This window comes from uncultured Pontibacter sp., from assembly GCF_947495565.1.
In the GTDB taxonomy this organism is placed as follows: Bacteria; Bacteroidota; Bacteroidia; order Cytophagales; family Hymenobacteraceae; genus Pontibacter.
The window spans coordinates 1-45,691 of the sequence record NZ_CANLZM010000020.1 but is presented as its reverse complement, the minus strand read 5'-3'; the positions used below and the strand labels follow the sequence as shown (position 1 = coordinate 45,691).

Sequence of the window (45,691 nt, the reverse complement as noted above, 5' to 3'; positions counted from 1 at the left end):
TGAGACAATGATACGAGTGGCTATGATTCACTTGATGCTTAAAAAATTATCAAAATAAAATCAAAACAGCCTCTAAGCTAAAGTATAAATTTCTCTGTAGTAGCCCACTTTAACTGTTAGGTTAGGGTGGGCTATTGCATTTATTTATGTTTGCTGCAAATCCCTAACTCCAACACGAATTCAGCCTTAACAAACATCACTCCTGTAACATAGGATTACCAACTGTTGCACCCCTTTTTTAATTGTTCTTAAACAGTTATTTGTTGAATTTAAAGCATGTATTCAGAGTATTACTTTGTTCAACAGCTAGTAAAAGTCCAGTACCCTTATTAAGTAGTAGTAGCATTTACTGAAATTTCTCTAGTATAATTTAATACAATAAAAATTCCCATATTTAAACTGCAAAAGATGTAAATATATCAATAATCAATTATTTAAATCTAGATCAGTTTTTCAAATAGCCATATTTATTAATTTAAAGTTAATATAAAACTTAAAAACAAAATTATAACTTTACGTATAAATGTTTAAACTATATTTATCACATAATAAATTATACTTACAGCTTACATACTCCTTAGCGGCTCATATTAAAAATCTATCCCCTATTACTTTGAATGATTTTTGTCTAAAAAGATATGTCATATAAGTCAAATTCTCCCTGATAATTCTGATTATACTTGCTGAGCTATACTTCTCATTTAATGCCTTTCATCATATTTTAAAGTCTATGAATTATGCTTACAAAGGAAAAGAATATTGTAGTAGCCAACGACCTATGTGTTGGTTGCGGAATGTGTACTTATAGTAATGAGAGCGAATTAAAAATGGAATGGAATGAAAGTGGATTTTTAATACCTCATCTAAAGCAAGATACCCTCTCTGAGAAATACAATTTAGACCTTTGTCCTTTCAACCCGAGGCCTAACGAAAAAGTTAAATCGGAGGACGAGTTAGCTACTTTATTTTTGGAAGATGCCCCAAATTATCAGAAGAACATCGGCAGGTATAACAATCTATACGTCGGCTTTTCTCAGAAATTCAGAACTGAATCTTCCTCCGGAGGGCTAGCAACCTATGTTTTCTCTTATTTAATAGAAAGTGGTGAGGTTGATCATATAATTTCAGTCAGAGAGTCAGCTACTAACTTCTATGAGTATTGCATAAGCAGTTCTACAGAGGAACTTTTGCACGCTACTAGAACAAAATACTATCCGGTAACATTTGCTACTGTTCTTCCTTTGCTCAAGGACTTACCGGGTGTAGTTGCCATAGCAGGCGTGGCTTGTTTTATAAAGGCTATCAGGCTTGCCCAGTATCACCACCCGGAACTTCAGGAAAAAATAAAATTTTTGGTTGGCATAATTTGCGGCGGACTAAAAAGTGCGTTTTTTACGGAATACATGGCCTCAAAAGCTGGTGCTGAAATTGGCTGCTTTGTAAGTCCTCAATACAGAATAAAAGACTACTCTTCCACCGCCTATGACTACTCCTTCGGCTGCACAGATATTAAGTCCAAAGCAGAGAGAAAGATAAAAATGAAGACAGTCGGAGACATGTGGGGTACTGGTTTATTTAAGGCCAATGCATGTGATTTTTGTGATGATGTTACCACTGAACTAGCCGATATTTCTCTAGGGGATGCCTGGTTTAACCCTCATGCACGCGACGGATCAGGTACAAGTGTGATAGTTACACGATCCGCTGCTGCAGAACAATTAATTCAGACTGCTATCCAAAATAAAGAACTAAATGTACAGTTGCTACCGCTTGCGGATTTCCTGAAGTCTCAGCGTGGGAGTTTTAATCATAGACAAAATGCACAGCCGTTTCGAATAAAAAAAGCCTTAGCTCAAGGAAAAATAATCCCTCCAAAAAGGTTTACAGACAGCAAAATATCTGTACCAAACAGATTTGTTCAGAACCTAAGGCTGAAAGTACGTGCCAAAAGCCTTGAATTATGGTCAATTAGTCCCAATGCTAAAAACTTTGACTCTGATCTATCAACAGACTTACTGCAGTTGAAGGTTCTAACCAAAATAAATCAGAAAGTCCGAAAATATTTACCTTAAAAGCTATGGAAGTCAATCAACCCAAAAAAATAGGCATTCTAACACAGCCTCTCCACAATAACTATGGAGGGCTGCTTCAGGCATATGCTTTACAGCAAACCTTAAAAAGCTTTGGCTATACAGTCTGGATTATCAATCGAATATATAACAGAAAGAAGATATCGAAAAGGATAAAGGCTTACTTAAAAATGATTTTTCATGGCTATTTGTTAAACAACAAAAATTACAAACTATCCATACTTACAGCTGAGCAAGAGCAAAAAGTTGGAATGCATACTTCTTATTTTAAGCATAAATACATAGCTCCTATCACTCCAGCAATAGATACAAATGCTGGTATGCAACAGCTAAATAACGATAATTTTGATGCCTATGTAGTTGGAAGCGATCAGGTATGGAGGCCTAAATATTCTCCTAATATCAGCAATTACTTCCTGGATTTTATAGAAGGAAATAATCAAGTCAGGAAAATAACGTATGCGGCATCCTTTGGGGTTTCTAATTGGACATTCAATAAAAAGCATACAGAGCGGTGCGCAAGGTTAGCAAAAAAATTTCATGCTGTTTCTGTGAGAGAGTCTTCCGGAAAAATATTATGTAAACAGCACCTTGGTATAGAAGCAACCCAAGTATTAGACCCCACCCTGCTTTTGAAACCAAATGATTATTACAAGTTGATTCAGAATGAAAATGAACCGGAAGTTGATGGCACCTTAATGACTTATGTGTTGGATAATGACATAGATAAGGAGCAATTGATCAATGAGGTTGCCAATATCCTTAATTTGAAACCCTTTACAGTTACACAAAACAAACCGTTAACTATTGGAAACAAAAAAGACCTGGAGAATTGCGCTTATCCTCCTGTAACAAGGTGGTTGAGAGGGGTAATGGATGCAAAATTTGTTATATGTGACTCTTTTCATGGCTGTGCCTTTTCCATACTATTTAATAAACCTTTTTTAGCGTTAGGCAATAGAAAAAGAGGCTTAGCCCGATTTGAGTCGATTTTAAAAATGTTTGACTTAGAAGAAAGGCTCATTACAGACACAAAACACATTGACTATAATTTACTTAATAAACCAATTGATTGGGATAGAGTAAATCAAGTGCTGGCAAATGAAAGAGCTAATTCTTTAAAGTTTTTACAAAATGAGTTAACGCCCTGCTCTTTCGGCATGGCGAATCTGCACCCATCGGTGTGAGGCGGCTGCATTGGCGCATACTAGTACTGCAACCAATATTCACGTTAGGAGGTAAGCTTCTGTAATGAAGTTTAGGTTTCCATACTTTGATTACGTCGGAATGCCCCTGCTCGGGGCGGCGGCGGCAGCTTTGTTTATACTTGAAAGCAGAATAAAATTACGCAAACGCACACAGCCAAAAGTCAAGCGGCTCAAAGAAAACGCAAGCGTGGCTGCGGTGGCGCTGCCTGCTTTGCGGCTGCTCCTGATACCGTTCTCACACGCTGCTGCACAGCAGGCTGCCAAGTATAAATTGGGAGTATCTAACTGGCTTCATTTACCTAAATGGGCACAGTATGCGGCAGGTTTTCTTTTACTAGACTATGCTAATTACCTTTGGCATGTGCTGCTCCATAAATCAGATTCACTGTGGCGTTTCCATAACGTGCATCACATCGACCTGGACCTGGACTTGTCAACTGCCTGGCGTTTTCATGTGGGCGAAAACATCGCTTCTGTTCCTTACCGCTGTGCGGTTGTTGCCCTTATCGGAGTTCCGGCCCCGCTGGTGCTTTTTTATGAGCTGATTTTTGAAGGCTGCACCGCTTTTCATCATTCTAACCTGCGCTTGCCTTACCAGGTAGAAAAGCAGCTTTGCCGGTTAATAGTTACACCACGCATGCACGGTATTCATCACTCAATTGTCGCGAAAGAGACTAACAGTAATTTCTCGGTTATCTTTTCGTGCTGGGATCGCTTGCACAGGTCACTCCGCCTGCATATTCCACAAAATGAAATCACGATCGGCGTACCCTCCTACCGCGACTCTGCAGAGCAGACGCCCTTAAATCTTTTCATGATACCTTTCAGGCAGCAACGTGCCTGGATGTTGCCCGATGGCACTGTACCGGAACGCTCAGATGAACACCCGCTCGACCATTTGTGTCCGTAAGAAATAATTTTGGTGACCGGGCGCTTTCTCTGTAAGCCGATCATACTTTAAGAGGATTGGCCAGTTATTAACTTATAGGCTGGTTTGATAGATACGAAATTGATAACGGCACCTGTCACACAATACACGCACATTTTTTTTTGCACAAAAGCCATTTTGTAAAGGTACTGCGCTGCGCCCAAAGCTTGCCCTAATACAATTCCGCCAAGCGCTAAATCAATCAGCTTTGAGCGTTTCTTGAAGCGGGTACCAGCCATAGCGAGAAACATGGTAGCTGCGTACGCTCCCAAACTAATCACACCGTCAGGCATTCCCATAATCACAGCATCCTTTGAGGTATTTACTTTAACTGTATCAAAAACATCGCCCGGCAAGTCAGGCAGCTTTCGGACATAGCCCATCTGCAGCAGAGAAATCAGGCTGAAATCTACCAAGCCGACAGCTGCCCAGGCTGCAATTTCTCGACGCTTTTCGGTTGCCGCACTTTTATCTTCTCTAATTTTATCAATTACTGATTCTTCCATACTTAAGCTTGTGAATTATTTTTATAACAGGATAAAGGTGAGCGAAGCAGCATGTTTACAAACCTTTAGCTCCACTCTAAAATCCATCTTTAGTTTTGCCTCATGTACGTTTCATCCTTTAACTTAGATCTCTTAATGAGCTTATTATACACTTTAACAAGCCTTTGCTGAGAGTACCCGAGGTAGTATAGCAGCCATATATAGAAGAAAACGAGCTGAAGACGGTATACGCCATTATCGAGATATTTCTGTGCGGAGGTTGTTACAGCAGCCGGTAACACATTAAAGTTGGTTCGCTTCTTAATCCGATAAATTATTTCCTGGTCCTCCATCAGCAGCAGGTCATCGCAGAAGCCGCCGATTTTCATAAAATGATCCTTTAAAACGTACAGGCTTTGGTCGCCGAAACGTATGGTGTCCACATCAAAACGTGTGAACCACGCATTTAACTTTAAAAACCAATGCTTCTTGTTAAACTGAAGCCTGAAACACCCAGCGCCATACTTAGAGCTGCAGTTGCGCTGGATAAGCTGCAGGAAATCTGGAGGAGGAAATGTGTCTGCGTGCAGAAAGTATAAAATCTCTCCCGATGCCTGGGCCGCTCCCGCATTCATCTGCGCTGCTCTTCCTTTTTTAGGTGAGTGTACTACCCTGGCACCGGCAAGCTGGGCTAACATGCAAGTTTCGTCTGTGCTACCGCCGTCTGCCACTATAATTTCCGGCGCTGTTTCACTCACACAATTAAACAAATAATACAGAAGGCTCTGTATACCTTGGGCTTCGTTGTAAGTGGGGATAATAATACTGACAGTTGCAGACATCATAGCGCCTTCTTTTAGAAGGGAAAGGTTTTTATACCATACGTAAAGAAAAGCCTGATCAGTTTGCGGCATAGCACCGGTTATGCTAAATATCACCTTTAACTATAAATACCGCCTTTCAAGTTATACACTTTCAGCATCGGGTACTGCTGCCGCAGCATAGTTGCCGCTGCGCTGCTTCTGGCACCGCTCTGGCAACAAAAAACAATCACTTTACCCTGAGGTAACTCATCTATTTTTTCTGGCAGCTCTGCTAAAGGTATGTTGTTGCCGCCAATGTTAAAATCATCAAACTCATAGCTTTCCCGGACATCCACCAGGTAAAACCGCTGCTGCGCTAAACCTTCTTCCAGTTCAGGTAAATTGATGTCTGTTTTTGTGCTGGAGCACTCTTCAGGCGCGGAGTCAGGAGCTGCCTTTACATTAGCACGGGAGGTTCGCTTGATGCCAAGCAAGCGAAAATCATTCTGAAGGATATCCAGCACAAGCAGCTTTCCTGATAAAGGTTCTCCTATTTGGCAAATCAGTTTAAGCGCTTCGTTGGCCATGTACATTCCCACCAAACCGGGTAGCACGCCCAGCACGCCTGCTTCAGCACAATTAGGTATTTCGGATGCAGCCGGAGGCTCGGGGTATAAACATCGGTACGATGGCCCGTTTTGATAATTAAAAACAGCTACCTGCCCATGAAATTTCTGAACAGAGCCATACACAAAGGGCTTGTCTAGGGCCATACAAGTATCGTTGACTAGGTACCGTGTCGGGAAATTATCTGAGCCGTCAATTACAATATCATAGTAACGCAGAAGAATTTCCGCATTGTGGCTGTTTAGCCGTTCCGGATAGGCTCTAACCTGCACCAGCGGATTAAGGAGCGTGATTTTCTCTGCGGCCACCACAGCTTTCTGCCTGCCCGCATCGGCACTGCTGTACAGCACCTGCCGGTGCAGATTGCTTTCCTCCACCAGGTCATCATCAACTATACCGATTTGGCCTACGCCAGCCGCAGCCAGGTATTGCAGCACCGGACAGCCCAAGCCGCCTGCACCAATCACCAGCACGCTGGCCTGTTTCAGCCGCTGCTGGCCCTCTAAACCAATTTCAGGAAGTATGATTTGCCGGTTATACCGTTTCATTTCTTCTTTATCCAGCATATATTGTTTGTTTAATGTGATGAGACTGCAGCCTGAGGTTTATTAACAAAATCGTAAAAATGAGTAGAGATAGGCACAAAACGCACCGCTTCTTTTGCTGTTGCGGGCGGCACCGAAAGTATACCGTTGGCCAGGTTTAAACTCACTAAATCTCCGGAGCCGGAAGTACCGATCTCCTCAACCTCAAACGCCTGCGCCTGGCCACTCCAGGTGGCGCGAACCAAGCGGTGATGCCAGAATTCCTGTAAGCCAGGCTTCGTGTTTGCTTGAAGCGGCACCTGCGGCAATGGCCAATTTATACTTTGCCCCAGCCACTCCCGGAAGTATAGCAGGTAACAAACAAACGTAGAAACTGGGTTTCCGGGGAAGGCAAACACTCGCTTTTCATCTTTCACACCAAACCAAAAGGGCTTACCGGGCCGCTGCTTGATGCCGTGAAAAACCTTCTGCACACCAAGGTGATGAAGCGCATCCGGCACAAAATCATACTTACCTTTCGAGACGCCCCCGGTTATTAGCAAAGCGTCATACTCTTCCAGCAATTGCCGGAGCTTTTGCTGCACAGCTTCCTGCTCATCGTGCACATGGTATAGGTCCGCTTTCACTCCTTCTTCCTTCAGCAGACTTTTTAAGGCGTACACATTCGATTTCCTGATTTGATGCTGCGCTGGGCTTTGGTCAGGGTCCACCAGTTCATCTCCAGTAGAAATAATAGCTATACGTGGCAACCTGGCAACTGTAATGCTTACTTTCCCGACGCTAGCCAGGGTATTGATGTGGCCGGAAGTCAGTCTCGCCGGAGCCTGCAGCAGCACATCGCCGGCGCGGGCATCCATCCCTTTAAAGTGAATGTTTTGACGCTTTGCCACTTTCTCAGGATTTACGTGCGCTACACCAGCTGTAATTTCCACCTCCTCATACATGATAACTGTGTCTGTGCCTGCTGGCAGTATGGCCCCTGTCATTACCTCCATGCACCCTTCCGGTTTAGTTAGCTCCTGCTGTGGCTCACCGGCGGCCTGTATACCTTGTATGCTGAAGCGATTATGTGCGGCCAATGCCTGATACTGTAAGGCAATTCCATCTTTTGTTACGCGGTCGAAAGGCGGAAAATCTCTGTCGGCTAGGATGTTCTCCCGGAGTATTCTACCTGTGGCATTTTCTAGCGCTACTTCCTCCGTTCCTAAATCAACACGATGCTCCCGCATAGCCTGCAGTGCCTCCTCAACAGAAATCAAACTCATATATGGATGCCTAAAGTATGTAATATAACCAGCCGCAAACCTACGTATAGCACCAGCACAGCCGTAAGTGATTTAACGATGTCCGGATTTAGCAATCCGAGCGTTAGCCTTACCCCTAACTGGCCTCCTGCAAAAACAGCCGCAATAAGAGCCAATTGAAGCGGCAGGTCCAGGTGCAGCGAGCCGCTCACAAATAAACCTCCCAATCCGGATACAGAGTTGGCCAGGATAAAAAAACTCGCCAGCGCCGCTATTTTCCGAGGCTCATCCCACCGCATCAGGTTAAGCACCGGCGACAGAAAAATGCCCCCTCCTATGCCTACCATACCCGACAAAAATCCAACGCTGCCTCCCAGGGCCGTCGTTGTTGCTGAAGTATACTTTTTTTGTGCTGCCTGCCGCTGCAGCATAGTTTTAATCAGCAGCACGAAAGCAGAAAAAATCAGGGCCAAACCTAACACGATAAAGAAGCCCCGCTGCGACAACTGAAACTGTGCCCCAAAAAACGCAGCCGGCACGCTGACGACAACAAAGGGCAAAAAACGCCGCCAGTCGAAGTACCCTTTTTGATAGAACAGGACCACGCTGCCCAGCACCACCGCCACATTACAGACAAGCGCTGTAGTACGGATAAACTCGAAATTGGCGTAGAACAGACTCAGCAAAGCCAGGTAGCTCGACCCGCCCCCAAAGCCGATGGAGGAGTAGAACAGTGCGATCAGAAAAAACGCTACTACTATCAAAACTTCCGGAGCTGCCATAGAATTGGGTAAACCAGCGTTTAATTATTGCATGCCGTAATCGCTTTTGCCGCCTTTTTTGTAGCAGAGTTTTACGCCTGTAATCGTCAGGTCATGCGAAAAAGCCTTACACATATCGTAAATGCAGAGTGCTGCCACCGAGGCACCGGTTAGCGCCTCCATCTCTACCCCGGTTTTGCCTTCACACTTTACTGTACACTGGACCCGAATCTGGTTTTCTTCGGGTGTAATCTCCAGATCAGTACCTGTAAGCGGCAGCGGGTGGCAAAGCGGCAGAATATCGGATGTCTTTTTGGCGGCCATCAAACCTGCTACAATAGAGGTATTGATGATAGAGCCCTTGTGCGTAAAAAACTGGTTCTGGCACAGCATAGCAAACACCTGCGGCGGAAACTGAATGTAGCATTCGGCCTGCGCCACGCGTTTTGTCACCGCTTTGCCGCCCACATCTACCATCATAGATTTCTCAGAAATCCGTACTTCTTCTTGATTCTTATCTTGCATGCTTAACCTCCAAGGTAGGCCATGGAGTCTTTTATGTGTTGTGTGTTTTGTGTTTCTGCCATAAAACCGTTGGCAGGTTTGTGGCTCAGGGCATTTTGGATTCGTTGCAGCAGCTGCCCATCCGTTACAGGTTGCCGTATCTCATCGCGCAAATTAAGCGCTGCCGCTCCGTACAGGCAGGTCCTAAAATCACCGTTGGCGGAGAGGCGAATGCGGTTGCAGGTACCGCAAAAAGTACGGCTGAACGAAGGTATGATCCCGATTCTGCCTTTGTACCCTGGTATGCTATAGTTAAGCGAGGTGGAATGCTGCGGGTCCTTCAGTTTTACCAGCGGGCCGTAGTGCGCCTCCAGGTGCTCCAGAATATGCAGGTAGTTCCACTGCAGCTCCGTCTGCTCCCCGGTTTGAGCGTTAAAAGGCATTTCCTCCAGAAAACGCACGCTGACAGGGGCCGTTTTGGTAAGCTCCGAGAGCAGGATAATGTCCTCAATGTTTTTATTTTCCATCACCACGCAATTCACCTTTACGTCAAAACCCTCGCGTAGCAAGATGTTCAGGTTTCGGTTTACCTGCTGAAAAGCATCGCGGCGGGTAATGGCAAAAAAACGCGCCTCATCCAGCGTGTCCAGGCTCACGTTTATACTTGTTATGCCTAGGTTTTTCAGCTCCTCTATGTGCGGCTCCAACAGTGTGGCGTTTGTGGTGATGCTTAGCTCCGGGGGATTTTCCAGCTCCGTCAGCTGCCTCAGAAAGTATAGAAGGTCTTTCCGCACAAAAGGCTCACCGCCTGTTATTCTGATTTTGTTGACACCCTGTTTGGTAAGGATGCGGCAGATGCGCAGCATTTCCTCAAACGACAGCTCATCCTCTTTTTTGCAAAACGGAATCCCTTCTTCCGGCATACAGTAAAAACAGCGCAGGTTGCACTTGTCGGTTACGGATAGCCGCAGGTAATTTACGGTTCTGTTGTGTTGGTCTAGCAGCATACGCTCAGGGGTTTTCGGACACCCATACCTGCTTGTTCTCAAAGAACTCTTTCTTCCAGATTGGCACAGTCTGTTTTAAGGTATCGATCATGTACTTGGTGGCTTCCATGGCGTCTTTCCGGTGCGGGGCTGATGCGCCAATCACTACAACCAGGTCGCCAACCTGCTTCTCTCCAACCGCGTGAATTATCAGTGTTTTCTGAAGTTTATACTTGGTGGTAGCCTCTGCCGCTATCTTCTGCATCTCGCTCATGGCCATTTCTCTATAAGCCTCATACTCCAGCTTATACACCTCTTCGCCTTTGGTGGCATTGCGTACAGACCCTAGAAACAATGAGATAGCGCCGGATCCGGGGTCGCGCAGGTGTTTGTACGCTACGTTCAGGTCGATTTCGTTTACAATATCTATCATAACGCTCACCCTCCGCTTACCGGTGGAATTACAACCACCTCATCCTGATCAGTAACCGGGTCATCGTCCTGTGCAAAATTCACGTTGACGGCAATCGCCATGGTCGGCAGTTTCTCGAAAGCTGGATACTCCTTCTTCAGCCTCGCCTTCACGTCCTTTACCTGTTTGATACCGCTCGTATCCTCCAGGTAAATTTCCGGCTGCCCCACAAGTTCCTTTGCCATTCCAAAAAGAGTTATCTTCATCTGTGTCCTGATTATTTTAAGCTTCCTCCGCACCCGCTTACAAACAGATTTTGGGAGGACGAAATAGAAGGTTCTGACTATGGGTACTACGGCAGTTTGCCCGGAAAGGATAACCGTAAAACAGGAGCGCCGCAGCTCAGCAAGTATAACCGCCTGCCGTAGTGCCACTTTGTAGTATTATTCTGTTGGCGGCACAATTATTCTGATAACCGGAGAGCGGCATAATCTGCGGCCGTATCAATATCTATACTTCCCTTGGCAAAAGGCACGGCGGCAACATCGTGGGCATACTTAAACAGAAGTTTTTTGGCTCCCTCCTGTCCTTGTAACTGCAGTAATTCCTGGAAAAGCGGTTTGCTGAACATTACTGGAGTTCCCAAAGTTTCGCTGTAAGCACATGCCGCAATTTTTTTTTCGGATGATTGCAGCGTGTTTATCAGGTTGTTCAGGATATGGCGGTCTGCAAAAGGCTGGTCGCAAACCATCAGTATTATACCTCCCACTGCCGGGGCAACAGCCAGCATTTTCTGCAGACCAGCTTTAACAGACGAAGCCATTCCCTGCTGCCAATCTGGGTTTTCAGTTGTATGTAAAACAGGAGCGGCTGGCAAGTCAAGTTCCAGTTGGGCTGCCCTGGCACCCAGCACCACTACAACAGGTGTGCAAGCGGATGCATATCCTTCCTGCACTGCCCGTTGCAAAAGGTTTTGCCCTTTGTACACTAGCTGCTGCTTTGCCCTGCCAAGCCTCGTGGATGCGCCTGCTGCCAATATGATGAGTCCTGTTTCCATGCTGTGCTACAAAGTATAAAGTTAAGCCTAAAAAGAGCAGCTGCGGTATGCGCCTGGTGCTACATCATCATCAGGCTGAAGCTTTTTATCTCTCGGATGTATAGCACCAGCGTTATTCCGCAACGAGTTAACCTGCTTGCCAGACAGCACTGCTTTTATCTCTGCCACAATAGAAAGCGCGATTTCTTCGGAAGTTTCCGCACCCAGATCTATACCTGTAGGTCCGAAAATTTTCTGTAGCTGCTGTTTGTCAGGTTCAAATCCGTCTTCTTTCAGTTCATCCAGCAAGCGCTGCAGCTTCTTTTTCGGGCCGAGAGCGCCCACGTAAGGTATGGACAATGGAAGCAATTGCCGCAGCATGGCTAAGTCATAGTTATAGTTGTGGGTCATCAACACGACCACGGTTTGGGCGTCAATATCCAGTTGAGGCAGCAGCTCATCCGGCTTCGCTACCAGCACCTGATTTGCCATCGGAAAGCGTGCGTGCGTGGCGTAATTTGCCCGACCGTCTGCCACAGTAATCTGCCAGCCTAGCACCGTTGCCATTTGGGCTAAAGGTATGGCATCGTTACCTGCCCCAACAATAACCAGCGAAACACACGGCTTCAGAAATTCCATAAAAGCAGTTATTTTTATACTTTCCTGCTGATACTCTTTGAGCTGAGATGTATGGGTTCGAAGCGTTTCTGCCGCATCGGCCAGCAATTGGTTCTGCAAATCACTTTCAGGAAATGATCCTATACTTTGATTATTCTCCATTAAAAGCAAACGTGTGCCAGCTTGCTTTGCCTTCTTGTCCTGCAGCGAAAACAGCGTGACCAGTACAGCCTTTTGCCGCTTATCCAGGTAGTTTTTCAGTAAAGCGATAGGATTCTCCGGCAAGGCAGGGTCGATTGGTTCAATCAGAATCTGGATGATACCGTTGCAGCCCAGTCCCACACCCAGCTTTGCGTCGTCATCATCGGTGGTATCATAGGTGACAAGCATGGGCTCCTGCTGCACCATGGCCAGACGGGCTTTGCGCAGGGCATCTCCTTCCAGACAGCCGCCACTAATTGCGCCGGTCAGCTGGCCAACGTCGGTTACCAGCATGCGCGCGCCCGGCCTGCGGTAGGCCGAGCCTTCCAATTGTACTACTGTGGCCAGTGCCGTCTGCTTACCGGATTTTATAGCCTTCTCGTAAGCATACACGATATCCTGTATTTCCTTCATCTCAATTCTTATATTTTTACACCAACTTGTCCGGTGTGATTGGGAGCTCCCGTATACGTTTACCTGTCGCGTTGAACACGGCATTTGCAATGGCGGGGGCTACTCCAATTATAGCGATCTCACCCAGCCCCTTAGTACCTATCGGGTCCACGATCATATCGGGTTTGTTTACAAAGGCTACCTCAACGGGAGGTATATCGGCATGCACGGGCACATGGTAGCTGGCAAAATCTTTTGTAACATAGCGGCCGAAACGATGATCAAGCACGGCATCTTCCACTAAGGCCATTCCAATTCCTCCCACTGCACCTCCTATCATCTGGTTACCTGCTGTTTTTGTGTTGATGATTGTTCCGGCATCGGCGCAGCAAACCACTTTTTGTACCAGCACCTGCCCGGTTACAGGGTGTACATGCACTTTTGCAAAATGTACGGAAAAGGAGTACATGGAATACTTTTCCCGCTCCTGGCCCGGTTCCGAAGTGGTTAATACCTCAATATCCTGCCCTTGGTTCTGCTTCAGTAAATCTGCGTAAGTTATACTTGCCGATCTGTTTCCGGCCAGCGTTATACTTCCGTCTGCGATAGAAATATCCTCTGGCTTTGCTGCGCTGAAGGCTGTTCCGGACCGGGCAGCAGCCAACTGCTGCAGCTTTTGCTTCAGCTCCAGGCAGGCGGCACGCACAGCAGACCCTACACTATTTATAGTAGATGAACCGCCTTGCTTCGGGGAATCAGGGAAAGCGGAGTTTCCAAGCTCGAATCGTATTTTGTCGGGTTGCACTCCCAAGGCATCGGCAGCTATCTGCACCATGGCGGTACCGGTGCCGGGGCCAATATCGGTCGTAGCGCTTTGGATCAGAATGGTGCCGTTTGGTTGCAGCTTTGCATAGGCTTTGGCTCCTCTTCGGTTTGCGCCAAAAGTACCCGCTCCCATGCCAAAGCCAACCAGCCACTCACCTTCCCGGTTGCTTCCGGGCTGCATTTTACGCTCCTGCCATCCTATTCGCTCCGCACCCATTTCCATACATTCCCGCAGGTAATTAGTAGACCAGGGCTTGCCGTTTTGCGGATCTTTATCAGGCAAGTTGTGCAATCGGAAGGCCAGCGGGTCTATCTTCAGCTGATGCGCCATTTCATCTAAAGCTGACTCCAGGGCAAAGGCTCCGGTGGCTTCACCGGGGCCGCGCATCCAGATAGGCGTGCTGATATCGAGCGGTAAAATGCGGTAGCGGGTTGTCACGTTAGGGCAAGTATACATCATACGGCTCTGCTGCAACGTTGACTCTGTAAACTCCTCGTAAGATGAAGTCTGGCCGATAGCCTCATGGGTTATGCCTGTTAGCTGGCCATCTGCGCTTGCGCTCATACCTACTTTCTGCCAGGTATGCGGCCGGTAACCTACCATGGTAAACATCTGCTCCCGCGTCAGCATCAGCTTTACGGGGCGGTTTACTTTTTTAGCGGCAATAATAGCTGCCGTTTCGTGAGGCCAATTGTGGAGGGCGTTCCCAAAAGCTCCGCCCACAAACGTAGCCACTACTTTCACGTTCTCCACCGGAATGTTCCACTCTTCGGCAAAGGTTTTCTGCGTGGACTTTACTCCCTGTGTTTTATCATACAGCGTAAGCCTGTCGGGTGCCTCCCAATGCGCAATGACAGCCTGGAGCTCCATAGGGTTGTGCACCTCGGTGGGCTGCACATACTCCGCCTCCATTTTTATGGCCTCAGTCGCATAGGCATCTTCCTTTCCCCGGGTATAATCCGCTAAACCAGATTTTGGGTTGCGCTTCGCTTGGGTAGGCAAGTCTGCTTTTTGCTTGTTTTGGTTGAAATCAGTCTGATGCGGTTCTTCCTTATACTTCACCTGAATTAAGCCAGCAGCATAACGAGCGCGTTCCAGCGTATCGGCCACTACGACGGCAACCGGCTGATCATTAAAGTATATTTTATCATCGTAAAAAACGCGTAGCGGCTGGCCTATTTTAGGTGGCTCTGCGGGATGGTCGCGGTTAATGTGGCCGGGCACTTTAGGCGAGTTCAGATGACTTATCACAGCCAAAACCCCAGGCGCACGCTCTGCCTGTTTAGTATCCATACTTTTGATGCGGCCTTTGGCTACCGTACTGCCTATCAGCACAGCATGAGCCATCTCGGGCAATTGGTACTCGGCAGAATAAGTAGCTGTCCCGGTTACTTTTAAACGCCCGTCAATACGATCCATCGGGTCGCCCACAAAAGGCGCTTCTACTTCCTTGTCATCTATAAATCCCATCTATACTTATTTACTGACTGATGATTTTATCCTTGAGAAATTTATACTTATACCAGCTTTTCAGGAGTTATCGGAAGCTCGCGGATGCGCTTGCCAGTGGCGTGGTAAACTGCGTTGGCTACTGCTGCGCTAAATCCTATTAACGGAATTTCGCCCATACCCTTTGCACCCATCGGATCGAGCACCGGATCTGGTTTATCGATCACAACAACTTCTATGTCAGGCACATCTGCGTTTACCGGCACGTAATATTTGGCCAAGTCATTGTTTACATGGCGGCCATAGCGGTGGTCTATAATCCCCTCTTCCATTAAAGCAATTCCGATTCCCCAGACTACAGAACCGTAGACCTGGCTTTCCGCTGTTTTCTGGTTCATCACCTTGCCGCAATCTACTGCCGACACCACTCTGTTTACCCGCACCTCGCCGGTTAAAGCATGCACCCGCACTTCCACAAAATTGGCGCAAAAAGACTTGCCAGAATATTTTTCCATGGCAGGGTTCCCTTCAGATTCTTTGATCACCTCCAACTCCGGTAGGCTTTGCTGCTTTAGAATATCTGTATAAGGTATGTTGGATGAGCCATCTTTCAGGCTAATGGCATTGTTCTCAAACAAAAGGTCTTCGGTGCGGGCAGCCTGTATTGCTTGCTCTGTTGCTAATTGCTGCAGCCGCTGCTTCAGTGCCTTGCACACCTCATAAACCGCTGACCCAACAGAAGCTGTAGTATGAGACCCGAACTGACCTGGAGCATAAGGCAATGTAGAGTCTCCCCATTCAAACCGTGTTTTTTCAACGTCAATGCCCATGGCGTCAGCGGCGATCTGCGTGAAAATGGTGGCAGAACCTGGACCAGTATCAGCTACCGCACTTTGCACAAGCAGGGAGCCATCCTGAGACAGTTTTGCCCTGGCTACTGCCCTATCGCGTACCGCTTTGTACACCCCTGATGCCATGCCCATACCTATCAACCAGTCTCCGTCGCGCATAGAACGCGGCTCGGATTTGCGTTTGCTCCACCCAAAACGTTTGGCTCCAGCCTCATAGCATTCCCTTAAATAGTTGCTGGACCAGGGCTTGTTGTTTTCAGGATCTTTAGCAGCAAAATTCTTCCGGCGAAGCTGCAGCGGGTCCATCTTCAGTTTGTAAGCCAGCTCATCCATGGCAGATTCCAGCGCAAAAGAACCGCTTGTTTCGCCGGGGCCGCGGGTCCAGCAGGGAGTACTCATGTCGAGCCGCACCAACCTATAAGTAGCATTCAGGTTCGGGCAGCTGTACATTGATTTTGTAGGGTCAGTGATGCGTTCGGTAAACTGCTCATACTGAGATGTGGAACCATAAGCCTCGTGCGTGATACCTGTCAAAGTACCGTCAGCACTTGCTCCAATACCGAACCGTTGCACAGAGCGGGGCCGGTAGCCTACCATATTAAACACCTGATCCCGTTTTAAGACCACCTGCACTGGCTTGCCTGTAGCTTTAGCTCCCATGATAGCGGCCATTTCCTGCGGCCAAACACGTGAAGAGCTTCCGAAAGCGCCGCCTACGAATGGAGAATACGCCCGGACATTCTCCTCACTCAAATCAAAAGCCTTCGCTATTTCCTTCTGCGATATTTTAGTTGCCTGTGTTTTGTTGTAGACGGTTACTTTATCATTGCCTTCCCAAACAGCGGTTGTTACGTGAGGCTCCATCGGGTTGTGCACCTGGAAAGGCGTTTCATACGCTTGCTCCACTTGGATAGGCGCAGATTTGAAGGCGCCAGCCACTCCGCGCGAGTAGTCATCGTGCCGGGCTGGCTTGATGGCTTTTTCCAGGCTATCCCGCATATCTGTGTCATGTGGTTCCGGCTCATACTCAACCTTAACAAGGCTTGCCGCATAATCCGCGCGAGCAAAACTATCTGCTATGGCTAGTGCTACAGGTTGGTGGTTGTGGTAGATCTTATTATCAAAAAACAAGCGGAATTCCTGCCCGTAGACCCTAGCGCCTTCGTTGTTGACAGAAGCACTGTAGCCAGGCACTTTGGGCGCATTTTCGTGCGAGATAATGCTCAATACACCTGTTGCCCTTTGTGCCGCTTTGGTGTCTATACTTTTGATGCGGCCTTTTGCGATTGTACTTGTCACCAACACCCCGTATACTTCGTTGGGCAAGTTATACTCCGCCGCATACTTTGCAGTGCCCGTTACCTTCAGCCTGCTCTCCACCCTATCCAACGGATCTCCTATATCCACTTTACTATGCATATTGTTCCTGGTTTATTGTTAAGCCATGCCTGCCGCATTTTTTAGCGCCTGCACAATGGAGTTAGGGGCAAGTTTGAGTTTATATTCGTTGTGCTCAAATGCCTTAGCCCCTTGCATGGCAACCGCTGCTGCCTGCTGAAAAACCTCTTCAGAGACTTGCTTCCCGATCAGTGCTTTTTCCGCCCCGAGTAGCCGCCAGGGTTTATGCGCTACGCCGCCCATTGCCAAACGTGCGTTTCGGATGGTGTTATTCTCTATATCCAGCGCCGCCGCCACCGACACCAGCGCAAACGCATACGAGGCACGCTCCCGCACCTTCAGGTAATGTACATTTTTGGTAAAGGGAGATGCTGGAATATCCACTGCCAGGATTAGCTCATCAGGCCCAAGGTTAGTGTCTTTTTCAGGCTGATCTCCGGGCAGGCGGTGAAAATCCAGAAACGATATGCTGCGGTCTCCGTTCGGGCCTGTTACCAGCACTTTTGCATCCAGCGCGGCCAGTGCCACACACATATCGCTGGGATGCACCGCTATACATTTATCGCTGAAGCCAAAGATGGCATGTATGCGGTTAATGCCTTCTAAGGCGCCGCAGCCGGAGCCGGGTTCTCGTTTGTTGCAGGGCAGAGCGGTGTCGTAGAAGTAGTAGCAGCGGGTGCGTTGCATTATGTTGCCGCCTACCGTAGCCATGTGGCGCAACTGGGCCGACGCTCCGGACACCAATGCCTGCGAAAGCAGCGGGAACTTCTCCAGCACCTGCTTGTCTTCAGCCACCGTACTATTGGCAACCAGCGCACCGATTCTAAGTCCGGTTTTGGTTTGCTCGATCTTGTGCAGCGGCAGCCGGTTTATATCGACCAGCTTCTGCGGGTTCTCCACCCCGTGCTTCATCAGATCGATTAAGTTTGTGCCCCCAGCGATGAACTTAGTAGCAGGGCTTTTGGCTTTTTGCTCCAGCGCTGCTTTCTGCTTGGTGGGCCGGGTATATTCAAACTGATTCATACTTTCTGCCCTCCGTTTTTAACCTCCTGAATCGCCTTCACAATGTTGGGATAAGCACCGCAACGGCAGATATTTCCGCTCATGTATTCTCGTATCTCGGCTTCTGAGTTAGCATGCCCCTCCCGGACACAAGCCACCGCCGACATGATTTGCCCCGGCGTGCAGTAACCGCACTGGAAGCCATCGTGCTTTATAAAAGCCTGTTGCATCGGGTGCAGTTCGTCGCCTTCGGCAAGTCCTTCTATGGTTGTTATTTTTTTGCCATCCAGCATTACCGCAAAGGTCAGGCAGGAGTTTACCCGAACACCGTCTACGTGCACGGTACAGGCGCCGCATTGGCCGTAGTCACAGCCCTTTTTTGTGCCCGTAAGGTTCAACTGCTCACGCAGTAGGTCCAGCAGTGTTACGCGGGGCTCTACTGACAGCTTCTGCTTTACGCGGTTAATTTCCAGCGTTACGGGTACTTTCTCAAACTTCTCCGCCACCTTCTCATCCAAACGCGCAGCTGCCGCATTAAAAACTGTCGGGGGCGTTAAAACAAGGGCAGTAAGCAGAGACGACTGCTTCAGGAAATCGCGTCTGGTATCGTTATGCGGCTGTTCGCTTTGCCCTTCCTTGTTAGCTTTCTGTTCTTCCATCGTATTTATACTTGTATTGCTTGGTATAATCAGGCTGCGGCGGATGTCGGGCAGCAGCGCATTTTGAAGTATGAAACGCTTTTAAATCTTAGTCTTGCTGTTTTGGATGTCGCGCATTACCTCCTGGTACTCTTCCGGATAATTGACATTACGCAGCTCCTGCACATCCGGTGCCTGCAGCAGTTCCACATCTGCGTTAATCAGCACTTTTCTGGGGCAAGTATAGCCTTGCGCTAAAAATGACAGCAGCACCTGGTACGCCCGAGGCTCCCAAATAGTAAGAAGCGGCTCCGGAAATTTGCCGTCCGGGTCTAGGAAAGCGGTGGCGAGTTTAGAGGGATTCCGGTGCTGCACCAGGTACTGCAACGTGTGCTCAGATAAGTATGGTAAATCGCAGGCAAGTGTGAGCCACGCGCTGTTAGGATCTTGCTGCATAGCACTCAAAATACCTCCCATGGGGCCTATTCCGATAAATTTATCTTCTAGTATAGTATTGGGGTTCTCTAGAGTATCGCGCTGTTGCTGGTTACAGGAGATATATACTTGCTCGCTGCAGGTTGCTAGCAAAGTGCGTACATGCTCCCGCTGATCTACGCCATGGTAAGCAAGGCTGCCTTTGTCCTGCTGCATGCGCGTACTTTGCCCTCCGGCCAACACCAGCCCCTTCAGCTTCGGCACCTGCTGGTCCAGGAAAGCAAGTATAAATGCTGCTATCTCGTTTTCCTGCTCCAAAGTATATACCGGCAGTTGCTCCAGGTCAGGCAGGTGCTGGCGCAGGTAATCTGGTACAGGCGTGGAGCTATCGCGAAGTATAAGCAGGCGCACATCGGTTAACTTTTCCAGCTTTAAATCCAGCGGCTTGGCAGGGTCTATGACAACAATCTGGCTTTTGGCCTTAAAATGATTTCCGTTTACCAGTACCAAGTCTTGCGCATTAAAAAGCTGGCGGTTCTGATAAGGGTTAAACTCCTGCTTAACGTCTAAGCGCCGGAAAGAAATTTTGTCGGTGAACGCTAGCCCGGCACCGAAAGCTATAGTTGAATCTGAGTCTGCACCGTGCTCTTGCTCCAGGTCTGCCGATCTGTGGTCGGCATCTACATAAGCAATTTTCCATGAGGCAGATAACTTTTCAACAAGCTTGCTTGCCAGCTTCTGGATAGCGCCACAAGGTGTGCCTAAAATGGCCAGTTCATTGCGGGCAAACTCCCCCAGTTCAGGTTTAGTGATGTTCGTGTGTTTTTGATGCATGTTGCGTTAATATGTTGCCGCCTCTAAAATAGAAGCCTAAAAAAACGCCATACTTACCGGTTGGCAAGTATGGCGCATTGTGTTACATCACTTTATCCAGCGTGATTGGCAGGTCGCGTACTCTTTTACCTGTGGCGTGGTACACGGCGTTAGCAATGGCTGCCGCTACACCTACAATCCCGATTTCACCAAGTCCTTTTGCCCCTATCGGATTTACGATCTCATCATGCTCCTCCACAAAAATCACTTCAATGTCATGCACATCGGCGTTTACCGGCACATGATACTCGGCCAGGTTGTGGTTCATGAAGCGTCCAAATGTGTTATCCATAAAGCTCTCCTCTTCCAGGGCCATACCGATGCCCCATACGATGCCGCCCAGAATCTGGCTTCGGGATGTTTTAGTATTAATAACACGGCCAGCTGCCACACCACTTACCACCCGAGATACCGTGATGGTTCCGAAGTCCTCGTCTACCTTTACCTCTACAAACACAGCCGCATGCGCGTAAGGCGCGTAGTTCTTCTGCTCAGAGGCAGGTTTGGAGGTAACCTCTTCTTCAATCACATCAAGCTCCCGCTGCTGCATAATATCCTTGATGTAAAACCCTTTGGACGGATCGCTTTTCAGCTTCATCATACCGTTTTCAAACTTCACCTCCTCCAGTCCGGCCAGCGCGAAAGGAGAACCGGGGAGCTTGCGCGAGAACTTCAGTAACCTCTCCCCAATGGCGTCACATACTTTTTTAACGGCTGAACCAACGGAGGAAACTGTCCAGGAACCGCCTTCCAGCGGCGCATACGGCAGTGTGGAGTCACCGAGCTTAAACGTTACATCCTCCAGCGGCAAACCCAGTGTTTCGGCGGCCAACTGCGTCATAACAGTGTAAGTACCGGTGCCAATGTCGGCAGTAGCGCTGCTAACGATCAACTTCCCGTCGGCCGTGAGCTGGGCTTTTGCACTTGCCTCCTGCTGTGTTGCCTCCCATGCTGCCGAGGCCATGCCCCAGCCCACCAGCTTATGCCCGTCGCGCATCGAGCGGGGCTCCGGGTTTCGCTTCTCCCAGCCAAACTTCTCTGCCGCCTGCCGGTAGCACTCCTTCAGCTCTTTGCTGGTAAAAGGCGCGTCTTCGTTCTGATCTTTTTCTGTATAGTTTTTGAGACGAAGTTCCACAGGGTCTATGCCGGCGGCCACCGCCAACTCATCCATGGCGCTTTCTAAAGCATACATACCCGTTACGCCACCCGGCGCGCGCATATCCAGCGGAGTATACACATCCAGGCCTACCAGCTTATAATCAAAAGCCACATTATCGCACTTATACAGCGTGTTTTGCCACACAACCACATTCTCGGCATAATCTTCAAACCTGGATGTCTCGGCAAAAGCCTCGTGTTTGGCAGCTAACAAATTGCCGTCTTTAGAAGCGCCCAGCTGCAGGTGCTGAATAGTAGCCGGGCGGTGCCCAAAGGAGAACATCTGCTGGCGCGTTAACACCAGCTTTACCGACCGCTCAAGGGCAAGCGCTGCCATAACGGCCAGGAATAGCTGGTACTGCGGGCGCAGACCGGAACCGAAGGCTCCACCTACAAAAGGAGAGATAACACGCGCATCTTTTGTAGATAAGTCAAAGATCTTCTTAATGTAATTCTGACTGTTTTTGACACTCTGCGTCTTGTCGTAGATGGTCATTGTGCCATCATCCTCCCATACTACTGTAGAGGCGTGCATCTCCATCGGGTTGTGATGCTCGCTGGTATGGAAGTATTCCTGGTCTACCTTTGCAGCTGCGCCAGCAAAAGCCTCCTCCATATTTCCCCTGGACTTAGGTGGCTCCCCTGACTTATATTTTTTCGGATTATAAGCTTTTTCCCGGTTGGCTTTAAGATTAGTTGTATGGGATTCTTCCTCATACTCCACCTGCACCAGCGAAGCACCGTAGCGTGCCAACTCAAATGTCTCGGCTACTACTAAGGCAATAGGCTGCATACTGAATTGGATTTCGCTGTCGTAGAGCGGGCGGAACGGCGACCCTGGGGGTGAATCTTCATCTTGGTAGCTTTTGTCGTACCAAGCTAGTTTAGGCCTGTTTTTATGTGTGAAGACATCCAGCACACCTTCCAACTCAAGCGCGGCGCTGGCATCTATACTTTTGATTTTGCCTTTGGCAATGCGGCTTGAAACTACAAAGGCATGCGTCATACCTTCTGCCGTAAACTCAGCGGCATACTTGGCCTGCCCGGTTACTTTTTCGCGGCCATCTACACGGCTGGTGCCTTTTCCGATATAATTTGTATTCATAGTTTTATTACCTGTTCTAGGTTTATACTTTTAGAATTGATGCTCTGTCTGCCAATCACCTGCACCTGCTACACAAAAAGATGATTCGCTAACCCTGCGGTAAGTATGGCAACTGATGCTACATGACTTTATCCAGTGTGATCGGGAGGTCGCGCACTCTTTTACCTGTGGCGTGGTACACGGCGTTGGCAATGGCTGCCGCTACGCCTACCATGCCTATTTCGCCCACACCCTTTACTCCTAAATCATTTACGATCTCATCGTGCTCCTCCACAAAAATCACTTCAATGTCATGCACATCGGCGTTTACCGGCACGTGGTACTCAGCCAGGTTGTGGTTCATGAAGCGCCCAAACGTATGATCCATCAAAGTATCTTCTTCCATAGCCATGCCAATGCCCCATACTACGCCGCCCAAAATCTGGCTTCGGGCAGTCTTTGGGTTAAGAATACGCCCAGCTGCAACAGCATTTACCACGCGGCTCACTTTAATGGTTCCGAACGCCTCATCCACTTTTACTTCTACAAACACTGCTGAATGGGCGTTAAGGGCGTAGTTTCGCTGTTTCAGCACATTAGGGAAACCGGTGGTTGTCTCCTCGATCATGTTGAGTTCTCGCTGCCGCAGGATATCGGTGATGGCTAACCCTTTCGATGGATCACTTTTCAGCTTCATCATGCCGTTTTCAAAAATCACCTCCTCCAGGCTGGCAAGCCCAAACGGAGAATCTGGCAGTTTGCGCGACCATTTCAGCAGGCTTTTCTTTACCTTGTCGCATACCCTCTTTACGGCGCTGCCTACCGAGGCTGCCGTGGCTGAGCCTCCCTCAATGAAGGCCAATGGCATATCTGAGTCGCCAAGCTCAAAAGTCACATCCTCCAGCGGTAGGCCTAGGGTTTCGGCGGCAATCTGTGTCATGATGGTATAAGTGCCAGTGCCGATATCGGCTGTGGCGCTTGTTACGCGCAGTTTACCGTCTGCAGAAAGTATGGCTTTTGCGCGGGCAGGCACTTGAAGGGAATCCCAGAAGCCGGTGGCCATGCCCCAACCAATAAACTGGTTGCCATCTCGCATGGAGCGCGGGGCAGGATTCCGTTTTTGCCATCCAAACTTCTCCGCTCCCTGCCGATAGCAATCGCGGAGGGCTTTACTGGAATAAGGTTTGTCTATACTTTGATCTATCTCGGTGTAGTTTTTCAGCCGCAGCTCCAGCGGGTCCATGTTCAGTTTGTAAGCCAACTCATCCATAGCGCTTTCTAAAGCATACATTCCCGTAGCACCACCAGGCGCGCGCATATCCAGCGGAGTATACACATCCAGCGCCACCACTTTGTAATCCAACGCCACGTTATCGCACTTGTACAGCTTGCTAGACCAGTTTACCACTTGTTCCACGTAATCCTCAAAGCGGGATGTTTCGGCAATAGCCTGGTGTTTGATAGCCTGCAGCGTACCATCCTTTGCAGCACCCAACGCTAACTTCTGAAAAGTAACAGGCCGGTGCCCGAAAGAAAACATCTGCTGCCGCGTAAGCCCTACTCTTACAGATCGCTTTAGCTCCAGCGCCGCCAATACGGCCAGGTATAACTGGTACTGGGGCCGCAAACCAGACCCAAACGCACCTCCCACAAACGGAGACAACACCCGCACTTTCTTTCTCGACAGTCCAAACACCATAGATATGTAATGCCAGCTGTTGATAACGCCCTGTGTTTTGTCATACACCGTCAGGGAACCATCTGGCTCATACAGCACCGTTGAAGCGTGCATCTCCATCGGGTTGTGGTGCTCTGCCCCATGAAAATAGTCTGCCTCTATAGTTACTGGAGATGCTTCAAAAGCGTCAGTAAAATCTCCTCTAGATTTTGGCTGCTTATAGCCTGCCTTGAATTTACTAGGCGGATATGCCTGCTGCAGGTTTGCCTCCAGCTTGGTGGTTGCTTCCTCCCCCTCATACTCTACCTGCACCAGCGAGGCTCCGTAGCGCGCCAGCTCAAACGTTTCGGCTACCACTAAGGCGATAGGCTGCATACTGAACTTTACCTTATCGTGCTGCAACGGACGAAACGGAGAGCCGGGAGGCGCATCCATGTCTTTGTAACTAATGTCGAACCAGGCCAGGTGAGGCACATTTTCGTGGCTGAACACCTGCAGCACTCCCTCCACTGCCAGTGCCTTGCTGGCATCTATACTTTTGATGCGGCCTTTTGGAATTCTGGCAGAAACCACAAAGCCATGCGTAAGGTCGTTTCCGCTAAACTCTGCGGCATACTTCGCGCCACCAGTTACCTTAGCAAACCCGTCTACTCTGCTGGTTGGTTTTCCTATATGCTGCGTCATGCCTGTTCCTTTTCTTCCAAGTGTGCGGCCTGCGAGAGTGCACGCACAATGGCCCGCTTTGCCAATTCTATTTTAAAGCTGTTGTGCTCATAGCCTTTTGCGCCTTCCAGATAAGCCTCCGCTATTTTCTGGAAGTTTCCTTTGGTGGCTTTTTGATCTTTTAAATTTGCCTCCGCCTCAGGTTTTCGCCAAGGTTTGTGTGCCACGCCACCAAGCGCCAGTCGGGCTTCTTTTATGGTATCTCCTTCCATCTCCAGCGCCGCCGCTACCGATACAAGCGCGAAGGCATAAGAGGCTCTGTCCCGTACTTTTATGTAAGCAAAGTTATCTGCAAACCCGTTGGCTGGGAGGTCTATGGAAGTGATGATCTCGTCTGGCTGCAGGTTATTATCAAGCTCAGGCTTATCTCCGGGCAGCCGGTGGAACTCCAGAAACGGGATGGTGCGATCGCCATTTTTACCTGTTACGTTTACTTTAGCGTCTAAAGCAGCCAAGGCCACGCACATATCAGACGGATGCGTGGCTATGCAGGCTTCGCTTTGCCCAAGTATGGCATGTATCCTGTTAAAACCATTGATAGCCGAACAACCTGAGCCTGGCTCTCTTTTATTACACGGAGTCGCTAAATCGTAAAAGTAATAGCAGCGGGTACGTTGCATCAGGTTTCCACCATCGGTAGCCATGTTGCGCAGCTGTGCCGATGCACCCGCCAGTATAGCATGCGACAGGACAGGGTATCGCTTTTCTACCTCGTTGTGATAGGCAGTTTCAGCGTTTGTAGCGAGCGCACCCAATCGTAAACCGCCTGCTTCATTTCCATCAATAGTCTTTAAGGCTAATTGCGTAATGTCAACCAGGTGGCGTGGCGTCATCACATCTATCTTCATCAGATCGAGAAGATTGGTGCCGCCTGCTATAAAATTGGCTTCTTTTTTTGAAGTAACCTCATTTACGGCTCCGGCTACATCGTTTGCTTTGCTAAGGGTAAAACTAAGCATTTTGCACACCTCCTTTCACCTGCTGTATGGCAGCCAGTATGTTATTGTAAGCGCCGCATCGGCAAATGTTGCCGCTCATCAAGTCGCGGATGTCATCTATCGATTTAGCTTTCCCTTCCTGCAGCAAACCTACCGCAGAACAAATCTGCCCTGGGGTGCAGTAGCCGCACTGAAAGGCGTCGTTATCAATAAAGGCCTGCTGCATCGGGTGCAGCTCTCCATCTTTTGCCAGCCCTTCGATGGTGGTAATTTCGCTGCCGTCTTTCATAACCGCTAACGTGAGGCAGGAGTTAACCCGGGTGCCATCTACCAGCACAGTACAAGCGCCGCACTGGCCATGGTCGCAGCCTTTTTTAGTGCCCGTCATGTGCAGGTACTCGCGCAGCAGATCGAGCACGCTTGTCCAGGGCGCTACTTCCAGTTTATGTTCCGTGTCGTTAATTTTTAAGATGATGCTGCTTTTAGGGGCAAGCGGACGTGCGGCTGTCTCGACGCTTTCAGTTTGAGGTTTGTCTTTCATAACAATTTTTAAATCTGTTAAAAGATGAAGCTGATAGTAAAGCAGAATTACCTCCTCATCTTTAAGGTGGGACTTGCTTTAACTGCCGATGGGCATGCCATGCAGCAGGCATAATATGTTGATACGAATAGCTTCTGTTTTTTGGTTGGGGTAAAAACGCAAACATCAAGCTAAAGGGCATTTTTTCATAAAGAGCTAAGCAAACCAGGTATTGTTAATAGCTCCTTAACAGCTTAGTAGCGTATGCTCAGAAATAAAAAATGCAGACGTGCAGGAAACAGATTTATACTTAAAAAGCCTGTCCGTTAGTAACCGACAGGCTTTTGGGGGTATGATTATAAATTGCAGCTAAATTTTATACTTCAGGTAAAGTTCTTTGAGCAAAGTATTTATTAGTTGATATCGCAGCTTCTGATTTATACTTATGAAGAGTCTTTTCTGTGGCTGGATGGTCAGGTAACTAGCTTTATCTGCTTATTGTATCCGTTTCCAGTGTTCCTACTTTCGGAAGAATCTGAATGACAAAACGCCTGTCTCGGATGTCTCCTTTACGGCCTGCACCCTCAAAGCCACTGCCGGCGGCAATAAGCTCTATTCTGTCTTTAGGAAATCGGATGCCCTGATTTTGCCAGTACTCCAGCAGCGATAGTGCCCGCTGATAGCTTAACTGCAAGGCGTATTCGCGCTGCGAAACATTACGTGGATCACCTTTCGGAAAACTGGCTGCGCGCCCGTCTATTACAATGAGGTATTTTACATCTTTGTCTTCTATGGAGTTGATGACCTGACTCAGGTTCTCGCCAGCTCTGCGAAGAGGCGCCCGTGCGCGCTGCGGTATTTCGGCACTGCTTTGCTCAAAGAGCACATCCACCAGTAATTCGTGCCGTTTAAACTGCTCGTTGTACTGAAAATAATCATCATCCAGGCGGGCGAGGGCGGCTTTAATCTCATCGAGTTTGCGCTTTTCCTGTACCTCTACCTGCAGGCGGGCAATATTATCGCGGTTCTCCTGATCTTTGTCTTTAAACAGTTTAAAGCTGAGCACAAACAACACCAGCATCACCAGAAAAAGCACCGTCATCAGGTCAACGTAGCTGGGCCAGAAGAAGTCGCGGCTTTCCTTGCTCATACTTTATTTTCTTTTTTGACCGCCACCAAACACTTTTCCCAGCGCCGCTTGTATAGGCCCCGGTTCCATGCTTTTAACCATGTTTGCATTCAGGGTCTGTAGCTGCAGCAGCAGTTGCTGCTGCACGGCAGTATCGGTCTCAATCTTCTGCAACAGGCGCTCGTTTGTTTGCTTTATCTCGCTGGAAAGTTGCTGTTGCGTAGCGCTGAGTTTCTCCTGCTGCTGGCTCAGGTCCTCGAAAGGCTGCATGTAATCTAAAATGCGCTGGTAAATATTATCCTCGTTTAAGTGGCGGAAATGCTCCTGCCATTTTTCATAAGCGTTCTGCGCATCACGCTCCTGATGCTGCAGCCGCGCTTCCATCAGTTCAGTCAGGCGCAGCGTGGCTTTATCAAAATACTGCTCCACCCTGGATCCGATGTTGCGCAAATCCTGCTCGTGCTGCCCGAAAAAGTTTACCTGCCGCTGTATAGATTCGTCATGCTTCTGCAGGTAACCCGGCACCTTGTCAAAGCCTTCCTGCAAACTGTTCAGTCGGCTAAGCACATCACTGATAGTATGGGTTAACTCCGCCCCTTTCCGCACCGACTCATTTAGGGCCACCTGGTACTGCATAAAGTTTTTGAACAGCTGCTCGCTTTCCTTCATCTTGTCAAACACCTGCAGGTTGGCATTGGCCATCTGGGTGAAACCGATTTTATCCAGCTTCTCTATAAATTCTTTTTGCGTGCTGATGTTCTCTGTAAGCGTATCCACGATAGGTCTGAAGCCGAGTACCTTGTCCAGGAAATCCTTGTTAAAAGAATCAAGCACTGATTTCAGGTTGCCTAAACTGGCGGCCATATCAGAGTTGAGCTTAGGCAGCAGGTTAGTCTGCAGAAAAGTATAGTAGCCGTTCTTGTTCCGGTCGCGGAGGCTGCGTGCGTTTTTTAGGGCGTTATTTCCCATCAGCGTTAGCAACAGACCCAAAAAGCTGCCCGACATGGCAATCAGCACGCCAAACAGGAACGACGGAATATTCTGATCCGTGATAAAAGCGCCAGCCTCCTCTCCTCCCAAACCCGACCAGATCAGGCTCGACAAGCCGATAATCACTCCAGAGAAAGTACCTAAAAGGCCAATGTAAAGCGGTGTGGCAATAGAAGACTGCACCTCCGCATCTATGGCCTCGGCGTAGCGCTCCGAAACATCCTTTAAAATCTCGAAATCAGCCGCGGCCCCCTTGTTCTGCTTCAGGTATTGGTTTGTGTTCCGGATAATGCTGCCGAATGTTTCGGAGGGGTGCTCCACTTCAATCAAGTCGATGGTGGCGGCTGTTTTTCCACCCGAAGCCACTGTGGTGATCAACGCATTCGGGTCGCCCTCTACCAGGTGGATGTTACCACCGGCAAAGAGTTTCTCCAGCTTTTCACGGGCAATACTGTAGCTGTCAACAGGGCCGCCCTTGGCTTCTATCTGCAACGTGTTGTTATCTGCAGCTATCACCTTCTTTACCACCGGGTTGGAAGGCGTGTACTCCCTGAAAGTCTTACCGGCAAGTATAGCTTCCCATACATTGCCGGTGTTAGGTGCAGCTTCCTGCTTTTTTATACTTTCATTTACCAGCAGCTGCTCCCGTATACTTAGTTTTTCTTCGGCAGGATATAACTCGGCTATACTTCTAATCTTCTGCTTGTTACCCTTGTACACATACAACTGGTAACCAAGTATGAGCAGGATTAGTACAGCCTCTAAAATAAATATGCCTTCCATCTAAGGGTTTATCTGAAATCGATGCGTGCTTTTTCCTGGATTCTCCAGCCGTTGTTTACTTTTGCCAGAATACCGTCGCCCTGCAGCACCACCCGGCTCACCATACGGTTAGATGGCTTCTCGAAAGCAAAGGCATTCTCCAGCCTGTCTATACCCTGCGCAATAACAAATGCGTGGTTGCCAGACAGGTTAAAGCGATAGCGGGTGGTATTGCTGCCATCGGCCGGTATGTCCATTTCGATGTAGCTATCGGAGTCGGGTTGCTGCTGCAGCTGGTGCTGGCGTATCACACCATCCTCTGGTATAATGGCGAAACGGGTTCCCGGATCTATCGGCTCAGCATCTGGCATGGCATCTGGCTGCACCGGCGGCGGCGTTGTGGTTCTGGCCTGCTGCTCCAGCTCATCTAACAGGTCACCTCCGGCAAACTCCATCCGTACTGCACTTGATGCCGAGGCTGGCGCTGCTTTTGCGCTCTCTTCAGGTTTTACTCTTTCCGCTGGTTCATTTTTCCTGCGTTTGTCTCTTCTGCGCTTTTGCTGCTGCTGTTCAATTTCCTCTTCGGCTTGTGGAGGCTGCTGCTGTCGTTCTCTTGGCTTCTGGCGCTGTTCGGGTTGCTGCTCCTGGCGCTCCTGCCGCTGCTTCTTTTGCCTGCCGCCTTCGCTTTGCTCACTGGCCGGCCTGTTGCCGCGGCTGGCATTTCCCTCCATCCTTCTGAGGCGAGCTTCCAGATCGCTGTTTTGATCCCTCAGCCTGTCTATGCGCTTGGTAAGCATGTTATAGGCACTAACGGCCCTCAAAAAGGCAAAGCCGGCACCTATCAGCGCAATTATACTTATAATGACTGCTATTATATTCATGAGTCAATGTTAAATTCTGTTTCTATTTCTATTTTTTTCTCTTGATTTCAAATTAAACCTCTGCCTCTCAGCATCACTTTATACTTCTAAGTATGAAAAGGCAAGGCACTTAAGATGCGTTTAGGAAATAGCGCTTACCTGCGACTGCTGCCTGTACAGCTCTTTAGAAAGCAAGTACAACGACTGCTTGAGCGGCATAAAGAACATGGTTTCATGCAGCGGCTCCCGGTCAGTAAGGCCACGCAATGTGTCTTCCAAAATCATGGTATAGCTGTCCTGAATGTTGAGCTTCATAAACTCCAGCACGCGCATCGGGTCCACCTCTACACCCATAGAGCGCATTAGCGGCGAAATGTCAGGGTCGTCGAGCAGCAGCTGCAGGCAGTTTATAACGTTATCCATTACCTCCTGGCGCAGCTCGCCTGTGATCTGTGTTTTAGTTACCGGCGTTAGCGCATCCTCAGGGTTGGCCGTACCTGTTGGCCGCATAATCGGGATGTTGGTCAGGTCGTTCAGATCGGTTCCATCCAAGGCCATGGCGCCACCGTTTGCCGTTACCTGCTTCGGATTATCTACCAGCACCAGCTTAAAGTTTGCCGGCGGCTCCTGCCCTGACACCTTCTGAAAAATAGCCTTGGCATAACGCTCCACGTTAGACAGGTTATTGCCTGCGCTTAATAGCCTGATGTATAAACTTCCACGACCGCTAAATGAAATGTAACGCGGCATTTTTACGTTCAGCTGCTGTACCAATTGCGCTAGATGATACATGAGCGCACCGAAGTGCAGGTAAAACATCAAACGCAACTGACGCGCCTGCAGTAGCTGAGAACTATAGTTTAGCTCCTTATCGTAACTGAACAGTAAAGAGCTGATGTCGGCAGAGTTAAAGTCCGGATTATCCAGTGCTGTCTCCAGGAATTTACGGTACTCGCGCCCTTCCTCAGTTAAAGGAATCCGCAGCACATGGTCTACGCCGTACTGTAACAGGCCATTGTCTTTTTGGGTTTTCACTGCGGCAAAACCATCACCCCACAGGTCGTTTCCGGCAAAGCGGAAGGAGGAACTATGCGATGGCTTACGGTTAGTGAAGAGCAGCACATCAGTAGTACCGCCGCCAATATCTACATTTATCAGGTTCTCATCCTGGCTCGGCACCACAGCCCCGGTCCTGGACAGGAAATAGAACGGTGCCACCGATTCAGTAATGCACACTGTTGTTCTGGCGTTCTTGAACACGTTGTTATACACGGTATCCCACACGTTTTGAAACATGTTGCGAGAATACTCATCAAAACTCAGCGGGGCGAACCATACTATTTTAGTGCTGGCTACATTGCCGTGGTTCAGTACTACCTTGTTTTTTATCAGGAGCATGATCTCTGTGAAGAAGGCTTCTATGCGGCGCTTGCCTGCATTCGTCAGCGTTTCGCTCCACTTCAGGTCGGTGTGGTAAGTCTGCTTGTACTGGTCCTGATGCGTACCCTCGGTGTTGATAGAGAAACCGATGTTGATGTTGCCAAACAGGTTGGTGATCTGGTTCTCGAAATCAATAGCCTCACAGGTGGCCGTTCGGGTCGGGAAGTTGTACAGCGAACCGCCGGAGCCGATGATCAAAGGTATGAACTCACGCTTCAATAAGGTTTCCACAGCGAATAGCCTACCAAAACCACGTTTATGGAAGCGCTGGTAATCTGTTAAAGCAGCGTCATCAGAAGGCTTGTTGAGCATTACCAGCTGCTGATCGTTGGCGGTGATGGAGAACTCGCGCGGCGGCTGGTTAGAGCCTGAAGTATAGGCAATGTGCGTATTGGAGGTTCCGAAATCAACCGCAAAGGTAAAGTTGTGGATACCCTGCTGCTTTTCTTCGAACTTCGGTACGATCAGTGCCTTGCCTACAAAATCGACACCTTCATGTGTAAGCTCTGCAAAATCGAAATGTGTGCCACGGATCTCGTAATAAGTACTGCCGGCGCTGCTGTTACTCTTTTTGGTGCGTTTGTGTGCCGTAGCTGAGATGATACCGCCACCTGCTTCCAGTTGCTTGCCACCCGCAAAGAAATTGAGCGAGTGGTTCTTGTTCACTAAAAGCGGATCAATGTCCTCATCCACCAGCATCACCTTATAGAAGTCGTTGTACTGTACCGCATCCGTGAACTTGTAGAATGGGAACACGCCCAGGCCAATTCTGGACTTAATGATGTGGCCTTTCTCCGGGATGATGTTGCCGTTGGCGTCTTTCGAGTTGAGTGGGTTGTCGTAATAGCTGCGCTCGTACACCACGCTCCCTTTCTCGGTTGGTACACGCAGCGTTACCCGCACATGGTTCATGTCGATGTGGAAAGTCAGGTGGTTGGCCAAATCCTCTGGCGTGAAGAAATCAAAGTATAAGCTCGTGATCGGCAGCAGGTAATTAAAAGACTTCTCCGTTACACCCGGCTGGTACACCACCGTTCCGCTAAAGAAACGATCGGTGTTTACCTCGTAAGGTACCTGTACCAGCGTTTCCTGCAGCAGGTCGTTGATGGTTAAGTATGGATAGTTGAAGCCGACACCCGGCAACGAACGGTTCTCCAGCGGCTTCTCATCAGCATAACCCACCACCGTATTTACCGGCCAGGCCAGGTTGTTTACATACTTCACATCCGGGGCCAGTCGCAATTCAGGCTTCAGCACAATTGGCCGCTCGCCTGCAAAGCCTGTGTGCGTCGGACGGATGAACAGGTCGCTGCTGGTAACGGCGGTCTGGTCCTTTTTCACCAGGAAATTGATGTGGCCCACATGCACCGGGTTCTGCTGAAAATCCACGAGCTGCAGGTACTGCGATGCAATTGCCCCTTGCCCCACGGCTCCTGCCATATTGATACTTCGCAGCAGGTTCTCGTCCAGCGCATTGTATACTGCCGGGAACGCCTGGATCATAGCAGGGTTAGATACAAACAGCTTGTGCACATACTCCCTGAAATCTGCCTCGCGGTGCTCTAAAGAAACATAGTTATGGTCGAAGTAGGTGCCGATGTTCTGGGCACGGTTCATACTTAGCGGCTGCACATTCGGGGCCACAAACAAGAAAGTCAGCGGTGATGTACCGCCTATCAGCTGCATGTGTTTATCACCCCGGCTGTTTGTGGATTCGAAGAAGATCAGGAAGATATCCTCTATGCCTTGGAAGCGGCTGTCGTTCATGAACAGTTCCAGCGTGCGGCCCAGCAAGCTGGTGTTTGGGTTTGCCTGCATGGCACCCAGCTGCTGGTGCTTGTTCCAGCGGCGGATGATGATCTTGTTACCGGCCTGCGCATAGCTCTGGTGGTTATACAGCAGCTCCCACAAATCCCAGAAGTGCGTGACAAACTTATGGTAAATGGTATTGGTGCTGTTGCCTGCCACGCCTCGTTTTACAAAGTCAAAAGCGGTTTCGAATAGGTGCATGCGGGCAAATGGCGTTGGTATGGAAGCGTTGATCTTCAAGGCTCTTCCTCCTGCGCCATCGGTTATATCTTTTATCTCGGTGCTCGTGATCTGGCTGGTTTTGGCCCAGCCTTCCACGTTAGATCCGGTTTTATGAAGACGAAGTACTTTCGGCATGTTTGTTTAGTTTGTTTTGAGTAATGTTTGCCAAGTATGGCGCGAGCGTCCTCGCTCGTGTCGAACTATAGCGGGGCCTCTGGCCCCTTCACTTTATTCTTCCGGATTTGCAAACCGAAAGAGAGAATTGTCCCCTTGAGGGGACTATAGGGGTGTTAAGTTCGGTTGAAGATTAGAAAGCATTTGTTCGCAGCTAAACCTCGTGCAAGATTACACCCCTGCGGTCCCCTCAAGGGGACAGTTGCGGTTAACTATACTTCAGCTTCTCCTCCACCAGCCTCTCCGTAGCGGTTTCAAACGCTTTTATAGTTGCCTTGAAGGCATCGCGGTCAGACACAGATTCGGAGGCGCGGTTGAGTTCTTTTACGAAGGCCCCTTGGCTAATACCCTTGTTCAGGAAACCGGTTTCCACGTGTTTATCTGATACCATGCGGTTGAAGTCCGTCTCGTTCAGGTCAAGGGCGGCGAAGGTCCTCTCCTTGCGACTTAGTTCGCGCAGCCATGCCTGGTAGCCGAACTCCGGGTTCGTCAGGAATTTGTTCAGCTCCCGGAACACCGGCTCGTTGCGCAGGGCACCTTGCAGGTCCACACCTTTGGCATAAGCCGCCTGTGCGTCGCCGGGCAGGTGCGTGGTGTAGTAGCGCTCGAAGTAGTGGAAGCGGATCAGCTGCGTGGCGATACGGTCTTTTGTTTCACTGTCGAGGTGCGAGAACTGTACGTTGTTCACGTCTTCGCGCAGGCCATATTCGTGGAAAGTCTCGTTGCCGGAAAGCTCATCGTCTGAGTAATCCATAAAGTCAACTATAGCCAGTGCGCTAAGCAGCTCAACAAGGTGCGCGTCGTTCTTTTGACTGGCACGGCCCGGATTGTTCTCCATCGGCTTGTCCGGTTTGTCGCCCATGTAGTACACGGCATTCACTCCGTTCAGGTGATGCTGGTAGTAAGATAGCGCATCCTTTGCCTTGGTTGTAAAGGTATTTGAGTCGATAAAATCAGCCTCTACGCCGGCGGCAGGTTGCTCCAGCGAGAAGTATGGCAACACCACCATCGCGCCCGTCAGCGCCGTGTTCAGGCTGGCAGCGTTTGGAAGACTAGTACGGCTATCCTTAAAGTTTTTCAGCAGCAGCGGGAAGCCGGCAGCGCCTGTTCCGCCAAAGATTGAGCTCACGAAGAAGATACGATCGCCGGGCTGGAAATTGGAAGCGAAGAAGCGCATTTCCGGAGAATCAATGATCTCGTTCAGCACCACGCTGCCCACGTTCGGGCTGCCACGGAAGCCTACATCCAAGCTGTTGTTCAGGTTCTCTGGGGTGAACAGCAGGTCGATGAGCGCCTGGCTCTCCACATCCAGCTGGTTATAGCCTACATGGTCTTTAAAAGGCTTGTTGATCCCGCCGAAATCATACACAAAACTGTCGCGGATCTTGGCGGTACCATCGCCGGCTATACTGGACAGTGTGCTGATATCGGTGTGAAAGAAACCTTCCTCCCGGCGGCCTAACGCATCGTGAATATGCTTATATGTTTTGAGCAGCTCCACGGTGCGGTTCATGTCGCCGTTCTGTGTATCTGGATCAATGATGATCGGTACTATTTTATCACAGTTCTGAACCTTGACACCAGCGGCCATCAGCATGACCAGCGAGCGGATCACGCGGGAGCCGGTGCCACCAATTCCGAATACAAAAAGCTTTGCCATAGTTATCTTTTATTAGGCCATTTCATCGGGGTAGTCCATGCCTGCACGGATCCCTTTTTGAGTAGTATAGAAAACACGAAGAAAAGTATAAGACTGAACACCACGTTAACGAAAGCAAACATATAAGTATAAGAGTGCGTCTCGATATCGTTGCTGCTCACCTGCGTAACCGGGATTATAAAGGCGATGATGGCGTTCAGGATCAGGAACATAACCCAGTGCTGCGTTTTATACAGGCCGGTGCTCATCACGCGGTTCAGCACATAGTAGTAAAGTATAACAATGGCCAGCGTGATGATGAACAGCATCAGCCCGGTGTTCGGGAAAACCACTTCGCGGTAATCGTTGGTGAAGTTGGCGGGGATAGGGCGGCCCAGCACCATCTCGTAGAGCCCTGAAAAAAACTGTTGAATCATATAGTTTAGTCTGCTTTGTTAAACTGTAAGGTTGCACTGAAAACGTATTCGCTCTGGTCACGGTAGAGCGCCTGAACGCCGTTAACTATTTTATTTAACTGGTAAGTTTTTTTCGGCTCTGCTGCCGGGTTGTTGTCATTATCAGTTGCCCATTTGTCTATCCAGGAAGGATAAACGTGCGGCAATTGTACCGTGATAGCCCCGGAGTTTGCTGTTAGCTGCGGCACCTGCACCCTCACAAAATGGCTATACCTGGCCAGGTCTGGCGTGGCTTTTATACTTTCATCAGCCCCCGTAACCGATACCATACTTGCTCTACTGCCTGTGGCGGTTACTTTCAGGTTCTTTTTCAGGTAATCTATACTTTGCATCGACATGGGAAGGCTGCTTAAATCAAGCGCAACTGTAAATTCCACCGGCTCACTTTTTTCCGGCTGCAGGTTTACCGATGTACAGGGGTCGGCGTTACGGCTGCTGCAGTACACCACGCCTGCCGGCCTGAATTCCTTCTCCTTTAATAAGGCCGTAAATGCCACTTTCTGATATTCAAACCCAAAGTATGCCTGCTGTGGCGGCAAGTTCCGGAGCACCCTGTTTGTTACCACCTGCACCTGCTCCTGTTTGCCAATTACCCAAATGTAATAAGGTATCTCCTCGCCCTGGAGTGTTCTCCTCACTTCCGGTTTCTTTACAGCCGGGTGATACGTGCCGAAGAATTCCGACGTATTGCCCAATATGGCGATGGCCAGCCCCTGGTGCTCTGCCTCCCGCAGGCTGCTCCTGATATCGGCATCGAGGGAGATAAACTGCCCTTGATCGCTTGGGCCATGTATAAAGTCCGAAATGATGATGCTGACCGCCCCCTGGTCTATGGATTTTTGCAACACCGTCTGCAGCATGGCCGGAAGCGGCGTGCCCCGCACATCATCCTTTATACCACTAACGATGTAGCTTTTCATGGTATTGTACGAGACACTGTCCAGCACCGGGTGGCTTTGCGCATCTTCTTTGGCCAGGAAGAAGGCTTTGCCGGAGACATAGCGCCCGTCCTGGACTTCTGAGATAAGCTTTAGCAGGTTGTTTTGGAACGTGGTAGCCTCTTTTCCGGCCGCCGCCGCAGGCATAAAGCCCTTCATGCCGTTCGAGATTTCGAGGTATACGTTTACGTTTGCTTTGGCTGACGCGGCGGTTTCTGCTGTGGCAGATGCGTTGGCAGCGCTGTTCTCCTGCGTGGTAACAGTGGCCTCAGGGTCTGTTTTCTGTCCATCAGGCTGCTTTTCGAAGCAACCGGAAAGTAGAAGGGCGCTGCAAAGCAGCATTGTGTGGGAGTAACTGACGAACCTTTTTAGAAGCATGCAATTAGTTTAATGGCTTTGGGGAATACTATTAAAACGCAAATAAAGTTATTGGGTGCAGCGGCAGAAGCACCGGCAAAGATGTAAAGCATAGATTTACAACGATATTCAGAACTGTTTTGGTGCGTTTACTTATATAAATGTGATGAGCTTGCAGATAAATATGACGAGCATCTAGTTGGGTGTATACTAGCTGGCCAGGTAACTTCATTGTAGCTGCAGGCTCTGCATTATAGTTTCCAATAGCTCTTTGTCGCTCTTGCCATGGCTACCTCTAAAGTAAAAAACCGCATGCAACGCAGGCAAGCCTGATGCCGTAAAGCCAAGCTCAATGCAACTTATTTAACGTAGTATGTACTATATTTTTCAGGATTGGGAGGCCAACAAAGGCAACCTGAAGGGCAGAATGGTGATGGTGCTGTTCAGGTTGGCTCGCCCTGCCTCTATCAATAAATTTTTCAGAATTCTCTGGCTCCCTTACTTAGCGTTTTACAAGATCTTTGTAGAATGGTTCCTTTGCATTGAGTTACCTCACTGGACGCAGGTGGGCAAGGGGTTTTATTTGGGCCACGGCCACGCGCTAGTAGTAAACGGTTGCTCTATTATCGGCGAGAACTGCTTTTTCAGGCATTCTACAACCATCGGTAACATCAGGCGTGATGACGGAAGCTATACCGGCTCACCGATTATCGGCAACAACGTTGAGCTCGGCTCTAATGTCTGTATTATCGGAGAAATCAAAATTGGCAATAACGTCCGGATTGGCGCTGGCTCCGTGGTGGTGAAAGATATTCCAGATAACGCCATTGCTGTAGGTAATCCTGCACGCGTCATCAAAACCATAGCACCGGCTACACATCAAACTCAGCCTGAACCCGCACTACTAGCCTCTTTATCTTAAGCAGGAATCCTGCAAATCTTATAAGTAAAAGCAAGTATAAAATGCAGCATTTTATACTTGCTTTTAGCTGCTTTTACAAGCAGCCGGCTTATCTTCTTTTTCTGTATGTTACAACTGGGTAAAGGCGGTCGTCTTCGAGGCTGAGCACATAGGGCGCACCGTGCCAATGTATAACAGGCACCATTTCTGCCGGCTGAGAGCTGTTGTGCGTAGGCAAGTATACCATAGCGTTTCCAGCATACGTAATTCCCTCCAAACCAAGCCTGGACGAAATATAGGCGACAAAAGTCTCTTTCTCCTCGGGGGTTGAGGTAAAGCCAATCTCACTGGTCGTCAGCCCATCAGAAATATCCTCCCGCAGGTAAACAATTTTGGAGTAGGTGTTAATGGATATCTCCGTCAGGCCTAAGCGTGGCACTTCAATATTAGATTCGGTAGTATCGAGGAAGGCGCGCTCACTGGTTTCCCGGTTTTGCGTACGGGCGGCTGTCACTTCTTTTCTGTCGCTCCTGAAAGGGCCGATTACCAGCGTTCTGCCCATTACACCCGCTCTGGACCGAGCCGCGTGAGGCGCCTGTTTTGACTGCTTTTCCTCCAGCTGCTGCTCCTCGTGCATGGCAATAATCGTGGTAAAAGTGCTCAGGAAATGATCTGTATGCTGCACATGAAACAGCTCCAGTTCATGCCCTCTGCCCCGCGCCACCAAATACTGATGTATGCGCTTTGTCTTCTCGAAAACTGCCTGGAATCTAAGGCTGTGGGCGCTATGCTTATACTTATGGTACAGCTCCTGCAGCGCCTCCATCCTTTGGTTCGACTCCCGGATGTAGGGTATATCCTTTGCGTCTATACTTTCAGAAGTCCCGACTATTTTTCTGTTGCCAGTTTTCCCGTTCAACCCGAAAAGGGAGCGCAAAAGCTTTATCATTGTTTGTGAAGTATCTTTTTCAGATGCTGTGTCTCAATTTCCACTTGCACGGCATCCGCTGCTTTCATTTCTTCAAAATAATCATCCAACCGCTGCACATATAAATCTAGCAGTTCCTCCTGTTCTTCGGTCAGGAGTTTTTTCGATTTGATGTTGAGGTTTTTGTCTGCAGCCATTACTCTGTTTCAATCTGTTTGGACTTGCCGAAGGTGCCGATGATCTTGTTGTTAAGTTCTTCCTGCACGGCAGCCAGTTCTTTCACGGCTTCGGCCCGTTTGCGGCTTCCTTCCTCCGATATTTTCACAACGGCATCCAGTGTCTCTACCATATCTCGGTTTACTTTTTTCAGCGTGTCCACATCTACAATGCCGCGCTCGTTTTCTTTGGCCGCGTTCACCACGTTAGTCTTCAGCAGCTGTGAGTTTTTCAGCAGCATTTCGTTGGTGGTGTCGGTTACTTTTTTCTGTATCTCCAGCGCCTTTCGTTGCTTTTCAAGGCCAAGGGCGATAGCCACCTGCTGCCGCCACACCGGGATAACTGTAACTATGGAGTTCTGTATTTTCTGGGCCAGCACATCGTTGGTGGTCTGTATCATCCGGATCTGGGGCATAGACTGCGTGGCAATGGTATGAGACAATGTGAGGTCGTGCACTTTTTTCTCCAAGCGGTCTTTAAAGGAAACCATATCGCTGAGGCGCTGCACCACCAGCTCATCCTGTTCGCTGGTTTCTACCTCCTGCTGCAGCTTTGGTATCAGTTCGTTCTCAATTTCCTCTACCTTCAGTTTACCGGCAGCAATCACTGCCCGAACTTCGTGTATATACTCCACGGCCTGCTTAAACATCACCTCCAGGCTGGTAGAGTCTTTCAGGATGCTCTGGCGCGTCTTCTCCAGCTTTATCACCACATCATCCACGTTTTCGGAGATGTTGTTGTACTGGATGGCCAGCTTCTTGGAACGGTCCTGCAGCTTTTTGCCGAACGGAAGCCGCGAAAGGAAACCACGCTTCTCCTCCTCATCAATTTTGATCATGTTGATCTGGGCCAACAGCTCGTTAATGGCTGTCCCCGCATCTCCAGAGTCTTTAGCTTTTACCTTAGTCAGCAGCTCGTTAGAATAATGGCCAAGCTTGCGCTGCGTTTCAACTCCAAAATTTGTAAGCGACTCCGGCTTTTCCGTGTCTATAGACTTAGATAGATCCTGCGCTCGCTGTTGTAGCAGCTCTTTGTTTTCTGAAATTGAGATATTGGTATTTTCCATGGTTTTAGGCTCTAAGTTGATGTTTGTGAAGGGTGTTTAAAGTTTTTAGGTTTTGCTGAGCGGTTATCTGGCGCTCCGCGTTTTCATACCATTCAATATCGGATAAAGGCAGGTAATCTCCTAATAATTCACGCACTTCCCGTAGCAAAGCCTCTCCCTTTCTGGTACGAAAAGCAGGATTTTTATAAAAGGCGCTGAGGTACTCTACCTTTACCTGCCCGGCTTTAGTAACAGCCAGTTCCTTTACCTCCACTACCAGTTCAGACGTTTGATCATGTTCCGTTACGACTGTGCGGTACACGCCTTTGTTTCCCTCTTCCAGCACAGCCATGTTCGTCTGCCGTGCCTCCTGAATTACTTTGCGCAGGCGGCGGTTAGGCTTCAGGTAGTAGCCAAATATATACCCGAGCGCAGCTCCTAATATAAACGTCCAAAAAAATAACATATCAGATTTTACTAATTACCGGAAATGACATTGCTTATACTATTCTATACGGTGAACAAGTGCTTGAAGTCGAGTAGAAAGCCTGTAAGCACCCAGATTTGGCATGCGAAAGTATAAGTGCGCTGCTTTTATAGTTATGAGAGTGAGCAGGCTTAATCCAAAATAAAAAACGCCAGCCCTCCAAAATGTGTAAGGCTGGCGTTTTTCATAATTTATACTTTATACTAGTTGCCCGACGGGAAGCGCAGGCCAAGTGTCAGCATGAAGACAGAGTGACGCGCATTTGTCAAGTCGCCTTCAAAGTTTACGTCCTCTTTCACGAAATCAGAGAAAGCGCCGTTGTAGCGAACGCCCAGGCTGATGCCGTTCATGGCCTGAAAACCGATTCCGGCTGCGTAGCCCACTTCAAACTCCGAAAGCCCATCTTTGCTTTTCTCATCGCGGGAGCTGGAGATGCGGTTATCGTTACCGTCATAAATCTCCGTTTTATTGTTCACGCTCAGCAGATAGCCTAGTTGCGGACCAAGCTCAAAGTATAGCGGCCCAGCGTTAATATGCCCCAGAATAGGTAACTCCAGGTAATTGTAATCTACGCTTCCTTCGCGTCTTCTATTCTGCAGTAGCAGGTTAGTATATTCCTCGCTGTTGCTTTTAAAGCCTTTTCTGGAATAAAGAAGTTCTGGCTGAATAGAGAAGAAATCTTCTACCACCGGAAAGTTTAACGTAACACCTCCATGAAAGGACACCTTGTTCTCGAACATATCCTCATCACGTAAATCGCCGGACAAATTCGTAAGGTTAGCTCCTCCCCTTACACCAAATGTTGCCTGTGCCTGCGCAGCTGTAAAAGTGCCAAAGGCAAGGGCGGCTGCAAAGAAAAACTTCTTCATCATAAACGGTATGTTATTGGTTTTGTATTTAACGGCCTATATACGAATCATCTTATATAACAGGCTATAAAATTGCACCGTTTTTGCAATATAAAGATTACAGCTATCAAAATTACATCTGACAATCAACGATTTATTTTTATTTTTTTAACTGAAAACAATAAGCAAAGAATGGCTCTGTTTAAGACTACCGGGTAGGTACATACACCTGTTTAAGAATTTTTAAGGAGCAGCTTCTTGCCCGTTAAAAACTATTTAGCCGCTCAACCTTAGCCAAATCCTGAAACTTTCTGAACCTGAACTTGTCTTGCTATATTAGCCTTACAAACTAACTGTAACAGGCATACATAAAACAGCCGCCTGTTTAACAGACAATCACCCCGATGAAGAAACCCTTAAGAATTACCCTTTACATACTTGGCTTTGCCTTGCTATTGGCTACCGTAGCAGGATGCTCCTTTCTAAGGCTATCTCCGGAGTTTGGCGCTTCAGCCAAAGGAAAGCGACTGGAAAAGCTGGAGCAATCACCGAACTACTACCGGGGCGAATTTCAAAACACGGTAGAAACCAACATGGATATCGGCTTTAAGGGCTTTGCAGCACTGATCGCAACAAGGCTGTTTGGAGATACTGATAACCAGACGCCGGACTGGGAGCTGCCTGTACAGAAAATCAGCACATCAAAATCTGATCAAGTACAGGATACGGCCACTGTTATTACCTGGCTCGGCCATTCGGCATTTATGATCGAGATTGACGGAAAGCGCCTGCTCCTGGATCCTATGCTAGGCGAGCGGGCTTCTCCCCTTAGCTTTTTAGGGCCAAAACGGTTTGCGGCGCTGCCAATAACTGCGGCAGACATGCCCCGCATAGACGCCATCCTTATCTCGCACGACCATTACGACCACCTGGATTACGGCTCTGTGCAGGAATTGGCCTCTAAAACAACGCACTTTTATGTAGCACTGGGCGTAGGTGCTCACCTGGAGCGCTGGGGTGTGCCCGCCAAAAAAATAACCGAGATGGACTGGTGGGAAGAAGCTACTTTTGAGGGCTTAACCTTTGCGGCCACGCCATCGCGGCACTTCTCCGGCCGTGGTTTGACAGACCGAATGAAAACACTCTGGACCTCCTGGGTTATCCGGGGCAGGCAAGACAAAATCTTCTTTAGCGGTGACTCCGGCTACTTTGATGGCTTTGCCACCATCGGGGAAAAGTATGGCCCCTTTGATATTACCTTGATGGAGTGTGGGCAGTACAACGAGCTTTGGTCTGCCATACATATGATGCCCGAGCAAACCGTACAGGCGCACATAGACCTGAAAGGCAAAGTACTGATGCCCATACATTGGGGCGCGTTTTCGCTGGCAATGCATGGCTGGACAGAGCCGGTGGAGCGGGCCACTGCAAAAGCGCAGGAACTGGGCGTAACTGTTGCTACTCCTCTTATCGGTGAGCCGCTTATACTTCACGGCGAGGTGCCCCAGCAAACCTGGTGGCGAAAATAAGTATCGTCAAACATTACCCGATAATTTATAAGTAATTTGCTTTACCTCACACATTAAAATTCAGGCAACCTGGCGGGGAATAACGTATTTAAAGGTAATTTTGGCCATGGATTTTGTGACGATAGATTTCGAGACGGCCACACCGCAGCGCGACAGCCCGTGTGAGATTGGGCTGACGCTTGTGCGTGGGAGGCAAATTATGGAAACCCGCTCCTGGTTAATCAAGCCTTTGTATTACCCTAACTTTAATTCTTTCAATATGGCGGTGCATGGCATACAGCCCGCCGATGTAAAAAACCAACCGGATTTCAGGGAGCTCTGGCCCGTGCTGCACCCCTACCTGGAAGGGCAGTTTTTGATTGCCCACAATGCCAGCTTTGATATGAGCGTGCTGCGTAAAACACTTGCCACCTACAATATTCCGCTGCCTAACGCCCGCTTTGCCTGCAGCCTTAAGTTCTCCAAAAACATCTGGAAAGGCATGCACAAGTATGACCTAAAAACACTGTGCAGTATGCACCGCATTAACTTTCTGCATCACCGGGCTGCCTCCGACGCAGATGCCTGCGCCAGGTTGTCTATAAAAGCTTTGGAGTTGACAGGAACCGCATCAGAAGCAGAGTTTGCCACTAAAATGGGTTGCAGCATCAGCCGCATCTAATTATCATAGTTTGCTTTACTGCTTGTAATCGTAAGGTATGTAGTTCTCCCAAAACCAGGGAGTGTAGGTGTCGCCTATAGTTGCTTCGAGGAGGTATTTAAATATGCTTTCTGCATTGTCTGAGTTGCTCATCAGAATCACGCCCGAGCCTTTGTCCGGAAAAATGATAGTGTAATGCTGAAAGCCGTCGCCATGGCCTTCTTTGAAAGCTCCCGTGCCGTAGGGCGATTGCAGCAACCCCCAACCTAAACCATAACTTAAGGCAATGGCGTCGTTGGCGGTGGTGTCGCGCTGGCTCAGCGGGCCGAACTGCTTTACAGACTTAATACGAACCTGTGGCGAGAACATTTGCTTTGTAGTGGCCGGCTTCAGAATTTTGTGCTGCAGCACCGCCTGCAAAAACAAAGTATAATCTTCGAGAGTAGTTTCGAGGGTGCTGGCCGAGCGGGCTTCGTTGTCTTTGTCTTTGGGGTAGAGCTCTCCGTTCTGCTTATGGCCCAAAGCAAAATCCTGCTCAAAGCGTGGCTGCCAGGTATAGGATGATTGCGCCATGCCTGCGGGCTTAAGTATTTTTTCCTGCGCCAGCTGCTCCAGTGTTTTACCTGGCATTTTCTCCAGCACAACCTGCAGGTATACCAGCCCCTCGCCGGAGTAGCTATACTTTGCGCCGGGTTTATACTTTACCCGCAGCTTCTGGTCTTCTTCAAACCAACGCCAATTCGGGAATCCGGAAGTATGGGCCAAACACATGCGGGCCGTCATCTGGCTGTACAGGCTGTCATTTTCGAGGTCGCTGAAGTTGTCGTGCCATTTTGTTTGGGGCTTAAAAGTATAAATAGGCTGAGGCAGGTAGGTTTGCAGCGGTTTGTCCAGGTCCAGTGTTCCTTCTTCTACCAGCTTCATTACCAGCACCGCAAACACAGCCTTGCTTAGTGACGCGCCGTACAGGTTGGTACCGGTTTTAAGCGGCTCCTTAGCCTGATAGTTTTTGTAGCCAAAAGCTTTTTTGTACACCGGCTGGTTGTTGTTAAACACCGTAACGGCCAAGCCTTGCACCTGCGCTTCCTGCATCAGCTGGTTTATCTTTTGATCTAAGGCTGCTCCGGATGTTGTGCTGCCATCAAGTTTAGTGATCGTTTGGGCATGGGTGGGAAGGAAAAGTATAGTGAGCAGCAAGAGTGTTAAGAGTATTTTCATAGGGATTGCAAATCAGACATAACAACCTTAATTTCAATAAATTACCAGAATAACACTTTAATAGCAAATCTCTGCCCAAATTTCTAAATTGCCGGAGTTGTATTTAACCTGCAAAAACCACTGATTGACACCATGAAACTTATAGATAAACTGGCCTGGATCGAGATACAGGACGGCAAAATCCTGAGCACCCGCAGCAAAGGCAGAACAATATACTACATACCAGGCGGAAAAAGAGAAGCAGGCGAAACCGACTTTCAGGCTTTACGCAGAGAGATACAGGAGGAGCTAAGTGTAAACCTGAAGGAGGACAGCATGGCTTTTACCGGCATTTTTCAGGCACAGGCCGACAGCCACCCGGAGGGAATACAGGTAAAGATGACCTGCTACACCGGCGCCTATACCGGCACACTACTTCCGGCCAGCGAAATAGCGGAAGTAGTGTGGCTTAACTATAAGCACAAGCACCTTACCTCTCCTGTTGATCACCTTATTTTTGACTGGCTCAAAGAGCAGAAGCTTTTACAATAAAGGTTGCAGAGAATGCTAGCTTTTAAACTACACAATTACATAGCTCTTGCCTCAATAATTTACTAGAAGCTATCTCATAAATATGGACCTTCCTTAGGGGGTATTTGTTTATCTGTCATGAAGCTTACAGATAAACAA

The 45,691-nt window shown here is 48.7% G+C and carries 40 protein-coding genes; 7 read left to right on the top strand and 33 right to left on the bottom strand.

All coding sequences use genetic code 11. The annotated features are described in order from the left end of the window. The first annotated feature begins 737 nt into the window (after nt 1-737). The 3 genes from Q1B04_RS18935 to Q1B04_RS18925 all read left to right on the top strand — a co-directional run bounded on the left by Q1B04_RS18935 (nt 738) and on the right by Q1B04_RS18925 (nt 4,208). Complete coding sequence (locus tag Q1B04_RS18935) at nt 738-2,072, top strand: Coenzyme F420 hydrogenase/dehydrogenase, beta subunit C-terminal domain (protein WP_299762120.1); 1,335 nt, start codon at nt 738-740, stop codon at nt 2,070-2,072. Between the two features lie 5 nt (nt 2,073-2,077). Then, nucleotides 2,078-3,277, top strand: coding sequence for a polysaccharide pyruvyl transferase family protein (locus Q1B04_RS18930; protein WP_299762117.1), 1,200 nt, complete (start codon nt 2,078-2,080; stop codon nt 3,275-3,277). Between the two features lie 64 nt (nt 3,278-3,341). Next, nucleotides 3,342-4,208 carry a sterol desaturase family protein gene (locus Q1B04_RS18925; RefSeq protein ID WP_299762114.1) on the top strand — a complete coding sequence of 289 codons (867 nt, stop codon included), beginning with the start codon at nt 3,342-3,344 and terminating at the stop codon, nt 4,206-4,208. A 47-nt stretch (nt 4,209-4,255) separates the two neighbouring features. Here Q1B04_RS18925 and Q1B04_RS18920 read toward each other — a convergent pair whose 3' ends face one another. The 27 genes from Q1B04_RS18920 to Q1B04_RS18790 form a co-directional block, all read right to left on the bottom strand. Beyond that, nucleotides 4,256-4,732, bottom strand: coding sequence for a vitamin K epoxide reductase family protein (locus Q1B04_RS18920; RefSeq protein ID WP_299762111.1), 477 nt, complete (start codon nt 4,730-4,732; stop codon nt 4,256-4,258). A gap of 89 nt (nt 4,733-4,821) precedes the next feature. Beyond that, nucleotides 4,822-5,553, bottom strand: a complete 732-nt coding sequence (locus Q1B04_RS18915) for a TIGR04283 family arsenosugar biosynthesis glycosyltransferase (protein WP_299762123.1) — start codon at nt 5,551-5,553, stop codon at nt 4,822-4,824. Between the two features lie 98 nt (nt 5,554-5,651). Further along, on the bottom strand, nt 5,652-6,707 hold the full coding sequence (locus Q1B04_RS18910) for a HesA/MoeB/ThiF family protein (protein ID WP_299762108.1): 1,056 nt from the start codon (nt 6,705-6,707) through the stop codon (nt 5,652-5,654). 11 nt (nt 6,708-6,718) lie between these two features. Further along, a complete protein-coding gene (locus Q1B04_RS18905; protein ID WP_299762105.1) occupies nt 6,719-7,951 on the bottom strand; it encodes a molybdopterin molybdotransferase MoeA in 1,233 nt (410 codons plus the stop codon). After that, nucleotides 7,948-8,712, bottom strand: a complete 765-nt coding sequence (locus tag Q1B04_RS18900) for a sulfite exporter TauE/SafE family protein (RefSeq protein ID WP_299762102.1) — start codon at nt 8,710-8,712, stop codon at nt 7,948-7,950. Before Q1B04_RS18900 ends, Q1B04_RS18905 begins: the two co-directional genes overlap by 4 nt. Nucleotides 8,713-8,736: 24 nt before the next feature. Beyond that, nucleotides 8,737-9,216, bottom strand: coding sequence for a cyclic pyranopterin monophosphate synthase MoaC (gene moaC / locus Q1B04_RS18895; protein WP_299762099.1), 480 nt, complete (start codon nt 9,214-9,216; stop codon nt 8,737-8,739). Nucleotides 9,217-9,218: 2 nt separating this feature from the next. Further along, nucleotides 9,219-10,202, bottom strand: coding sequence for a GTP 3',8-cyclase MoaA (gene moaA, locus Q1B04_RS18890; protein ID WP_299762096.1), 984 nt, complete (start codon nt 10,200-10,202; stop codon nt 9,219-9,221). A 4-nt stretch (nt 10,203-10,206) separates the two neighbouring features. Next, the gene (locus Q1B04_RS18885) at nt 10,207-10,614 is read right to left on the bottom strand and encodes a molybdenum cofactor biosynthesis protein MoaE (RefSeq protein ID WP_299762093.1); all 408 of its coding nucleotides are present in this window, start codon (nt 10,612-10,614) and stop codon (nt 10,207-10,209) included. Nucleotides 10,615-10,619: 5 nt separating this feature from the next. Next, nucleotides 10,620-10,859: a MoaD/ThiS family protein gene (locus tag Q1B04_RS18880; RefSeq protein WP_299762090.1), complete on the bottom strand. Its 240-nt coding sequence runs from the start codon at nt 10,857-10,859 to the stop codon at nt 10,620-10,622. Nucleotides 10,860-11,056: 197 nt separating this feature from the next. Then, entirely contained in the window at nt 11,057-11,650 is a 594-nt protein-coding gene (locus tag Q1B04_RS18875) for a nucleotidyltransferase family protein (protein WP_299762087.1), read from the bottom strand. Nucleotides 11,651-11,677: 27 nt separating this feature from the next. Further along, nucleotides 11,678-12,862 carry an XdhC/CoxI family protein gene (locus tag Q1B04_RS18870; RefSeq protein WP_299762084.1) on the bottom strand — a complete coding sequence of 395 codons (1,185 nt, stop codon included), beginning with the start codon at nt 12,860-12,862 and terminating at the stop codon, nt 11,678-11,680. Between the two features lie 16 nt (nt 12,863-12,878). Further along, nucleotides 12,879-15,137 carry a xanthine dehydrogenase family protein molybdopterin-binding subunit gene (locus tag Q1B04_RS18865; RefSeq protein WP_299762081.1) on the bottom strand — a complete coding sequence of 753 codons (2,259 nt, stop codon included), beginning with the start codon at nt 15,135-15,137 and terminating at the stop codon, nt 12,879-12,881. Between the two features lie 47 nt (nt 15,138-15,184). Beyond that, nucleotides 15,185-17,386, bottom strand: coding sequence for a xanthine dehydrogenase family protein molybdopterin-binding subunit (locus Q1B04_RS18860; protein WP_299762078.1), 2,202 nt, complete (start codon nt 17,384-17,386; stop codon nt 15,185-15,187). Between the two features lie 18 nt (nt 17,387-17,404). After that, complete coding sequence (locus Q1B04_RS18855) at nt 17,405-18,388, bottom strand: xanthine dehydrogenase family protein subunit M (RefSeq protein WP_299762075.1); 984 nt, start codon at nt 18,386-18,388, stop codon at nt 17,405-17,407. Next, on the bottom strand, nt 18,385-19,026 hold the full coding sequence (locus tag Q1B04_RS18850) for a 2Fe-2S iron-sulfur cluster-binding protein (RefSeq protein ID WP_299762072.1): 642 nt from the start codon (nt 19,024-19,026) through the stop codon (nt 18,385-18,387). Before Q1B04_RS18850 ends, Q1B04_RS18855 begins: the two co-directional genes overlap by 4 nt. An 81-nt stretch (nt 19,027-19,107) precedes the next feature. Next, a complete protein-coding gene (locus tag Q1B04_RS18845) occupies nt 19,108-20,274 on the bottom strand; it encodes an NTP transferase domain-containing protein (RefSeq protein WP_299762069.1) in 1,167 nt (388 codons plus the stop codon). Nucleotides 20,275-20,356: 82 nt separating this feature from the next. Further along, on the bottom strand, nt 20,357-22,576 hold the full coding sequence (locus Q1B04_RS18840) for a xanthine dehydrogenase family protein molybdopterin-binding subunit (RefSeq protein WP_299762066.1): 2,220 nt from the start codon (nt 22,574-22,576) through the stop codon (nt 20,357-20,359). A gap of 118 nt (nt 22,577-22,694) precedes the next feature. Next, nucleotides 22,695-24,917, bottom strand: a complete 2,223-nt coding sequence (locus Q1B04_RS18835; RefSeq protein WP_299762064.1) for a xanthine dehydrogenase family protein molybdopterin-binding subunit — start codon at nt 24,915-24,917, stop codon at nt 22,695-22,697. Beyond that, nucleotides 24,914-25,915, bottom strand: coding sequence for a xanthine dehydrogenase family protein subunit M (locus Q1B04_RS18830; RefSeq protein WP_299762062.1), 1,002 nt, complete (start codon nt 25,913-25,915; stop codon nt 24,914-24,916). The genes Q1B04_RS18835 and Q1B04_RS18830 overlap by 4 nt, the downstream gene beginning before the upstream one ends. Then, complete coding sequence (locus Q1B04_RS18825) at nt 25,908-26,435, bottom strand: (2Fe-2S)-binding protein (protein WP_299762059.1); 528 nt, start codon at nt 26,433-26,435, stop codon at nt 25,908-25,910. Before Q1B04_RS18825 ends, Q1B04_RS18830 begins: the two co-directional genes overlap by 8 nt. Before the next feature lie 466 nt (nt 26,436-26,901). Continuing rightward, nucleotides 26,902-27,564: an OmpA family protein gene (locus Q1B04_RS18820; protein WP_299762056.1), complete on the bottom strand. Its 663-nt coding sequence runs from the start codon at nt 27,562-27,564 to the stop codon at nt 26,902-26,904. Nucleotides 27,565-27,567: 3 nt separating this feature from the next. Then, nucleotides 27,568-29,316, bottom strand: coding sequence for a hypothetical protein (locus Q1B04_RS18815; protein ID WP_299762053.1), 1,749 nt, complete (start codon nt 29,314-29,316; stop codon nt 27,568-27,570). Between the two features lie 8 nt (nt 29,317-29,324). Further along, on the bottom strand, nt 29,325-30,176 hold the full coding sequence (locus Q1B04_RS18810) for a hypothetical protein (RefSeq protein WP_299762049.1): 852 nt from the start codon (nt 30,174-30,176) through the stop codon (nt 29,325-29,327). A gap of 120 nt (nt 30,177-30,296) precedes the next feature. Further along, nucleotides 30,297-33,761 (bottom strand): hypothetical protein, encoded by a 3,465-nt coding sequence (locus Q1B04_RS18805; RefSeq protein WP_299762046.1) that lies wholly within the window; start codon nt 33,759-33,761, stop codon nt 30,297-30,299. 247 nt (nt 33,762-34,008) lie between these two features. Further along, the gene (locus Q1B04_RS18800; RefSeq protein ID WP_299762043.1) at nt 34,009-35,460 is read right to left on the bottom strand and encodes a hypothetical protein; all 1,452 of its coding nucleotides are present in this window, start codon (nt 35,458-35,460) and stop codon (nt 34,009-34,011) included. Between the two features lie 2 nt (nt 35,461-35,462). Next, a complete protein-coding gene (locus Q1B04_RS18795) occupies nt 35,463-35,876 on the bottom strand; it encodes a hypothetical protein (RefSeq protein WP_299762040.1) in 414 nt (137 codons plus the stop codon). A 5-nt stretch (nt 35,877-35,881) separates the two neighbouring features. After that, on the bottom strand, nt 35,882-37,231 hold the full coding sequence (locus Q1B04_RS18790; protein ID WP_299762037.1) for a hypothetical protein: 1,350 nt from the start codon (nt 37,229-37,231) through the stop codon (nt 35,882-35,884). Between the two features lie 352 nt (nt 37,232-37,583). Here Q1B04_RS18790 and Q1B04_RS18785 point away from each other — a divergent pair, with 352 nt between their 5' ends. Further along, entirely contained in the window at nt 37,584-38,132 is a 549-nt protein-coding gene (locus tag Q1B04_RS18785; protein ID WP_299762034.1) for a serine acetyltransferase, read from the top strand. 88 nt (nt 38,133-38,220) lie between these two features. Here the strand turns inward: Q1B04_RS18785 and Q1B04_RS18780 are convergent, their stop codons facing one another. The 5 genes from Q1B04_RS18780 to Q1B04_RS18760 form a co-directional block, all read right to left on the bottom strand. After that, nucleotides 38,221-39,060, bottom strand: a complete 840-nt coding sequence (locus Q1B04_RS18780; RefSeq protein WP_299762031.1) for a hypothetical protein — start codon at nt 39,058-39,060, stop codon at nt 38,221-38,223. Continuing rightward, entirely contained in the window at nt 39,057-39,236 is a 180-nt protein-coding gene (locus tag Q1B04_RS18775) for a hypothetical protein (RefSeq protein WP_299762028.1), read from the bottom strand. The genes Q1B04_RS18780 and Q1B04_RS18775 overlap by 4 nt, the downstream gene beginning before the upstream one ends. Beyond that, nucleotides 39,236-40,321, bottom strand: coding sequence for a toxic anion resistance protein (locus tag Q1B04_RS18770; protein ID WP_299762024.1), 1,086 nt, complete (start codon nt 40,319-40,321; stop codon nt 39,236-39,238). The genes Q1B04_RS18775 and Q1B04_RS18770 overlap by 1 nt, the downstream gene beginning before the upstream one ends. Before the next feature lie 4 nt (nt 40,322-40,325). Further along, nucleotides 40,326-40,766, bottom strand: a complete 441-nt coding sequence (locus Q1B04_RS18765) for a hypothetical protein (RefSeq protein WP_299762021.1) — start codon at nt 40,764-40,766, stop codon at nt 40,326-40,328. Nucleotides 40,767-40,990: 224 nt separating this feature from the next. Next, nucleotides 40,991-41,659 (bottom strand): porin family protein, encoded by a 669-nt coding sequence (locus Q1B04_RS18760; protein WP_299762018.1) that lies wholly within the window; start codon nt 41,657-41,659, stop codon nt 40,991-40,993. 380 nt (nt 41,660-42,039) lie between these two features. Here Q1B04_RS18760 and Q1B04_RS18755 point away from each other — a divergent pair, with 380 nt between their 5' ends. Together Q1B04_RS18755 and Q1B04_RS18750 are read left to right on the top strand one after the other, a co-directional pair. Beyond that, on the top strand, nt 42,040-43,164 hold the full coding sequence (locus Q1B04_RS18755; protein WP_299762015.1) for an MBL fold metallo-hydrolase: 1,125 nt from the start codon (nt 42,040-42,042) through the stop codon (nt 43,162-43,164). Nucleotides 43,165-43,270: 106 nt separating this feature from the next. Continuing rightward, nucleotides 43,271-43,825, top strand: coding sequence for a 3'-5' exonuclease (locus Q1B04_RS18750; protein WP_299762012.1), 555 nt, complete (start codon nt 43,271-43,273; stop codon nt 43,823-43,825). Between the two features lie 15 nt (nt 43,826-43,840). On the opposite strand, the gene Q1B04_RS18745 is transcribed toward Q1B04_RS18750, so the two are convergent. Then, nucleotides 43,841-45,022: a serine hydrolase domain-containing protein gene (locus tag Q1B04_RS18745; RefSeq protein ID WP_299762010.1), complete on the bottom strand. Its 1,182-nt coding sequence runs from the start codon at nt 45,020-45,022 to the stop codon at nt 43,841-43,843. 132 nt (nt 45,023-45,154) lie between these two features. Here Q1B04_RS18745 and Q1B04_RS18740 point away from each other — a divergent pair, with 132 nt between their 5' ends. Further along, a complete protein-coding gene (locus tag Q1B04_RS18740; RefSeq protein WP_299762007.1) occupies nt 45,155-45,553 on the top strand; it encodes an NUDIX domain-containing protein in 399 nt (132 codons plus the stop codon). The last annotated feature ends 138 nt before the right edge of the window (nt 45,554-45,691 follow it).

Excerpts from the sequence above, each read along its gene's own strand:
- Q1B04_RS18870 (WP_299762084.1), bottom strand. The coding sequence starts at position 12,862 with ATGAAGGAAATACAGGATATCGTGTATGCTTACGAGAAGGCTATAAAA.
- Q1B04_RS18860 (WP_299762078.1), bottom strand. The coding sequence starts at position 17,386 with ATGCATAGTAAAGTGGATATAGGAGATCCGTTGGATAGGGTGGAGAGC.
- Q1B04_RS18875 (WP_299762087.1), bottom strand. The coding sequence starts at position 11,650 with ATGGAAACAGGACTCATCATATTGGCAGCAGGCGCATCCACGAGGCTT.
- Q1B04_RS18795 (WP_299762040.1), bottom strand. The coding sequence starts at position 35,876 with ATGATTCAACAGTTTTTTTCAGGGCTCTACGAGATGGTGCTGGGCCGC.
- Q1B04_RS18755 (WP_299762015.1), top strand. The coding sequence starts at position 42,040 with ATGAAGAAACCCTTAAGAATTACCCTTTACATACTTGGCTTTGCCTTG.
- Q1B04_RS18905 (WP_299762105.1), bottom strand. The coding sequence starts at position 7,951 with ATGAGTTTGATTTCTGTTGAGGAGGCACTGCAGGCTATGCGGGAGCAT.
- Q1B04_RS18765 (WP_299762021.1), bottom strand. The coding sequence starts at position 40,766 with ATGTTATTTTTTTGGACGTTTATATTAGGAGCTGCGCTCGGGTATATA.
- Q1B04_RS18800 (WP_299762043.1), bottom strand. The coding sequence starts at position 35,460 with ATGGCAAAGCTTTTTGTATTCGGAATTGGTGGCACCGGCTCCCGCGTG.
- Q1B04_RS18810 (WP_299762049.1), bottom strand. The coding sequence starts at position 30,176 with ATGAATATAATAGCAGTCATTATAAGTATAATTGCGCTGATAGGTGCC.
- Q1B04_RS18805 (WP_299762046.1), bottom strand. The coding sequence starts at position 33,761 with ATGCCGAAAGTACTTCGTCTTCATAAAACCGGATCTAACGTGGAAGGC.
- Q1B04_RS18835 (WP_299762064.1), bottom strand. The coding sequence starts at position 24,917 with ATGACGCAGCATATAGGAAAACCAACCAGCAGAGTAGACGGGTTTGCT.
- Q1B04_RS18780 (WP_299762031.1), bottom strand. The coding sequence starts at position 39,060 with ATGATAAAGCTTTTGCGCTCCCTTTTCGGGTTGAACGGGAAAACTGGC.
- Q1B04_RS18865 (WP_299762081.1), bottom strand. The coding sequence starts at position 15,137 with ATGGGATTTATAGATGACAAGGAAGTAGAAGCGCCTTTTGTGGGCGAC.
- Q1B04_RS18815 (WP_299762053.1), bottom strand. The coding sequence starts at position 29,316 with ATGGAAGGCATATTTATTTTAGAGGCTGTACTAATCCTGCTCATACTT.
- Q1B04_RS18790 (WP_299762037.1), bottom strand. The coding sequence starts at position 37,231 with ATGCTTCTAAAAAGGTTCGTCAGTTACTCCCACACAATGCTGCTTTGC.
- Q1B04_RS18745 (WP_299762010.1), bottom strand. The coding sequence starts at position 45,022 with ATGAAAATACTCTTAACACTCTTGCTGCTCACTATACTTTTCCTTCCC.
- Q1B04_RS18840 (WP_299762066.1), bottom strand. The coding sequence starts at position 22,576 with ATGAATACAAATTATATCGGAAAAGGCACCAGCCGTGTAGATGGCCGC.
- Q1B04_RS18920 (WP_299762111.1), bottom strand. The coding sequence starts at position 4,732 with ATGGAAGAATCAGTAATTGATAAAATTAGAGAAGATAAAAGTGCGGCA.
- Q1B04_RS18770 (WP_299762024.1), bottom strand. The coding sequence starts at position 40,321 with ATGGAAAATACCAATATCTCAATTTCAGAAAACAAAGAGCTGCTACAA.
- Q1B04_RS18880 (WP_299762090.1), bottom strand. The coding sequence starts at position 10,859 with ATGAAGATAACTCTTTTTGGAATGGCAAAGGAACTTGTGGGGCAGCCG.
- Q1B04_RS18885 (WP_299762093.1), bottom strand. The coding sequence starts at position 10,614 with ATGATAGATATTGTAAACGAAATCGACCTGAACGTAGCGTACAAACAC.
- moaA (WP_299762096.1), bottom strand. The coding sequence starts at position 10,202 with ATGCTGCTAGACCAACACAACAGAACCGTAAATTACCTGCGGCTATCC.
- Q1B04_RS18910 (WP_299762108.1), bottom strand. The coding sequence starts at position 6,707 with ATGCTGGATAAAGAAGAAATGAAACGGTATAACCGGCAAATCATACTT.
- Q1B04_RS18825 (WP_299762059.1), bottom strand. The coding sequence starts at position 26,435 with ATGAAAGACAAACCTCAAACTGAAAGCGTCGAGACAGCCGCACGTCCG.
- Q1B04_RS18925 (WP_299762114.1), top strand. The coding sequence starts at position 3,342 with ATGAAGTTTAGGTTTCCATACTTTGATTACGTCGGAATGCCCCTGCTC.
- Q1B04_RS18830 (WP_299762062.1), bottom strand. The coding sequence starts at position 25,915 with ATGCTTAGTTTTACCCTTAGCAAAGCAAACGATGTAGCCGGAGCCGTA.
- Q1B04_RS18930 (WP_299762117.1), top strand. The coding sequence starts at position 2,078 with ATGGAAGTCAATCAACCCAAAAAAATAGGCATTCTAACACAGCCTCTC.
- Q1B04_RS18900 (WP_299762102.1), bottom strand. The coding sequence starts at position 8,712 with ATGGCAGCTCCGGAAGTTTTGATAGTAGTAGCGTTTTTTCTGATCGCA.
- Q1B04_RS18915 (WP_299762123.1), bottom strand. The coding sequence starts at position 5,553 with ATGTCTGCAACTGTCAGTATTATTATCCCCACTTACAACGAAGCCCAA.
- Q1B04_RS18760 (WP_299762018.1), bottom strand. The coding sequence starts at position 41,659 with ATGATGAAGAAGTTTTTCTTTGCAGCCGCCCTTGCCTTTGGCACTTTT.
- moaC (WP_299762099.1), bottom strand. The coding sequence starts at position 9,216 with ATGCAAGATAAGAATCAAGAAGAAGTACGGATTTCTGAGAAATCTATG.
- Q1B04_RS18750 (WP_299762012.1), top strand. The coding sequence starts at position 43,271 with ATGGATTTTGTGACGATAGATTTCGAGACGGCCACACCGCAGCGCGAC.
- Q1B04_RS18775 (WP_299762028.1), bottom strand. The coding sequence starts at position 39,236 with ATGGCTGCAGACAAAAACCTCAACATCAAATCGAAAAAACTCCTGACC.
- Q1B04_RS18740 (WP_299762007.1), top strand. The coding sequence starts at position 45,155 with ATGAAACTTATAGATAAACTGGCCTGGATCGAGATACAGGACGGCAAA.
- Q1B04_RS18855 (WP_299762075.1), bottom strand. The coding sequence starts at position 18,388 with ATGAATCAGTTTGAATATACCCGGCCCACCAAGCAGAAAGCAGCGCTG.
- Q1B04_RS18785 (WP_299762034.1), top strand. The coding sequence starts at position 37,584 with ATGTACTATATTTTTCAGGATTGGGAGGCCAACAAAGGCAACCTGAAG.
- Q1B04_RS18820 (WP_299762056.1), bottom strand. The coding sequence starts at position 27,564 with ATGAGCAAGGAAAGCCGCGACTTCTTCTGGCCCAGCTACGTTGACCTG.
- Q1B04_RS18935 (WP_299762120.1), top strand. The coding sequence starts at position 738 with ATGCTTACAAAGGAAAAGAATATTGTAGTAGCCAACGACCTATGTGTT.
- Q1B04_RS18850 (WP_299762072.1), bottom strand. The coding sequence starts at position 19,026 with ATGGAAGAACAGAAAGCTAACAAGGAAGGGCAAAGCGAACAGCCGCAT.
- Q1B04_RS18845 (WP_299762069.1), bottom strand. The coding sequence starts at position 20,274 with ATGCATCAAAAACACACGAACATCACTAAACCTGAACTGGGGGAGTTT.